Origin of the sequence: Acinetobacter schindleri CIP 107287, from assembly GCF_000368625.1 — a bacterium.
Classification (GTDB): domain Bacteria; phylum Pseudomonadota; class Gammaproteobacteria; order Pseudomonadales; family Moraxellaceae; genus Acinetobacter; species Acinetobacter schindleri.
In genome coordinates, this window is record NZ_KB849576.1 from 56453 (window position 1) to 114123 (window position 57671).

55 protein-coding genes and 1 other RNA gene (2 of these 56 running past the window's edge) are annotated in these 57671 nt (G+C 43.7%); 31 read left to right on the forward strand and 25 right to left on the reverse strand.

Features of this window, described 5'->3' with window-relative positions; translation table 11 throughout:
* Together F955_RS07890 and F955_RS07895 are read left to right on the forward strand one after the other, a co-directional pair.
* On the forward strand, positions 1-324 hold the 3' portion of the coding sequence (locus F955_RS07890) for a RidA family protein (RefSeq protein WP_076754866.1). It extends 36 nt beyond the left edge of the window; the window shows 324 of its 360 coding nt (coding positions 37-360); its start codon lies off the left edge, out of view; it ends in the stop codon at positions 322-324.
* A 151-nt stretch (positions 325-475) separates the two neighbouring features.
* Positions 476-1903: an amino acid permease gene (locus F955_RS07895; RefSeq protein WP_004893307.1), complete on the forward strand. Its 1428-nt coding sequence runs from the start codon at positions 476-478 to the stop codon at positions 1901-1903.
* A gap of 64 nt (positions 1904-1967) precedes the next feature.
* Here the strand turns inward: F955_RS07895 and F955_RS07900 are convergent, their stop codons facing one another.
* Positions 1968-2420, reverse strand: a complete 453-nt coding sequence (locus tag F955_RS07900) for a CopD family protein (RefSeq protein ID WP_004893309.1) — start codon at positions 2418-2420, stop codon at positions 1968-1970.
* Positions 2421-2443: 23 nt separating this feature from the next.
* The gene (locus F955_RS07905; RefSeq protein ID WP_004811172.1) at positions 2444-3673 is read right to left on the reverse strand and encodes a beta-ketoacyl synthase N-terminal-like domain-containing protein; all 1230 of its coding nucleotides are present in this window, start codon (positions 3671-3673) and stop codon (positions 2444-2446) included.
* Between the two features lie 276 nt (positions 3674-3949).
* Here F955_RS07905 and F955_RS07910 point away from each other — a divergent pair, with 276 nt between their 5' ends.
* From F955_RS07910 to rimI, 7 genes are all read left to right on the forward strand, one after another.
* Entirely contained in the window at positions 3950-5452 is a 1503-nt protein-coding gene (locus F955_RS07910) for an EcsC family protein (RefSeq protein WP_004893310.1), read from the forward strand.
* A 169-nt stretch (positions 5453-5621) separates the two neighbouring features.
* Complete coding sequence (rpsL, locus tag F955_RS07915; RefSeq protein WP_004648013.1) at positions 5622-5996, forward strand: 30S ribosomal protein S12; 375 nt, start codon at positions 5622-5624, stop codon at positions 5994-5996.
* Between the two features lie 182 nt (positions 5997-6178).
* Positions 6179-6649, forward strand: a complete 471-nt coding sequence (rpsG, locus tag F955_RS07920) for a 30S ribosomal protein S7 (protein WP_004279240.1) — start codon at positions 6179-6181, stop codon at positions 6647-6649.
* 130 nt (positions 6650-6779) lie between these two features.
* The gene (gene fusA / locus F955_RS07925) at positions 6780-8915 is read left to right on the forward strand and encodes an elongation factor G (protein ID WP_004811169.1); all 2136 of its coding nucleotides are present in this window, start codon (positions 6780-6782) and stop codon (positions 8913-8915) included.
* Between the two features lie 93 nt (positions 8916-9008).
* On the forward strand, positions 9009-10199 hold the full coding sequence (tuf, locus tag F955_RS07930; protein WP_004811166.1) for an elongation factor Tu: 1191 nt from the start codon (positions 9009-9011) through the stop codon (positions 10197-10199).
* A gap of 212 nt (positions 10200-10411) precedes the next feature.
* Positions 10412-11293 carry a metal-dependent hydrolase gene (locus tag F955_RS07935; RefSeq protein WP_004893311.1) on the forward strand — a complete coding sequence of 294 codons (882 nt, stop codon included), beginning with the start codon at positions 10412-10414 and terminating at the stop codon, positions 11291-11293.
* 104 nt (positions 11294-11397) lie between these two features.
* Entirely contained in the window at positions 11398-11856 is a 459-nt protein-coding gene (gene rimI / locus F955_RS07940) for a ribosomal protein S18-alanine N-acetyltransferase (protein WP_004893312.1), read from the forward strand.
* Between the two features lie 33 nt (positions 11857-11889).
* On the opposite strand, the gene F955_RS07945 is transcribed toward rimI, so the two are convergent.
* The 3 genes from F955_RS07945 to trxB all read right to left on the reverse strand — a co-directional run bounded on the left by F955_RS07945 (position 11890) and on the right by trxB (position 14504).
* A complete protein-coding gene (locus F955_RS07945) occupies positions 11890-12705 on the reverse strand; it encodes an arginyltransferase (protein ID WP_004893313.1) in 816 nt (271 codons plus the stop codon).
* Positions 12706-12726: 21 nt separating this feature from the next.
* Positions 12727-13458, reverse strand: a complete 732-nt coding sequence (gene aat / locus F955_RS07950) for a leucyl/phenylalanyl-tRNA--protein transferase (RefSeq protein ID WP_004893315.1) — start codon at positions 13456-13458, stop codon at positions 12727-12729.
* An 83-nt stretch (positions 13459-13541) separates the two neighbouring features.
* Positions 13542-14504, reverse strand: coding sequence for a thioredoxin-disulfide reductase (gene trxB / locus F955_RS07955; protein ID WP_004811157.1), 963 nt, complete (start codon positions 14502-14504; stop codon positions 13542-13544).
* Between the two features lie 261 nt (positions 14505-14765).
* Between trxB and F955_RS07960 the strand changes: the two genes are divergently transcribed.
* Complete coding sequence (locus F955_RS07960) at positions 14766-17909, forward strand: DNA translocase FtsK (protein WP_004893316.1); 3144 nt, start codon at positions 14766-14768, stop codon at positions 17907-17909.
* A gap of 64 nt (positions 17910-17973) precedes the next feature.
* Here the strand turns inward: F955_RS07960 and F955_RS07965 are convergent, their stop codons facing one another.
* The 6 genes from F955_RS07965 to F955_RS07990 form a co-directional block, all read right to left on the reverse strand.
* Positions 17974-18261, reverse strand: a complete 288-nt coding sequence (locus F955_RS07965; RefSeq protein WP_004893317.1) for a PA4642 family protein — start codon at positions 18259-18261, stop codon at positions 17974-17976.
* A gap of 304 nt (positions 18262-18565) precedes the next feature.
* Positions 18566-18838, reverse strand: a complete 273-nt coding sequence (gene minE, locus F955_RS07970; protein ID WP_004811152.1) for a cell division topological specificity factor MinE — start codon at positions 18836-18838, stop codon at positions 18566-18568.
* 2 nt (positions 18839-18840) lie between these two features.
* Positions 18841-19653: a septum site-determining protein MinD gene (gene minD / locus F955_RS07975; RefSeq protein ID WP_004811150.1), complete on the reverse strand. Its 813-nt coding sequence runs from the start codon at positions 19651-19653 to the stop codon at positions 18841-18843.
* A 65-nt stretch (positions 19654-19718) separates the two neighbouring features.
* Positions 19719-20438: a septum site-determining protein MinC gene (minC, locus tag F955_RS07980; protein WP_004893319.1), complete on the reverse strand. Its 720-nt coding sequence runs from the start codon at positions 20436-20438 to the stop codon at positions 19719-19721.
* 157 nt (positions 20439-20595) lie between these two features.
* Entirely contained in the window at positions 20596-21663 is a 1068-nt protein-coding gene (locus F955_RS07985; protein ID WP_004893321.1) for a hypothetical protein, read from the reverse strand.
* Positions 21664-21682: 19 nt separating this feature from the next.
* Positions 21683-22606: an acyltransferase gene (locus F955_RS07990; protein WP_004893322.1), complete on the reverse strand. Its 924-nt coding sequence runs from the start codon at positions 22604-22606 to the stop codon at positions 21683-21685.
* 250 nt (positions 22607-22856) lie between these two features.
* Between F955_RS07990 and F955_RS07995 the strand changes: the two genes are divergently transcribed.
* The 9 genes from F955_RS07995 (at position 22857) to F955_RS08035 (ending at position 32161) form a co-directional block, all read left to right on the forward strand.
* A complete protein-coding gene (locus F955_RS07995; protein ID WP_004893323.1) occupies positions 22857-23510 on the forward strand; it encodes a YiaD family glycine zipper/OmpA-like lipoprotein in 654 nt (217 codons plus the stop codon).
* A 135-nt stretch (positions 23511-23645) separates the two neighbouring features.
* Positions 23646-25685 carry a UvrD-helicase domain-containing protein gene (locus F955_RS08000; protein WP_004893324.1) on the forward strand — a complete coding sequence of 680 codons (2040 nt, stop codon included), beginning with the start codon at positions 23646-23648 and terminating at the stop codon, positions 25683-25685.
* 46 nt (positions 25686-25731) lie between these two features.
* Positions 25732-26184, forward strand: a complete 453-nt coding sequence (gene dut / locus F955_RS08005; RefSeq protein WP_017401315.1) for a dUTP diphosphatase — start codon at positions 25732-25734, stop codon at positions 26182-26184.
* 232 nt (positions 26185-26416) lie between these two features.
* Positions 26417-27835, forward strand: coding sequence for a phosphomannomutase/phosphoglucomutase (locus F955_RS08010; RefSeq protein WP_004893326.1), 1419 nt, complete (start codon positions 26417-26419; stop codon positions 27833-27835).
* 10 nt (positions 27836-27845) lie between these two features.
* Positions 27846-28754 carry an acetylglutamate kinase gene (argB, locus tag F955_RS08015; RefSeq protein ID WP_004893327.1) on the forward strand — a complete coding sequence of 303 codons (909 nt, stop codon included), beginning with the start codon at positions 27846-27848 and terminating at the stop codon, positions 28752-28754.
* Between the two features lie 281 nt (positions 28755-29035).
* The gene (locus F955_RS08020; protein WP_017401317.1) at positions 29036-29884 is read left to right on the forward strand and encodes a class II glutamine amidotransferase; all 849 of its coding nucleotides are present in this window, start codon (positions 29036-29038) and stop codon (positions 29882-29884) included.
* 276 nt (positions 29885-30160) lie between these two features.
* Positions 30161-30616, forward strand: coding sequence for a bacteriohemerythrin (locus F955_RS08025; protein ID WP_004893331.1), 456 nt, complete (start codon positions 30161-30163; stop codon positions 30614-30616).
* Between the two features lie 139 nt (positions 30617-30755).
* A complete protein-coding gene (locus tag F955_RS08030) occupies positions 30756-31835 on the forward strand; it encodes an SLC5/6 family protein (protein ID WP_004893333.1) in 1080 nt (359 codons plus the stop codon).
* Positions 31835-32161: an RnfH family protein gene (locus tag F955_RS08035; protein ID WP_004893334.1), complete on the forward strand. Its 327-nt coding sequence runs from the start codon at positions 31835-31837 to the stop codon at positions 32159-32161. Before F955_RS08030 ends, F955_RS08035 begins: the two co-directional genes overlap by 1 nt.
* A gap of 109 nt (positions 32162-32270) precedes the next feature.
* Here F955_RS08035 and F955_RS08040 read toward each other — a convergent pair whose 3' ends face one another.
* Positions 32271-32669 (reverse strand): outer membrane protein assembly factor BamE, encoded by a 399-nt coding sequence (locus tag F955_RS08040; RefSeq protein WP_004811126.1) that lies wholly within the window; start codon positions 32667-32669, stop codon positions 32271-32273.
* A 112-nt stretch (positions 32670-32781) separates the two neighbouring features.
* On the opposite strand from F955_RS08040, the gene fur reads away from it, so the two are divergent.
* Positions 32782-33219: a ferric iron uptake transcriptional regulator gene (fur, locus tag F955_RS08045; RefSeq protein WP_004811125.1), complete on the forward strand. Its 438-nt coding sequence runs from the start codon at positions 32782-32784 to the stop codon at positions 33217-33219.
* 77 nt (positions 33220-33296) lie between these two features.
* Here fur and F955_RS08050 read toward each other — a convergent pair whose 3' ends face one another.
* On the reverse strand, positions 33297-34418 hold the full coding sequence (locus tag F955_RS08050; RefSeq protein WP_004811123.1) for a PilT/PilU family type 4a pilus ATPase: 1122 nt from the start codon (positions 34416-34418) through the stop codon (positions 33297-33299).
* A 30-nt stretch (positions 34419-34448) separates the two neighbouring features.
* Positions 34449-35486, reverse strand: a complete 1038-nt coding sequence (locus tag F955_RS08055; RefSeq protein WP_004811122.1) for a type IV pilus twitching motility protein PilT — start codon at positions 35484-35486, stop codon at positions 34449-34451.
* 124 nt (positions 35487-35610) lie between these two features.
* On the opposite strand from F955_RS08055, the gene F955_RS08060 reads away from it, so the two are divergent.
* Positions 35611-36297, forward strand: a complete 687-nt coding sequence (locus tag F955_RS08060) for a YggS family pyridoxal phosphate-dependent enzyme (RefSeq protein WP_004893336.1) — start codon at positions 35611-35613, stop codon at positions 36295-36297.
* A gap of 46 nt (positions 36298-36343) precedes the next feature.
* Here the strand turns inward: F955_RS08060 and F955_RS08065 are convergent, their stop codons facing one another.
* The 3 genes from F955_RS08065 to F955_RS08075 are packed head-to-tail and all read right to left on the reverse strand — an operon-like array spanning position 36344 to position 42321.
* Positions 36344-37450 (reverse strand): acyltransferase family protein, encoded by a 1107-nt coding sequence (locus tag F955_RS08065; protein ID WP_004811117.1) that lies wholly within the window; start codon positions 37448-37450, stop codon positions 36344-36346.
* Between the two features lie 5 nt (positions 37451-37455).
* Positions 37456-41061 carry an SbcC/MukB-like Walker B domain-containing protein gene (locus F955_RS08070; RefSeq protein ID WP_004811115.1) on the reverse strand — a complete coding sequence of 1202 codons (3606 nt, stop codon included), beginning with the start codon at positions 41059-41061 and terminating at the stop codon, positions 37456-37458.
* A gap of 9 nt (positions 41062-41070) precedes the next feature.
* On the reverse strand, positions 41071-42321 hold the full coding sequence (locus tag F955_RS08075; protein WP_004893337.1) for an exonuclease SbcCD subunit D: 1251 nt from the start codon (positions 42319-42321) through the stop codon (positions 41071-41073).
* A 519-nt stretch (positions 42322-42840) separates the two neighbouring features.
* Between F955_RS08075 and F955_RS08080 the strand changes: the two genes are divergently transcribed.
* On the forward strand, positions 42841-43296 hold the full coding sequence (locus F955_RS08080; RefSeq protein ID WP_004893338.1) for an ABZJ_00895 family protein: 456 nt from the start codon (positions 42841-42843) through the stop codon (positions 43294-43296).
* 180 nt (positions 43297-43476) lie between these two features.
* The gene (locus F955_RS08085) at positions 43477-44388 is read left to right on the forward strand and encodes a TIGR01777 family oxidoreductase (protein WP_004893339.1); all 912 of its coding nucleotides are present in this window, start codon (positions 43477-43479) and stop codon (positions 44386-44388) included.
* Here the strand turns inward: F955_RS08085 and thiO are convergent.
* Together thiO and hemB are read right to left on the reverse strand one after the other, a co-directional pair.
* Positions 44368-45489 (reverse strand): glycine oxidase ThiO, encoded by a 1122-nt coding sequence (gene thiO / locus F955_RS08090; protein WP_004893340.1) that lies wholly within the window; start codon positions 45487-45489, stop codon positions 44368-44370. The genes F955_RS08085 and thiO overlap by 21 nt on opposite strands.
* A gap of 83 nt (positions 45490-45572) precedes the next feature.
* Positions 45573-46586, reverse strand: a complete 1014-nt coding sequence (hemB, locus tag F955_RS08095) for a porphobilinogen synthase (protein WP_004893341.1) — start codon at positions 46584-46586, stop codon at positions 45573-45575.
* Between the two features lie 107 nt (positions 46587-46693).
* Here hemB and F955_RS08100 point away from each other — a divergent pair, with 107 nt between their 5' ends.
* Positions 46694-47185 (forward strand): thioesterase family protein, encoded by a 492-nt coding sequence (locus tag F955_RS08100; protein WP_004893342.1) that lies wholly within the window; start codon positions 46694-46696, stop codon positions 47183-47185.
* A gap of 50 nt (positions 47186-47235) precedes the next feature.
* Here the strand turns inward: F955_RS08100 and glpK are convergent, their stop codons facing one another.
* Positions 47236-48720 carry a glycerol kinase GlpK gene (gene glpK, locus F955_RS08105; RefSeq protein ID WP_004893343.1) on the reverse strand — a complete coding sequence of 495 codons (1485 nt, stop codon included), beginning with the start codon at positions 48718-48720 and terminating at the stop codon, positions 47236-47238.
* A gap of 130 nt (positions 48721-48850) precedes the next feature.
* Here glpK and ssrA point away from each other — a divergent pair.
* The 7 genes from ssrA (at position 48851) to F955_RS08130 (ending at position 54125) form a co-directional block, all read left to right on the forward strand.
* Positions 48851-49211, forward strand: a transfer-messenger RNA (tmRNA) gene (ssrA, locus tag F955_RS16330).
* A 178-nt stretch (positions 49212-49389) separates the two neighbouring features.
* The gene (locus F955_RS08110) at positions 49390-50634 is read left to right on the forward strand and encodes a tyrosine-type recombinase/integrase (RefSeq protein WP_004893344.1); all 1245 of its coding nucleotides are present in this window, start codon (positions 49390-49392) and stop codon (positions 50632-50634) included.
* A gap of 610 nt (positions 50635-51244) precedes the next feature.
* Positions 51245-51988, forward strand: a complete 744-nt coding sequence (locus F955_RS08115; RefSeq protein ID WP_228138532.1) for a phage/plasmid replication protein, II/X family — start codon at positions 51245-51247, stop codon at positions 51986-51988.
* A gap of 50 nt (positions 51989-52038) precedes the next feature.
* On the forward strand, positions 52039-52251 hold the full coding sequence (locus F955_RS08120; protein WP_004893346.1) for a helix-turn-helix transcriptional regulator: 213 nt from the start codon (positions 52039-52041) through the stop codon (positions 52249-52251).
* A 274-nt stretch (positions 52252-52525) separates the two neighbouring features.
* Complete coding sequence (locus tag F955_RS16335; protein ID WP_008306679.1) at positions 52526-52921, forward strand: transposase family protein; 396 nt, start codon at positions 52526-52528, stop codon at positions 52919-52921.
* Entirely contained in the window at positions 52869-53339 is a 471-nt protein-coding gene (locus F955_RS08125; protein ID WP_004815324.1) for an IS5/IS1182 family transposase, read from the forward strand. Before F955_RS16335 ends, F955_RS08125 begins: the two co-directional genes overlap by 53 nt.
* A 63-nt stretch (positions 53340-53402) precedes the next feature.
* Positions 53403-54125, forward strand: coding sequence for a toll/interleukin-1 receptor domain-containing protein (locus F955_RS08130; protein ID WP_004893347.1), 723 nt, complete (start codon positions 53403-53405; stop codon positions 54123-54125).
* A 524-nt stretch (positions 54126-54649) separates the two neighbouring features.
* Here F955_RS08130 and F955_RS08135 read toward each other — a convergent pair.
* The 5 genes in view from F955_RS08135 to fahA are tightly spaced (at most 23 nt apart) and all read right to left on the reverse strand, a layout consistent with a single transcriptional unit that may run on beyond the window.
* Positions 54650-55297, reverse strand: coding sequence for a CoA transferase subunit B (locus tag F955_RS08135; protein ID WP_004893348.1), 648 nt, complete (start codon positions 55295-55297; stop codon positions 54650-54652).
* A gap of 2 nt (positions 55298-55299) precedes the next feature.
* Positions 55300-56001 (reverse strand): CoA transferase subunit A, encoded by a 702-nt coding sequence (locus tag F955_RS08140; RefSeq protein ID WP_004893349.1) that lies wholly within the window; start codon positions 55999-56001, stop codon positions 55300-55302.
* A gap of 23 nt (positions 56002-56024) precedes the next feature.
* Positions 56025-56600: a VOC family protein gene (locus F955_RS08145; protein ID WP_004893350.1), complete on the reverse strand. Its 576-nt coding sequence runs from the start codon at positions 56598-56600 to the stop codon at positions 56025-56027.
* Positions 56601-56620: 20 nt separating this feature from the next.
* Positions 56621-57259 carry a maleylacetoacetate isomerase gene (gene maiA, locus F955_RS08150; RefSeq protein ID WP_004893351.1) on the reverse strand — a complete coding sequence of 213 codons (639 nt, stop codon included), beginning with the start codon at positions 57257-57259 and terminating at the stop codon, positions 56621-56623.
* Between the two features lie 21 nt (positions 57260-57280).
* Positions 57281-57671 carry the end of a fumarylacetoacetase gene (gene fahA / locus F955_RS08155; RefSeq protein ID WP_004893352.1) on the reverse strand. 893 nt of this gene lie beyond the right edge of the window, so 391 of the gene's 1284 nt are visible here — the last part of the coding sequence; its start codon lies beyond the right edge, outside the window; its stop codon occupies positions 57281-57283.

A 57671-nucleotide genomic window follows, 5' to 3' on the forward strand; every position in this document is an offset into this window, starting at 1 on the left:
CAGGTGATGAGTGCTGCCACTATTCACAACAAGACCGTGTATTTATCAGGGCAGGTGCCAACACGTACCGATCTGGATATACACGGACAGACCTTGGAGGTCTTTGCCAAGATTGATGAACTGCTTGCGCTGGCAAATACTGATAAAAGCCGGTTGCTTTCGGCGCAATTATTTATCAAGCATTTAGCTGACTTTAACAACGTAAACCAACTCTGGGTGGAATGGCTGCAAGGTCATGACACTCCGGCACGTGCCACTATTCAGGCGGATCTGGTCAATCCAGACTGGCTGATTGAAATTGCAGTGATTGCAGCACAGCCTTAAGAGCTTCTGATATTTAAGATCTCCCAACTTAATTTTGTAAGAACATCAGACCCAATCATTTAACTTTTTAAATGAAACTACATCTGAATCAGGATTTCAGGAGGAAATCTGATCAGGTGGGCAAGAGCCTGATGCGAAAAAGGAACTGAAGATGAATACTACACCCTCTAGAGATGACGCAGCGCCGTCGCAACATGAGCTACAACGCAAGTTATCTAATCGGCATTTACAACTGATTGCCATTGGCGGCTGTATCGGTACCGGCCTGTTTATGGGTTCGGGGAAGACCATCGCCTTGGCTGGCCCTTCGATCCTGCTGATCTATATGATCATTGGCGGAATGTTTTTCTTTTTAATGCGTGCTCTTGGTGAAATGCTGCTGTCGAATTTGCAGTACAAGTCTTTTATCGATATGGCGCATGATCTGATTGGTCCGGGTGCAGGCTATTACATTGGCTGGTCGTACTGGTTGGGCTGGGTTCTGGTTGGTATTGCTGATCTGGCTGCGATTATTAACTACCTGAATTTCTGGTTACCCGAGGGTACAGTCTTTACCCCGATGGGACAGGCGCTGATCAGCGCTGCCTGTGTGCTCTTGATTTTGGGTATTAACCTGGTGACAGTAAAACTCTTTGGTGAGATTGAATTCTGGTTTGCCCTGATCAAGATTCTGGCAATTATTGGCCTGATTTTTGTTGGTGGCTATATGGTCTTTAGCGGTTTTCAAGCACCAAGTGGTGCGACGGCCAGCTTTAGTCATGTCTGGTCAGATGGGCTGTTTCCGAAAGGTGCGACTGGTTTCCTGGCAGGTTTCCAGATCGCGATGTTTGCTTTTGTGGGGGTGGAGCTGCTAGGTACCATGGCAGCTGAAACCAAAGATCCGGAAAAGAATTTACCTAAAGCCGTCAATGCGATTCCAACCCGTATCATTCTGTTCTACGTATTGTCATTGCTGGTGATTATGGCAGTCACGCCATGGAGCCAGATTCCCGCGGATCAGAGTCCGTTCATCAGCCTGTTCTTATATGCGGGGATTCCAACGTCCGCCATTATCATGAACTTTGTGGTCTTGTCTTCCGTGATGTCTTCGATGAACAGTGGCGTATTCTCCACCAGTCGGATGCTGTTTGGTCTGGCGCGGGGTGGTCAGGCACCGCAAGCCTTGGCGCACCTGTCGAGCCGAGCAGTTCCGGCGAAAGGTCTGATGTTCTCCTGTACTTTTATTCTGCTGGGTGCAGCATTCCAGTATTTTGTACCGAATACGATGGAAGCCTTTACCCTGGCGAGCTCACTCTGTGTGATCCTGTTTATCAGTATCTGGAGCATCATCATGGTGTGCTATATCCGTTACCGTAAGCAGCAACCGGAAAAACATACTGCTTCGACCTTTAAAATGCCGGGCGGGGTGTGGATGTCTTATATCGTGCTGGCATTCCTGTTCTTTGCGTTGGTGATTTTGAGTCTGGAACCAGATACCTTGAAAGCCTTGATGATCAGTCCGTTATGGCTGTTGATTCTGGCGGTGACCTATCGTGTGTTGTATCTGCCGAGAGTTCGTAAGCTTCAGGTAGAGATGTAAATTTTAGAATCTAAGACATAAAAAAATCCCCGAATGATCGGGGATTTTTTATTGAGTAGCTAAACTAGAAGGTAGGTTTAACCACCACCAGAATCACCACTGCAAATAAGAGCAGGGTTGGCATCTCATTAAAATAACGCCAAAACTTGTGCGACTTGTAATGGGCATTATCAATCAGCTTCTTGCGGTAATAACCACAGACCAGATGGTAAATCACCAATAAGCCGACCAGGCCGACTTTAAGGTAGAACCATAAGGCTTCATGATAATGACGTGTTGCATCACCCCAATCCACCAGAAAGTGTGCTGTAATCAGGGTGGCCAGCATGGCTGGCCACATGATGCCACGGTACAGCTTACGCTCCATGACTTCAAAGCGTTGATGACTTACGGCATCTTCGCTCATGGCATGATAAACATATAAACGTGGTAAGTAGAACAAAGCCGCGAACCAGCAAACCACTGCAATAATATGTAATGCTTTTACCCAAAGGAAAGCATCAGAAGGAGCATCCATCAAGTCACCCTAAATTGGGCAGCTTAGCCTTCCCATTTTTTGAAGATGAGACAGGCATTTACGCCGCCGAAACCGAAACTGTTACTCATCACAGTATTCAATTTTGCGTCACGTTTTTCAAGCACGATATCAAACGGTTTCGCACCTTCATCCAGTTCAGTCACGTTGATGTTTGGCGCAATAAAGTCATTTTGCATCATCAGAACTGAATAAATTGCTTCTTGAACGCCAGCAGCACCCAGGCTGTGACCTGTCATAGACTTGGTCGAGCTGAGTGAAGGAACCTGGCCTTCACCAAACGCACGTTCCATTGCCTTAAGTTCTGTAATATCGCCTGCTGGAGTAGAGGTACCATGCGTATTTACATAGTCAATCTTGTCTACACCATGCTGTTTTGCTTCTTCTAAAGCCATCAATACACAACGCGTTGCACCTTCACCACTTGGCGCAACCATATCGGCACCATCAGAGTTCGCTGCATAAGCTACGACTTCCGCAAGAATATTGGCACCACGTGCTTGAGCGTGTTCAAGGGATTCAAGCACCACGAAGCCGCCACCGCCAGCAATCACGAAACCGTCACGGTCTGCTGAATATGGACGGGATGCAGTTTCAGGTGTGTCATTGTATTTCGAACACAGTGCACCCATCGCATCAAACAGCAAGCTTTGAGACCAGTGATCTTCTTCACCGCCACCGGCAAGCATCAAGTCCTGTTTACCCAATTGAATCAGGTTATAGGCATAACCAATCGCATCAGCAGAAGTTGCGCATGCGCTGGTAATTGAGTGAGCAATACCTTGAAGTTTAAGCGCTACACCAACGTTGGCTGTAATGGTATTTGACATATTACGTGGTACGAAGAACGGGCCAATTTTACGTGCACCTTTTTCTTCGAGTAATTTCGCCATTTCTATTACAGATGCTGTTGAGTTACCGCCTGAGCCGCCTGCAATACCATAGCGTGGGTTGCCCGCCAAATCTTCCGGTTTCAGACCAGCATGCTCAACCGCTGCAATTGCCGAATTGTAGGCATACATGGCACAAACACCCATAAAGCGTTTGAGACGACGGTCGATATTGTCAAAATCCTGCTCAGCAGCCGCGCTGACATGACTTTTAAAGTTTAGTTCAGCATAGACTGGATTTAAACGTGTGCCTGAAATCCCGTTTTGTAAAGAGTGAGTTACATCTTCCAATGTATTTCCGATGCATGAGTTAATACCCATACCAGTGATGACAACACGTTTCATCTACAGATCCTTATAGTTCATCTTTATGGTCAGGGGAGATATTTAGCGTTTTCATCAAGCGTTAAATATGGTGCTGACCCATTGTTCACAATGAGGAACATCATAACAGAAAGATTTTTGAAATCTTATGGCAAATGTTATGCCCAGTACGCTGTACATTCGAATAGAGATTCCTACACAGAGGGATTACTAAATGAAACAGAATAAGGTTGAGATAAACGCTGCTAGCACCTAGTATTTATACAAAATACAAGCACGTGCACGCTGAGGTAAGGAATGACAAATACCAATAATAAACAATCAAATGGCTTCATCTCCAGTGCGTTTGGAGTGGCGAAAAAGTTCAGTACAACAGGTTTGGATCTATTCAACCATGTTGCACCTGATTCAGTTTCGAAGGTCACACAAGCGCTGAATGTAGATAAGGTGGTCAATGGCGCAGCTCAAGCCAAGAGTCCATTTGAATCAAAAAAATACGACAATCCACAGGAGATGTTACGTGAACATCTACCGAGTGTATCGCGCCAGTTGTTTGGCCGTCATTTCAATACAGTGAATAATGTTACGCATTTCATTTCGCCCAAGTTTAGCGAAAAAGTGTCAGATTATTTCTTTGATCATCTGAATCAGTTTACCAATGACATCAGTTCAGTAGATGCCGTTCTCGATGAAGCGGGAGTGCGTGATCTGGAAGAACTCACCCAGGATGTCGATCGTTCTAAGCGCATTTCTCAAGCGTTCGGTGAACAGAATAAATGGATTGCTGCAGTTCAAGGTGCATTCTCAGGGGCAACTGGGGTAATTGGTACAGCAGTGGATATTCCTGCATCTTTGGTGCTGGCGCTGCGTACTATTTATCAGGTCGGCCGTTCTTATGGCTTTGACTTAAGTAAAGAAGAAGATCAGGATATCGTGCAGCATATCTTCCGTCAGATTGATCTGAGTCTGATTGCAGAAAAGCAAACTGTATTGTTGGGCTTAAGAGCGCTAGGTGCTACTTTAAAAACCCATGACATTTCCCAGTTACAAGCCATGTTGGGTTCAAGTAATGATACTGAGCTGCTACGTAAATTTCTGCATCAGGAAGATGGTCAATCGAAATGGGAATGGATAAACCATATACCGAAAGTTTCCCTGATTGAACAACTATCTAAATTGGTACCGTTAGCGGGTGCTGGGGTAGGCGCAGTATACAGTCGCCGTTTTGTCGAGGATGTTAATCAGAAAGCGCAGGATGTGTTCTCGAATGCACGTCAATATCTGCTACAGCATCGTGACAGCTCTGTTTCTGTTTTAGAGGCCTATGAAAAATCTAAAGCATTGCTGCAACAGGCTGCACCAAAACTACTGGAAAATATCAAGAAAAATGGTCATACCGGAGATGAGTTAATTTTAGATAAAGAGATTCCGATTGAAGGGAATGATCATATTACTCAGGTAAAAGTGCTGAAAAAGACAGATTCTCAAGTCACAGATGAAGCAAAAGATGAAGAGGTCAGTGAAGGCTTGGATTCATTAGCTGATAAGTTGGTAGAACCGGTTGCGGATAAGCATGTACAGCAACCAGCACTGAGTGAGCCGGCACCTGAAGATATCGAAGATACGCTTGCGCAAGCAGAAGCTGAGGGCGATGTCACAGACGAGGCTGAAGTCGCTGCCGCTGATACTAAAAATGATCAGAGCGAAGCAGATACGGAAACTGCACAGCAAAAGCCAAAAAAAGCGACAAAATCTTCTGCTAAAAAATCAACGGAAGATGTTACAAAAGATGCAGATTAATCTGTAAGAAAAATAGTAAGGATATGAAAGTAATAAGCAATTGTAAGCAAGAGCGGATGTGGATTTGCCTGCTTCTATCATGTTGACCAATTTTGCATCTTGACTTACAATTGCATGCCCTCAAAAAGTAGTAGTTTTTGGGGCTTTTTATTAACGGGAGAATTGCCAAATGGCAACAACAAATCAGTTGATCCGTAAGGGTCGTACGACTTTGATTGAAAAATCTAAAGTTCCTGCGTTGAAGGCTTGTCCACAGCGCCGTGGTGTTTGTACACGTGTTTACACAACTACACCTAAAAAACCTAACTCAGCAATGCGTAAAGTTTGCCGTGTTCGCTTAACTTCAGGTTTTGAAGTTTCTAGCTACATCGGTGGTGAAGGCCATAACCTGCAAGAGCACAGTGTTGTTCTTATCCGTGGTGGTCGTGTTAAAGACTTACCAGGTGTACGTTACCATACCGTTCGTGGTTCTTTAGACTGTGCTGGTGTTAAAGATCGTAACCAGTCTCGTTCTAAATACGGTACTAAACGTCCTAAGAAATAATTGATCTTTCGAGATTAACTTCTTAGTTCGCTAGAACTGCAATCCTTTATCGTCTCGCTTGTCTGATTTCTGCATTTAATTTTGTGAAATTCAAGCGACGTGTAGTAAGGCCAGCGAATGCACATGACACTTTGTGCTAATGCTGGATAAACCTGAAGTGTCATATTTATAGGTAGTTTAAAATGCCAAGACGTCGCGTAGTCGCTGCTCGTGAAATCCTTCCGGATCCGAAATTCAGTAGCCAAACAATCGCTAAATTCATGAACCACGTAATGCAAGATGGTAAAAAATCTATTGCTGAAAGTATCGTTTACGGTGCTTTAGACCGCGTTCAAGAAAAATCTAAAGTAGATCCGGTTGAATTTTTCGAGACTACTCTTGAAAAAGTTCGCCCTATGGTCGAAGTAAAAGCACGCCGTGTTGGTGGTGCTACATACCAAGTACCTATGGAAGTGCGCCCATCCCGTCGTACTGCCTTGGCTATGCGTTGGTTAGTAGATGCTGCTGCTAAGCGTTCTGAAAAAACTATGGCTTTACGTCTTGCTGGTGAGTTGCTTGATGCATCTGAAGGTAAAGGCGCAGCGGTTAAAAAACGTGAAGATGTGCACCGTATGGCTGAAGCCAACAAAGCCTTCTCTCACTACCGTTTCTAAGCAAATAAAACAGGCCCTTATCAGGACGGTGATGATATGGGTTTTACCCAATTGTCATCAAAGCGCTTTAAGTTGCTAGCAACTTAAAGCGTCCTGTTTTAAACAACAAAATTTAGGAATGCAAGAGATCATGGCTCGTCAAACCCCAATTTCTCGTTATCGTAATATTGGTATTTCTGCGCACATCGATGCGGGTAAGACCACAACTACTGAACGTATCTTGTTCTACACAGGTGTATCTCACAAAATTGGTGAAGTACATGATGGCGCAGCAACAATGGACTGGATGGAGCAAGAGCAAGAACGTGGTATCACCATTACTTCTGCTGCTACCACTACATTCTGGTCAGGTATGTCTAAGCAGTTCCCAGAACACCGTATCAACGTAATTGATACCCCGGGACACGTTGACTTCACAATCGAAGTTGAGCGTTCTATGCGTGTTCTTGATGGTGCATGTATGGTTTACTGTGCTGTAGGTGGTGTACAACCTCAGTCTGAAACTGTATGGCGTCAAGCTAACAAATACCAAGTGCCTCGTTTAGCATTCGTGAACAAGATGGACCGTACTGGTGCAAACTTCTTCCGTGTTGTTGAACAAATGAAAACACGTCTTGGTGCGCACCCTGTACCTGTAGTAATCCCTGTTGGCGCTGAAGAAAACTTCCAAGGCGTTATCGACTTGATCGAAATGAAAGCGATCATTTGGGACGAAGCTTCACAAGGTATGAAGTTCGAGTACGGCGAAATCCCTGCTGATCTTCAAGAAACTGCTGAAGAATGGCGTACAAACATGGTTGAAGCTGCTGCTGAAGCTTCTGAAGAGTTAATGGACGAATACTTGAACAATGGCGATTTGACTAAAGAACAAATCGTTGCTGGTCTACGTGTTCAAACATTGGCTTGTGAAATTCAACCAATGCTTTGTGGTACAGCGTTCAAAAACAAAGGTGTTCAACGTATGTTGGACGCAGTAATTGAATTCTTGCCATCACCTACAGAAGTTAAAGCGATTGAAGGTGTTCTTGACGACAAAGCTGAAACTAAAGCGATTCGTGAAGCATCTGACGAAGCTCCGTTCTCTGCGCTTGCGTTCAAAATCATGAACGACAAATTCGTAGGTAACTTAACTTTCGTACGTGTTTACTCTGGTGTTCTTAAACAAGGTGATTCTGTTTATAACCCGGTTAAATCTAAACGTGAACGTATCGGCCGTATCGTGCAAATGCACGCGAACGATCGTCAAGACGTTGAAGAAATCCGTGCTGGTGACATCGCTGCGTGTGTAGGTCTTAAAGACGTAACTACTGGTGATACACTATGTGATGAGAAAAACATCATCACTCTAGAACGTATGGAATTCCCAGAGCCAGTAATTGCATTGGCTGTTGAACCAAAAACTAAAGCTGACCAAGAAAAAATGTCTATCGCTTTAGGTCGTTTGGCTAAGGAAGATCCATCATTCCGCGTTCGTACTGACGAAGAATCTGGTCAAACCATTATTGCTGGTATGGGTGAGCTTCACCTTGACATCATCGTTGACCGTATGAAACGTGAATTCAACGTTGAAGCGAACATTGGTAAACCAATGGTTGCTTACCGCGAAACAATCAAAAAGACTGTTGAGCAAGAAGGTAAGTTCGTACGTCAAACTGGTGGTAAAGGTAAATTCGGTCACGTATACGTACGTTTAGAACCGCTTGATCCTGAAGCTGGTAAAGAATACGAATTCGCTGAAGAAGTTGTAGGTGGTGTAGTACCTAAAGAATTCTTCGGTGCAGTTGACAAAGGTATCCAAGAACGTATGAAGAATGGTGTCCTTGCTGGTTATCCAGTAGTTGGCATCAAAGCGACATTGTTCGATGGTTCTTACCATGATGTCGACTCTGACGAATTATCGTTCAAGATGGCTGGTTCTTATGCCTTCCGTGACGGTTTCATGAAAGCAGATCCTGTTCTTCTTGAACCTATCATGAAAGTTGAAGTAGAAACTCCAGAAGACTACATGGGCGATATCATGGGTGACTTAAACCGTCGTCGTGGTATGGTTCAGGGTATGGACGATCTACCTGGTGGTACTAAAGCAATTAAAGCTGAAGTTCCACTTGCTGAGATGTTCGGTTATGCAACTCATATGCGTTCTATGTCTCAAGGTCGTGCGACTTACTCTATGGAATTTGCTAAATATGCTGAAACTCCACGTAATGTGGCTGAAGGCATCATCGCTAAGTTCCAGTCTGGCGGTAAAAAAGGTGACGACGAGTAATCTTTCGATTACTATAAGCCCAAACTAATTCATAGTTAAAAACCAAGCGCTCATGCAGTGATCCTGCATGAGCAGTTCAAAAAGGAAGATCTCATGGCTAAGGCTAAGTTCGAACGTAATAAGCCACACGTTAACGTGGGCACAATTGGTCACGTTGACCATGGTAAAACAACTTTAACAGCTGCGATTGCAACTGTATGTGCGAAGAAATTCGGTGGTGAAGCGAAAGACTACGCTGCAATTGACTCTGCACCAGAAGAAAAAGCACGTGGTATTACCATTAACACTTCTCACGTAGAATACGATTCTCCAACTCGTCACTACGCTCACGTAGACTGCCCGGGCCACGCCGATTATGTTAAAAACATGATTACTGGTGCTGCTCAGATGGACGGCGCGATCCTTGTATGTGCTGCGACTGATGGTCCAATGCCACAAACTCGTGAACACATCCTTCTTTCTCGTCAGGTAGGTGTACCTTACATCGTTGTATTCTTGAACAAATGCGACCTTGTAGACGACGAAGAGCTTCTTGAGCTAGTTGAAATGGAAGTTCGTGAACTTCTTTCTACTTATGACTTCCCAGGTGATGACACTCCAGTTATCCGTGGTTCAGCTCTTCTTGCGCTTAACGGCGACGCTGGTCAATATGGCGAAGCTGCAGTTGAAGCTCTTGTTGAAGCGCTTGACTCTTACATCCCAGAACCAGAACGTGCAATCGACCAAGCATTCTTGATGCCAATCGAAGACGTATTCTCAATCTCAGGTCGTGGTACAGTAGTAACTGGCCGTGTTGAGACTGGTATTGTTAAAGTTGGTGAGTCAGTTGAAATCGTTGGTATCCGTGATACACAAACAACAACTGTAACTGGCGTTGAAATGTTCCGTAAACTTCTTGACGAAGGTCGTGCGGGCGAGAACTGTGGTGTTCTTCTTCGTGGTACTAAGCGTGAAGACGTACAACGTGGTCAAGTACTTGCTAAACCAGGTACAATCAAGCCGCACACTAAATTCGACGCAGAAGTATACGTACTTTCTAAAGAAGAAGGTGGTCGTCATACTCCATTCCTTAACGGTTACCGTCCACAGTTCTATTTCCGTACAACTGACGTAACTGGTGCGATCGCGCTTAAAGAAGGCGTTGAGATGGTTATGCCTGGTGACAACGTTGAGATGTCAGTAGAGCTGATCCACCCGATCGCAATGGACGCAGGCTTACGCTTCGCGATCCGTGAAGGTGGTCGTACAGTTGGTGCTGGTGTAGTATCTCGCGTTACTGCATAATCACTGATTGTGTAAAAAAAGCGTCCCTTTGGGACGCTTTTTTTGTTTATCTAAAGTGAAAAATAAATTGTCTAACAAAATTAGAGCGCTGTCCTAAAGTGATATTCAGCTGACCTTAACTGCAATGATGTCAAGCAGATAACTGAGTAAGATACCAATAAGAAAATAGAAAAATAGGGGCCAGGTCGAGAAGATCTGTCAGGAGGCGTTATATGAATGCTGAAGTAAAAATTACTCATCGTGCCGGTGCAAGTTTTCCTGTACGTCGCATGAACTTTGATTTTGAACAGGTTCCAGAATACTGGATGAATGGTTCAGCCGGGCTGACTCATTTTATGACAGCATTGTCTGCCTTGTTTCCCGCAGGTGAAAAATTCTTTATCGACAGTGTGCGTGCGGTACGTAATCATCCCAAGCTTAAAGACAATGAAGTACTGCAAAAAGAAATCTCTGCTTTCATTGGGCAAGAAGCGATGCATACCCAGGAACATGTCGGCTTCAATGCCTCAGCGCAAAAATACGGCCATGATGTTGATACCTTGGATCGTTATACGGATAAAGTCATTCAAACAACGCGTAAAGTCATGGCAAAATTAGCCAAGCCTGTGGGAATTACTCAGGAAATGGTAGATTTGACTGCAACGACCGCACTTGAACATTTTACTGCGACCATTGCCTCTCAGTTGTTGACCAATAGTCATATTCAGGAACTGATGAAAGATGACACCATGAAGACCATGTGGTTATGGCATGCCATTGAAGAAAATGAGCATAAAGCTGTGGCCTATGACGTGTTTGAAGGCGTGTTTGGAAAAGGCTTAAAGTCATATCTGTTACGTACCAGTTCACTGGTGATCGCTATGGTGACTTTGTTCTTTGTACAAAGCTATTTTGTCATGCGTCTGCTGAAGGAAGATCGTCAGTTAAACCTGGAATCCCTCAAGGACATTTACGAATATGGTTATAGTCCGTCCAAAGGTATAATTACTGGTATGGGGCGTGAAATGGCGATGTACTTCAAGCCGGGTTTCCATCCAAATGACCATGACACACACAGTTTGCTGGCACACTGGAAAGGCAAACTTGGTCTTTAATCTGACACTAAAATAGGGCGATTGAAATCGCTCTTTTTTTTACTCGATTTTCAGCATAAAGTTTCTATAATGCGCAGGAGATTTTTATTGATAGATGAACGAACATGATTCGTTTGATGCAAATAGCAGATATAGATGCGGTCACCCAGATTGAGCAACAAGTGCAATCTCATCCTTGGACCAGAACCCAGTTCGAGGAAGCCGTTAGTGCTTATCAGAGCACTATTATTGAATATGCAGGTAAAGTGGTGGGCTTTTGTATTTTGCAACCGGTACTGGATGAAGCCAATTTATTACTCATGGCAATTGACCCAAGCCAGCAGAGTAAAGGTCTTGGTTTTCAGTTGCTAGAAGAATCTATCCAGTTACTGAAAAATAATCCGGTACAGATTTTCCTAGAAGTACGTGAATCAAATACAGCTGCAATTCGTCTTTATGAAAAGGCTGGTTTTCACCAGATTGACCTGCGCAAGAATTACTATCCAAACTCGGGCGGTGGTCGTGAACATGCCATCATTATGGTGAAGGCATGTACGGACGACTTTGCCAGTCTGTTTAAATAAATCAGATTAACACTCCTTTTAGTGACGACCATCTTACTTGATGATGGGATTATTCCATCCGGAGGGTAGGGTCGTCATCAAGGAGTTTCCCAAGTGTTCAATCTCCGCCGCATTGAGCGAGCGGTTTAACCGACGCCATTGGCCATCAATCAGCAATTCAAGCGGCAGGTATTGAGACTTGTAATTCATCTTGCTGGAATGCGGGACCCAGTAACCCAGGTAAATAAAAGGCAGCTCTAATTTCTGAGCATGTTCAATCTGTTTTAGAATTGCAAAAACACCGAGTGAACGTCGATTTTCATCCGGATCAAAGAAGGTATAAACCGCAGAAATTCCGTCATCGAGCAGATCACAGGTCGATACACTGATCAGCCGGTCATCTTTCCAGAGTTCCAGGAAAAAGCTATCGGTACAGCTTTGCAACAAAAACTTTTCAAACTGATCCCGGCTTGGTGGATACATATCACCATCGGCGTGGCGTTCATTGATATAGCGTTCATACAGCGCATAGTGGCTATCATTTGCCTGCTGCGGTGCAGTAATGCGTAGGCTTAAGTCCTGATTTCTTTTCCATGCCTTTTTTTGCGAACTGTTCATGCTGAATTCACGCACGGGTACACGAGAGGAGAGGCATTGACGGCACAGGTGACATTCAGGACGATACACAAAATCGCCACTACGGCGGAAACCGGTACGGGATAATTCAGAAAGTGTCACCACATCTATGCGATGTGAGGGATCGAGAAAAACCATACGTGCAGACTTGTTGGGCAGATAGCTGCAATCGTGTGGCGGGGTAATATAATACTGTAAATCGTTCAGCAGGGATTTTGGTTGATAGGAGTTCATGACAAATTCCCTCTGTTATTTTCATTCATTTAATCGCGCGTTTAACGCTATTGTTTTACTTGAAAATACACCCTCCTGATACTTTTGCCAATTGATAGGTGGGCGTTTTATCACATCCTGTAACGAATTAAGATACGCTTGGCGAGAAATTGTACTGGCACCCAGGCTCAGCAGGTGGTCATTGACCAACTGGCAGTCAATCCAGGGCAGCTGATTTTCCTGACCAATCAGCATTAAGGTATAAAAGGCCATTTTCGAGACATCGGTCTGGGTGCTGAACATGGATTCACCAAAACAGCCCTGTCCAATGGTGATGCCATATAATCCGCCCACCACTTGATCTTCATCCCAGACTTCAATGCTATAACCATAACCGGCGTCGAACATATCACAGTAACCCTGAATAATATCTTCGCTAATCCAGGTATCATCGGTATAAGCACGAGGTAGTGAACAGGAACGGATAACACGTTCAAAAGCATGATTCACAGTAATTTTATAATCATACTTTTTCATATTTCGAATCAGCGATTTACTCGGATGATAACCCTGTGGTCGGATAATGCAACGTGGTTCCGGGCTCCACCAGCAGATTGGATCACCTTCGGAAAACCATGGAAACAGGCCATGTGAATAGGCTTCGAGCAGGGTAGATGGAGTGAGATCGGCGCCAATACAAATCAGGCCTTCTCCTTCAAGATCCACTTCTACAGGATTGGGGAAAATGAACTGTGAAGGAGGAAGATGTTGCATGCTTGAACCTGGTTTTAGAATCATCAGTATTTATCATACATAAAAAAACCGCCCAACATGGACGGCTTTCTCATTTTTGCTGCTTAGTCTAACTTGCCCATCGCATCGAGATATTTTTCTGCATCCAGTGCGGCCATACAGCCCGAACCTGCAGATGTAATCGCCTGACGGTATACGCTATCCGCAATATCACCCGCAGCAAATACGCCAGGAATAGAAGTTTGCGTTGCATTGCCCGCAGTACCGCTTTGCACCTGGATATAACCATCACGAAGCTGTAATTGACCTTCAAACATGCTGCTGTTTGGCTTATGGCCAATTGCAACGAACATGCCTGAAACCTCAACTTCTTGAGTTGAATCATCTTGAGTTGATTTTAAACGTACAGAAGTTACACCTGCTTTGGCATCACCCAGAACTTCATCTACTTGATGATTCCAGATGATGCTGATTTTGCCTTCTTTCTCTTTTTCAAACAGATGGTCCTGAAGAATTTTTTCAGAACGCAGGCTGTCACGACGGTGTACTAAAGTTACGTGAGATGCGATATTTGACAGGTAAAGCGCTTCTTCTACCGCAGTATTGCCACCACCGACAACCATGACTTTCTGGTTTTTATAGAAGAAACCATCACAGGTCGCACATGCGCTCACGCCTTGACCCATAAATGCAGCTTCAGATTCAAGACCCAGGTATTGCGCAGTCGCACCGGTACAAATGATCAAGGCGTCACAAGTGAACTCCTCCATGTCACCTTTTAATACAAAAGGACGTACGTTCAGATCTACTTCATTGATGTGGTCATATACGATTTCAGTACCGAAACGTTCCGCATGCGCCTGCATACGTTCCATCAATACTGGACCAGTCAGGCCTTCAGGATCACCTGGCCAGTTGTCCACTTCAGTCGTCGTTGTCAGCTGACCACCAAGTTGCAGGCCTGCAATGAGTGTCGGTTTTAAGTTTGCACGCGCTGCATACACAGCGGCGCTATAGCCAGCAGGGCCGGAACCTAAAATAATCAGTCTTGAGTGACGTGCGCTCATCGGGCTATCCTTTTTGTATTTAGAAATTTATTGAATTATACGTGAAACTGTATAACAGTGGTGTGAGATTAAAGTCGATATTATTGATCATCCAAATCGATTTGAGCTATATAGAAGTGATAAAGAACAAGACCTATGTGCAGTTGCACAATACTGCATCTTTTTTCGTGTAACAGGTGCATAATAGGCATTTTATTGCGTCGTTTTTTTGAATCATAATAGCAAAAGAACATTCATGAAGAATTGGCTACAGGACAGTATATGACAACGGTGTCGAGTGCTTATGCACAGCGCTTAGTAATGACATTATTTTTGGTCTCATTTGGGATCTATCTGTTTCTTGCAACAGTGACCTATACGCCATTTGACCCGGGGTGGATGCACATTTCCAGTGACACCCAGACGGTTTCAAATGCCAGTGGGGTTGCAGGTGCATGGATTTCAGACTTACTGTTTGGTTTTCTGGGCTGGGCGAGCTTACTCATTCCATTATATCTGTTCGTAGAAGCGGTACAGGTCTGGTGGCCACACAGCTTCCTGAACCGGCCATTCCGTTATGCAGCACAATTCTTCCTTTTACTGACCACTTCTGCCTTACTGTTCCTGTTCTGGGAAGTTCCTGCTGATACACTGGATAATTCGTCGGGCGGCATTATCGGTTATGAATTAGGTCAGAGTCTTGAACAGCTATTGACGATATACGGTGCGGCAGTGTTTCTGGTAGGTTTATGGGTCATGCTGTTTACCTTGGCCTTTGGTGTGAAATGGAACAAAACCTGGAGCAGCCTGAAAGCAACGCCTGCATATTTACAGGATCTGTTTTATCGTAATGTCCCGGAAGGGGAGGGCGAATTTGATCGCTCTATGGCAGTTGCCAAGAAAGATATCGCCAGCAGCCCTGCTAAAAAGAGCATCTCAACGCCTGTGGTTCCTGTACCTGAGCATGAGCCTGTAGAAATAGATCCCGTAGTTCGTGACCATGTAGCCGAGCGCCTGTTTGATGACATTGCTGACCGTGAATTCAAGGCGCAACAGAAAAAACATATTGAACCTGAACTTAGTCCGGAAGATGAAGAATTTGAAAAAACGCTGGAAAAAGCGCATCACCTGATTCAGGATCCAGATCGTGTAATTACCACGGGCGAAGTTTGGCGTGCTTTGCATTCTGATGAGGATCAGCGCCATAAACAGGATATCGATGCTTTATTGAAAGCAGCGGAAGAACAACAACATCCCCCTGAATCCCCTACAACAGTTGCTCCAATTCAGGAAATCAAGGCACATCTCAAAACTGAAACACCTGTACCGTCTGTGACGACGAAAAAAGGTCTGGATTGGGATAATGATGAAATCTTTGATGAGCTATTGGCAGCTGTACCGCCGGGTAAAACTGCGACGGATGTGCATAGTCCATTTACTGCGCAAGCAGCTACTGAACAGCCAACCTTAAGAATTGTCGAAGACTTGCCCAAAGGTGCGGCAGCGACTGCAGCTGTGGCAACAGGCAGCAGTATTCCCCCTATTTCTACGCCCGCAATACGCAACATGGGGTTAGAAACTGATTTTGATGATCTGGATGATTTACTGGTCGAGGATATTGAGCCAGAAAAGCCAGCCCGTGCTTCCAGCTATGCGCAATCTTCCGCTTTTGTACAGGCACCGATTCAGCATCAAGGCATAGAAGTCTCTGCACCTGAAAGCAACTCGACTGCTCAGACAGCGCTTCAACAAAATACAAATCAGCACAATACCATTGATGCAGTCAAAGCGGCATTATCCAAAGAAGAATTTATTGAAGCATGGCATGAAACTGCGGGTGCTCCTCAAGAAGAAGATGAATTCGATTTTGATGCTCCACTGACTGACTCGATGGGCCGTCCATTGTCACGCGCCATGATGGTGGCTGAACGCCGTAAAGATCTTTCGCCATTACCAGGTCTGGAACTACTGGATGAAGTTGATCCGAACAAGAAAGTCAATTTCACCGAAGAGCAATTATCACGTCTGTCTGAATTGCTGGAAATCAAACTACAAGAATTTAACGTCAAGGCCAAAGTGGTTGAAGCGCAGCCTGGCCCAGTAGTCACTCGTTTTGAACTGGATCTGGCACCAGGTGTAAAAGCCTCTAAAGTGACTAATATTTCCCGCGACCTGGCGCGCTCCATGTCGATGGCTTCGGTGCGTGTGGTTGAAGTGATTCCAGGCAAGCCATATATCGGGATTGAAGTACCAAACAGTACCCGTGAAATGGTACGCCTGATCGAGCTGGTTAAAACACCGAAATTTGAAGATGCAAGTGCCATCCTGTCGATGGCGATGGGTAAAGATATTTCTGGCAATCCGGTGATTACTGAACTTGGCAAGGCACCGCATATGCTGGTTGCTGGTACAACCGGTTCTGGTAAGTCGGTCGCAGTAAACTCGATGATTTTGTCGATGCTACTCAAGTACACACCTGATCAATTACGTCTGATCCTGATTGACCCGAAACAGCTGGAACTCGCAAACTATAACGATATTCCACACCTGTTGACGCCTGTCGTCACGGACATGAAAGATGCAGTCAGTGCACTGAACTGGTGTGTCAATGAAATGGAACGTCGTTATAAGCTGATGTCCTTCCTGAAAATTCGTAAGCTAAGCGACTACAACCGTAAGGTTGAAGAAGCCATTGCCAATGGTGAAGATCTGTTTGATCCAACCTGGAAAGCCAGTGAATCGGTGGCAGGGGAACGTGCACCACGTTTGACACCATTACCATCGATTGTGATTGTCGCGGACGAGTTCGCAGATATGATCATGCAGGTCGGTAAAAAAGCGGAAGAAATGATTACCCGACTGGCACAGAAATCTCGTGCTGCGGGGATTCACCTGTTACTGGCAACTCAACGCCCATCGGTGGATGTGATTACCGGTCTGATCAAAGCCAACATCCCAACACGTGTAGCACTGCGTGTAAACTCGAAAATTGATTCGCGTACCATTCTGGATGCAGGAGGTGCAGAAGACCTGCTTGGTCATGGTGACATGCTGTTTCTGGGGCCAGGTAAGATTGAGCCTGAGCGTGTGCATGGTGCCTTTATTGCCGATGATGAAGTTAACCGTATTTGTGATGCTTGGCGTGAGCGTGGTGCCCCGAACTATGTTGATGAAATTCTAACTCCATTTGATGAAGAACCAACAAGTCGTGGCTTTGAAGATGGTGGCGATGGTGCTTCTGACCGTGATCCACTGTATGACCAATGTGTGTCTTTCGTACTGGAAACTCGTAAGGCATCTACATCATCGCTACAGCGTAAGTTTAGCCTCGGTTATAACCGTGCTGCCCGAATCATCGACCAGATGGAAGAAAACGGTGTGGTGAGCGCGATGGGCGCGAATGGTAAGCGTGAGATTCTGATCTAATTCAGCATCTCCACCGATAAAAAAGCCTGCATGAAGCAGGCTTTTTTATTGCATCAGCAAAGTCTTAAGCGAACTTGGCCAATACTTCAAGGAACTCAGCACTGTGACGCGGGAATTTCGCGATCACGTCATGAATGCGTTCACCTTCAGGGTTAGTAGCATTGATATCACGACCTTCTGCAACGAATTGAGTCAACAGGCGCTCATAGTCAAAAGGACGCATGTGTTTATAAGCATGATAAAGCACATGAAAGTCTGCGTTTACGCCTGCAGGAGGTAATTGAGTGAGATAGGCAAATACACGCTCATCTGACCATTCTTCGTTAAACGTTGCCGGTTGAGACAATGCCATCACAAGCTCCTTGATATAATTTTCGACATGAAAAAGGCAAAATTTGAGTACGCAAGTGACAAAGTATTTTTCATTTTCTCTGTCTACCTTGAAGCTAAACTTCGGATCTTGTGGTTAGGTAAAGTAAACTTTGTATCACCAGTCCACTCGAAGCCTAGCTTCTCGTCTTACGCTTCAACAAAGCAGTAATTTACTTTCAGTCCACTCGAAGCAAAGCTTCTCGTCTTGCGACTGAACAAAGCAGTGCTTTGTTCAGTCTCATATTTTGCCTTGAATCAATTTAATTGACTAATCAAAAATCAAATTATCGTTCTTCAGGTAAATTGATATTCATTTCAAGCATTTCAATATTCGCTTCAGAACGGACCTGCATTTGAATATGCTGTTCATCTACACCGCGAACATAACGATTGACCACCTGCATGATTTCTTTCTTCATCATGTCAATCTTGTCCTGGCTTAAACGACGTCCCAGACCCTGTTCAGATGCAACAATTACCTTTAAACGGTCTTTCGCGGTTTGCGCGCTTGTTGGTTTTTCCTCACTGCTAAAAAGCTTACTCCAGAATCCAGCCATGCTTATGCTCCAAATAATCGAGCTAACCAGCCCTTTGGTTTCACTTCAATATGACGGTAAGGACGCTCTTCACCCAGGAAGCGCGCAACCAGGTCATCATAAGCCTGACCTGCAGCAGAAGCAGTAAAGTTAATAACTGGCTTGCCTTCGTTCGATGCTTGTAGGACACTTGGACACTCAGGAATTACACCCAGAGTCGGCACACGTAAAATATCTTTAGAAATGTCATCAATGGTCAACATTTCCTGTTTATCCGCACGTTCAGGATTGAAACGTGTGATACACAGATGTTTACGGATGCGGCCTTCATTTTGTTCTACTTTTTTAGTCTTGCTGTCGAGCATACCAATGATACGGTCAGAGTCACGTACTGAAGAAATTTCAGGGTTAGTGACAATGATGGCTTCATCAGCATGGTACATGGCCATGATGGCACCACGTTCGATCCCCGCAGGTGAGTCACAAATAATGTAGTCAAATTCCTGCGACAGTTCATCCATTACACGTGCAACACCTTCATCAGTGAGGGCATCTTTATCACGTGTTTGAGACGCTGGCAGAATATATAAGTTCTCAATATCCTTATCGCGAATAAGCGCTTGTTGTAATCGCGCTTCGTTATTTAAAACATTCACAAAATCATAAACAACGCGGCGTTCACAACCCATGATCAAGTCAAGGTTACGTAAACCCACATCAAAGTCGATAACAACAGTTTTGTGGCCACGTAGGGCTAAACCTGTTGCAAAAGATGCACTTGTTGTAGTTTTACCTACACCACCTTTGCCTGACGTTACGACAACAATTTTCGCCACCGAATCCACTCCTGTTATGGTTTAAATTCCCTATTTAACATAGGGTTTTGGTGTTTATTTATACATTAAAATTCTAGAGCTTCAAATACAAGCTCTAGTTGATCATTCAAGTAAATATGCACAGGCTTTTTCACCACATGCGGTGGAATATCGTCTGCAACACAATAGGTACCTGCAATCGAAATCAGTTCTGCTTCCAGTGCATGACAGAAAATGCGTGCTGCAGTATTGCCGCCTGCACCGGCAATCACACGACCACGGGCACTGCCATAAACATGAATATTGCCAGAGGCAATCACTTCTGAACCGCTGTTAATGCCAGCACTGATAATAATGTCGCCATGATGCTGCACAATGCACTGGCCAGTACGCAGGATTTCATCATGGTAAGAAGTCACATGAGCAATGACAGGTGCTGCCTTAACTTCTTCTGTTCCAGCATCTGACTTAACAACTTCCGGTTTGACTTCAATGACCTGTTCTTTGGTTGCCTTGATTTCCTGTAGCTGACGGTCAGGTGGCAATACCGGGAACTGGATTGCACGTGCCTGATCTGCAAGCAGGCCTTCAGTCACCGCCATCGGTTGTACATCCATGCTGATCAACAGCTGGATAAGCGCGATAAGTTCCTGCTCGACAGTACTTTCAATCACCACCAGGGTGCCCGGTGGAAAAGCAGCTTGTAATTTTGGTGCTAATTGCTGGCGGATCGCATCATGGTCATTTGTTTCAAGGGTAATGCGAATCGCATTGACCATTCTGCCCTTAATCCGTATATCAGCCATAGTTCTTCCTTAATACTTCTGACTTGTAAATTTTATGTCGAAGTAATGTTGTAAATAGTGCAAATCCTAGAACAAATTTCGTTAATTCTCTAGCGATCCAGGTTATTTTTTTATGCGATCAGATGCCATAAAAAAGCATAGCATTATTCATGCTGAATTAGAGGTATGTTGAACGCTGATTTTGCTCATTTTCTTCCAGAATCTGCTGCCACTGTTTAATTTTGACCTGTTTGCGGATCGCTTCAAGTGTTTCAAAAACAGCCGACTCCACCAGTTTGTCAATGTTTGGATTTTGTTCAATCTGGATCTGACTGATCTTTTCAGAAATCATGGCAAAAGTTGGATTATCTTTACTGTAATCAGTATGCGTAAACGGATCGATCAATCCTTGGGTAATATTTTCTCCCAGACGTTGTCCGATACTCTGAATCTGCTGTTCCATGCGACTGCCTACAATTGGGATTAGGCGTAACAGCCGGGTCAGCTCTGGCGTATCTTCAATGGCTTTATTCACCACTTGGCCGACGTTTTTGGAAATCATATAACGCTGTGCCTGTAATTCCTTGCCTAGGGTTTCTTGCAGGATATCTGCCAAGGCAATGGCAAATAATTGACGGTGATGCTCGACCAGGTCATCAATTAGTTGACGGTGCGTGGTACTGGTGGTTAGCTCGCGTTTAATTCCGTCCAGTACGGTAACTACAATACGGCTGGTCAATTCTTCCATAACCAGGTTGTAATAGAAGTTGCCACGCTTATACCAGCGAGATGGAATCACCTTGAAACCATGGCTATGCAGGTTGTAGCCGATAGCCACTGCGCGGAGCAGACGCAGGAAACGCAGTTGCGGCACGATCGCGAGAATTTCATACCAGTGAATAAACGGAAAGAACCACCAGCGGGCATGATGACGCAAGACTATGGCAATTAGCCAGCGCACCAATAACTCCCCAATCAGGAAAGTCGTAAACCAGCCTTCAGTAATGATCACCCAGGGACGCAGTTCAGCCTTATAAAATTGCAGGATTTCAGGCAGACGTATGAAATCGAATAACCATTGTCCGAAGTCGCTCATTAAAATGGCATTGGCACTTAGGCAGAACAGGTTGATGACGATTAACACCATCATAAAGATGTCATAGGCCAAGGCGACCTTCCAGCCCCAGGTGCCTTCACGGAAAAACTTAAAGGCGCTGGAGCTGGTTTTCGGGGGAGTTGGTTTCATAGTCTCTCAGATCAGTGCATTAGGCTGCTTGAGCCAGATCCTGCTTCATTTTTTCAATCAACTGATCTTTCTCAGTCCAAATTTGATGAACCCATTGCTGGAAACGCTCGCGGTATTCAGCATCTTCTTCATAATTACCGCCCAGTACCCAGTCCGGAATATCAATCTTTCTTAAATCTACCGCAATACGGGGTACTTCGCCTAGCCAGAATTCACCATAACCTGGTATGCCGTCCGGATAAACGATAGTCATGTCCACAAAGGCATCAATACGGTCACCCAGAATATTCAGCGCCAGGGCCAGACCGCCGGCCTTCGGTTTGAGCAAATGTTTAAAGGGAGACTGTTGCTGGTCATGTTTCTCTTGGGTAAAACGCGTACCTTCCAGATAGTTGAGCAGGGTAAATGGCTGACTCAGCAATTGCTGGCAGGATTTACGTGCTTCATCCATATCGCGATCTTTGAGTACCGGATTTTTAGCAATCTGTTCCTTGGTGTGACGCTTCATCATCGGAAAACCAAGAATCTTAAATGCCTGTCCGACGAATGGAATAAAGATCAGTTCCCATTTGGTAAAGAAACGAGTCAATGGCATACGGGTTAAGCCGAAGTATTGATTGACTGTAGTATCGACCCAGCTCTGATGATTACAGCTCATCAGGTAGCGGCCCTGCATATTCAGATCCAGAGATTCATCAATGGTAATGGTCCATTGGGTATTTTTAAGGACATTCTCGATCAGCCAGTTGTTTACGCCAAGCCAGCTGTTGGTAATCTTGATATTGGTTTCATCAATTTTGGATGACTTTTTGACTAGTTTGGTCAGACCGAGGGCCAGTACTGGCGGTCCATGGAAAAAGGTACTTCCCGTCATTACTGAAGTCACAGTCAGGCCACGTGCAATTTTTTTTAATATAGGCTGTTTTTTACTTTCCGACGACATATAACCCTGTCCTAAGCTGAAAATCGACTAAATTTTTTCATATTATTAACAATATACGTTTTCAATCTGAAATAGAAAAGTACCGAATGAGAACAATGGAGAAAATGTGATGAAGTTAACCGTTTTGGTTACACATAAACATTACAAATAGTTACGAAAAGATTTATTATTAACAAATCAGATATAGTTATTGATTGAATTATTGACCATTATTCTTCAAATACAACAAAACAAGTTAAGGAGGCATGCGATGCGTGCAATGTTAGTTACAGCAGCAGTAGCAGGGGCGGTAGCACTTACAGGTTGTCAAACTACTGGTAATAACCTCGGTGGTGTTGAGTATGACAAAACAGCTTTGGGCACAGTAATTGGTGCTGCGGCAGGTTATGGTATTTCTAAAGGCAATGCAAACACTAGCCGTCAAAACAACCGTGCAGCGGCAATCGGTGCAGTACTTGGTGGTGCAGCGGGTGTTTACCTGGACGATAAAGAGAAAAAATTACGTCAAGCGACTGCGGGTACTGGTGTAGATGTAAACCGTAATCCAGACGGTTCAATCAACTTGGTAATGCCAGGTGCGATTACATTTGATACCAACAAGTCAAATATCAAACCAAACTTCTATGCAACATTGAACAAAGTTGCCCAAGTTCTAACTGAAGATAACAAGAGCGGTATTCTTGTGACTGGTTATACAGACAGCACTGGTAACGATTCAATTAACTTGCCATTGTCTCAAGCACGTGCGAACTCTGTAGCAAACTACTTGGCAGGCCAAGGCATTGCACGTACACGTATTAATGCTCAAGGTTTAGGTTCAGCGAACCCAATCGCAGACAACACAACTGCAGCGGGTAAAGAACAAAACCGTCGTGTTGAAATCGCGGTATATGCTGTTCAGTAAGATCTGAATTGCAGAAAAGACCACCTTCGGGTGGTTTTTTTATGTCTGAAGTATGACGCAGGAAAATGAATTTTCAATTAGGCAACTGAGCTTGAGCCGACTATAATCGGAGCCGAATCTAGAAGAGGAAGCACTATGTCACTCGCCAGTCAGTTAAATGACAAGCAACTTGAAGCCATGAAATATACTCAAGGACCCTTGTTAGTGCTTGCCGGTGCGGGTTCAGGTAAGACTTCAGTAATCACAAGAAAAATCGCCTACTTGGTCAAGCATTGCGGCATTCCGGCACATCGTATTACGGCCATGACCTTTACCAACAAAGCCGCACGTGAAATGAAAGAGCGAGTAAGTAAGTTACTCACACGTGAAGAAGGCAAAGGCTTATCAGTATCGACGTTCCATACCTTTGGTCTGAATCTATTACGTTTAGAGCTAAAACATACACCGCTGAAAAATAATTTCTCGATTCTGGATGCGGATGACTGTAAACGTATTCTGATGGACCTGATGCATCGCGATAACTTGTCCGGGGCAGAAAGCAAGGAATTGATCGCAAAAGCAATGAAGATGATTTCCGACTGGAAAAACGATCTGATTCCACCCGAGCAGGCTCATACCACGTGTGAAACTCAGGAAGATGTCCAGTTTGCACATTTGTATCAATTGTATGAACGTAACTTGCGTGCCTATAACGCCGTTGACTTCGATGACCTGATTGTGATGCCAACGCGTTTGTTACAGGAAAACGCTGAAGTGCGTGACAAATGGCAGAACCGTGTGCGTTATTTGTTGGTGGATGAATATCAGGATACCAACACCGCCCAGTATATTCTGGTGAAGTTACTGGTCGGCGTAATGGGCCAGTTTACTGCAGTAGGTGATGATGACCAGTCAATCTATGCCTGGCGTGGGGCTAAACCGGAAAACATGGCGTTGTTACAGCAGGACTTCCCGAATCTGAAAGTTATCAAGCTAGAGCAGAACTACCGTTCGACCAGCCGTATTTTGAAAGCGGCGAATACCGTTATTGGCAACAACCCGCATATCTTCGATAAAAAACTCTGGTCAGACAAAGGCCATGGTGAAGTGATCCGTGTCATCACTTGCCGTAATGATGATGATGAAGCCGAACGCGTAGTCAAAGATCTCATCACGCACAAGTTGATGAATGGTAAAAACTGGAAAGACTACGCAATTTTGTACCGTGGGAATTTCCAGGCACGTATTCTGGAAACCCAACTGCGTCAGATGCAGATTCCTTACAAGCTCTCTGGTGGTCAGTCTTTCTTCGCGCGCGCCGAAATCAAAGATGTCATGAGTTACCTGCGTCTGATCATTAATCCAGAAGATGACAGTGCCTTCCTGCGTATTATCAATACACCGAAACGTGCCATCGGTCCGGTGACACTGGAAAAATTGGGTCTGTTTGCGCAAGAAAATAATTTGTCGCTTTTGGCCGCGGCAGCTGACCAGCGTCTGACCATGGCAATGCCAAAGAAAGCCACCACTCAGCTGGCTGAGTTTGCTGACTTCATCAATAACTTTACCCGCAATCTGCTGGATGATGATGAGCCAGTACCGATTATCCGCCAGATGATGGTAGAAGCCGGCTATATCGACTACATCAAGGAATCAGCGGCAACTCCGGCACAGGAAAAAACCAAGCTCGACAATATTGAAGTGCTGTATAGCAGTATTCAGAGCCTGATTAACCGTGCTGAAGATGTGGATGAAAAGAATATCGAAAGCGTGATCCGTAAGATGGTGCTGCTGGATATGCTGGAACAGCAGCAGGAAGCAGAAGATACCGATAAGGTGAATCTGTTGACGCTACATGCATCTAAAGGTCTGGAATTCCCTTATGTTTATCTGATTGGTCTGGAAGAAGAGATTCTGCCACACAAAAACTCGATCGCGGCAGAAACGGTTGAGGAAGAACGTCGTCTGATGTATGTGGGCATTACCCGTGCGCGTCAGGGCTTGACGATTACCTTGGCTGAGCAGCGTAAGGCTGGTGGTCAGATGAAGCAGATGACGCCAAGCCGCTTCCTGGATGAATTGCCAGAAGATGAACTGGAATGGTTAGGCCGTAAGAAAAAGCTGGCTGGCAATATTGATCCGAAACAGCAGGCACAGCATTATCTAGATAATTTACGTGCCCTGATTAAGCGTTAAAATTTAAGTAATTAATCTATTGATATTTTTCTACAGGAATAAAATGATGAAAGTACAGGTGAAAGTCCTTGATGCACGCCTTGGCAATGAATGGCCAATGCCAAATTATGCAACTACAGGTTCTGCAGGACTCGACCTTCGTGCATGTGTAAACGAAACTACAGTAATTGAATCAGGTCAAACAGTGCTCGTGAAAACTGGTCTGGCTATTTATATTGAAGATCCTGCATTTGCGGGCCTGATCCTGCCACGTTCTGGTCTGGGTCATAAACATGGCATCGTATTGGGTAATCTGGTAGGTTTGATCGATTCAGATTACCAAGGTGAACTCATGGTTTCGGTATGGAATCGTAGCCAGACTGCATTTAGCCTGGAACCAGGTGAGCGTCTGGCGCAGTATGTCCTCGTCCCAGTGGTGCAAGCACAATTCGATATTGTGAATGAATTCGAAGCCACTGAGCGTGGTGCAGGTGGCTTCGGTCATACTGGCAAGAACTAATTCAAAAAGCCTACATTCAATAAAATGTGGGCTTTTTTAATGGTTGATAGAATAATATTTATCCCATTTTTTAGCTGGCATTTATCCATTCGTTATATTTTTTAAATTGATTATTTATCTGAAATCAGCTAAAAGTACAGGGTCCTAGAACAAAAACTAAAGTTTCACATCATGGTGATGACACCTGATTTCTGAACTTATATTCTCCTATTTAGCAGTGAAATTACGATCTATGGGATTTATGCATCATCCATTCCCCATGCAAATCTTTCGTGCTTATGACATTCGCGGTAAGGTCAGTTTACTCAATGTCAGCATGGTAAATGCTATTGCACATGGCCTGGCCCAGCAGTATCAGTCTGCGGGACAGACACGTGTCGCGATTGGTTATGATGCAAGGCTATCCAGTCCGACCTATGCCCATATTATCCAGCGCACCTTAAGCCTGTATGCGATTGAGGCGCACATTATTGGCTGCTGTTCTAGTCCGATGCTGTATTACACGTCACGTGAATTTGATGGCAACGGTATCATGATTACTGCAAGCCATAATCCACGAGAAGATAATGGCATCAAGTGGTTGATTAACAATCAGCCCCCATGTCCTGAAATGATTCAGGCGGTAGGGCAGGAAGCTCAAAAATATTATTCAGATGAGCTGCAACAGGTAGACTGGATTGAACATGAGATTATTCCAGAATATTGTCTCAAATATCAGCAGTCTATTCTCAATGATATTCAATTGAAACGTCGTTATCGGGTCGTACTGGATGGGTTGAATGGTTCAGCGGGGCGTTGTGCGGCTCTGGTATTGAACAAGCTTGGTTGTGATCTGACGACAATAAGAACTGAAGCGAACGGTCATTTTCCCGATCATGCGCCGGATCCCTCACAGGAAGCTCATTTACAGCTGTTAAAAGCAAAAGTTTTAGAAACGAGAGCCGATCTCGGAGTTGCCTTGGATGGGGATGGTGATCGACTGGTACTCATCGATGCAGATGGACTGATTATTACGGCTGATCAGCTGTTGTGTCTATGTGCGGAAATTTGTCTGAAAGATACGGTTGATAAAGAATTTGTCTTTGATGTGAAATGTTCTACCCTGGTTCGTAATACGGTGCAAGCGCTGGGTGCTACGCCGGTCATGATCCGCACAGGAAGTTCTTTCCTGCGGAAGTATCTGGCGAATTCTCAAGGACAGGCGATTTTCGGTGGTGAATATGCCGGACATTATGTCTTCAATGATGGCCGTGGCGGCGGTTATGATGATGGTGTTTATGTGGCACTCAGAGTCATGGAGTATCTGGATCGAACTGGACAGACACTGGCAGAAGCACTGGCACGTTATCCAAAACGTACGGGCACTGAAGACCTCTATATTTCGACGCATCAGATTAAGCCACTAGAATTACTTGACTTTGTTGAAGCACAATCACGTAAATTAAACGCGCAAATCAGTAAAATTGACGGTATACGTCTTGATTTTGATGATGGTTTTGGCATCATTCGAGCATCCAATACAGGTGAATACTTCACAGTGCGTTTTGATGCGGAAAATCAGAGCCGCCTGAATGAAATTCGTTACCTGTTCGTTTCGATGTTACGTGACCGCTATCCAGCGATCGCCCAAGACATTTTAGATGCTCAATAAGGAGAGGCGAATGCCAAATCAACAGACAGGCATCGACAAAGCACAAATTCTGACTGAAGCTTTGCCGTATATTCAACGCTTTGCGGGTAAAACCCTAGTGGTGAAATATGGCGGTAACGCAATGACCGATCCTGAGCTGGAAAGTTCATTTGCTCGTGACATCGTGTTGCTGAAAACTGTAGGTCTGAATCCGATCGTAGTACATGGTGGCGGTCCTCAAGTCGATTCTATGCTGAAACAGCTGGGCCGTGAATCCGAACGTATTGATGGCATGCGTGTTACTGATCCTGCAACCATGGAAATCGTTGAAATGGTGCTTGGTGGGAGCGTAAACAAATCGATCGTTAATCTGATCAACAAACACGGTGGACGTGCCATTGGTTTGACCGGTAAAGATGGTAACCTGATCCGTGCACAAAAACTGCTGATGGAAAAAACAGCAGAAGATGGCTCAATCCAGAAAATTGATTTGGGTCTGGTGGGTGAAGTGGTTGGTGTCAAAACTGATGTACTGGAAATGTTTACCAATAGCGATTTTATCCCTGTGATTGCACCGCTGGGTGTAGATGAGGAAGGTAATACTTACAATATCAATGCCGATCTGGTTGCGGGTAAAGTGGCTGAAGCCTTGGGTGCAGAAAAACTGATTCTGCTGACCAATATTAGCGGTGTGCTAGACGAAAATAAAAATCTGCTGACTGGCCTGACCACTCAGGAAGTTGATCGCCTGATTGAAACAGGTGTGATCTATGGCGGAATGATTCCGAAAGTGGGTTGTGCACTCGATGCCGTGAAAGGTGGTGTCATCAGTGCGCATATTGTGGATGGCCGTGTACCGCATGCCAGCCTGCTGGAAATTTTCACTGATCATGGTGTTGGTACCCTTATTACCAACCGTGTAAAGTCAGCCCATCATTAATTTAAATGATTCAATGATAAAAAAGAGTCTCAATCGGGACTCTTTTTTATGTCTTTTATTTTTAGCTCTTGTCTTCTGAAATCATCATAATTTTTCTTTAGCAGAACCCTGTTATCTTGAAAAAAACAACTTGAACCAGATTTATCTCTTTTTTAAAATAAAGCATAAAAAAACATTCTTTAGCATTTTTAGCGCATAAGATTGCATGGATCAAGATTTGAAAAGCCCCAGGGACTCATGCACAATAACTGCATAAATACTCCGATACCTGAATGAAGATTATGTGCCAGCTGCTTGGAATGAATTGTGCGACACCGACAGATATTACCTTTTCATTTCGAGGCTTTTCACAGCGCGCAGGGATTACTTCAGATCATGCCGATGGTTTTGGAATTGCTTTCTTTGAAGATAAAGCTTGTCGCCTGTTTGTCGACAACCAGTCTGCGGTTGAATCACCGATTGCCGAGCTGATCCGCAATTACCCAATCAAATCACGTAATGTGATCGCACATATCCGTAAGGCGACTCAGGGTAAAATCAATCTGGAAAATTCGCATCCTTTTAGTCGCGAGTTGTGGGGACGTCAGTGGATCTTTGCGCATAATGGTGACCTGCATAATTTTTTTCCAGAGCTCTCAGGCCGTTTTACGCCAGTCGGTAATACCGACAGTGAACGTGCTTTCTGTTATCTGCTTGATCAGTTAGTAAAGCGCTTTGGTTATCATGAGCCAAAACAGGATCAGATCTTTGATCTGCTGACCGAGATTTCGCCATCCATCGCCGAGCATGGTACTTTTAATTTTTGTTTGTCCAATGGTCAGGCGCTGTTCACCTATGCCATTACCAAGCTACATTGGCTGGTGCGTGAATATCCGTTTAAGCCTGCACAGCTCGTTGATATTGAGGTAGAAGTCGATTTTAGCCAAGTGACCACTCCCGAGGACCGTGTCGCTGTGATTACCACGGAACCATTGACACAGAATGAGGAATGGACGGCTTTCCAACCCGGCGAAATGATTCTGTTCCAGCATGGAGCAAAAGTACGTTCTCAACTGACCCACGTAGAACGTCTAAAACGTGAGCAACTGGACCCTTCGCTCAAACGGGTGACACGTGCAGATCAGTACTGATCTCGAAGCTAATAAAGACAGTGAAAAATACTGTCTTTTTTGTTTAATATTCATGTAAAAATCAAAGATTAATAAGAGCTTATAGCTCTTATTGGTTAATTAATATCTGATCTTTTTGCTCAGAATAAATTAATTTTAATTATATATAACAAGTACTTAAATATAAAAATACAATTTCACCACTAAAGCCGACTAATTCACTTCATTTTTATTTAAATCAATACTCTATATGCTTCAAGTTATGTGATAAATCCTCAATATTTATAGGTGGTCGTAATGAAAATGAAATGGGTTCCAGAATACAATACTGGTATCGATGTGATTGACGATCAGCATAAACGAATTCTCGATTACATTAATGAAATCGACGAAATTGATGTCAATACCAATCGTGCGCGTGTTAAGCAAATTCTAGAAAATATTATCGATTACACACAATCGCATTTCACTTTTGAAGAATCACTTCAAGAAGAGGCGGGTTATAAATATCGTGTACCACATAAACGTGTGCATGATCTGTTCATTAAGAAAATTGAGTCGTATCGTGACCGTTTTGAAATGGGACATTCGATTGAAGCTGAATTGCATGAAGTATTATCTAAATGGCTGATCAACCATATTCAGCATGATGATGCGGATTATGTGGGTGCGGTGAAAGAAAACATGATCGGCCTGATCAAAGAAAAAGAAAAGAAAAAGGGTAAAAACTGGTTCGCTCGTTTCTTCTCATAAAGCAATTTTTCCCTATAACAAAAATTAAAGTCTAATGATCATTTTGCGCAGCAAATCATCTTCGGGTGGTTTGCTTTTTGTTTTTGATTTTCACCGCTATGCAAGGCAAAATAGCGCTAGATTTTTATAGGAATGCATCATGCAGGACAATGCTATGTCAAAATGGTTATCGCCTCTGATGGCTTTTTGTTTATCTTTTCTTATTATTGCGACCCTCGCACCAATAACAGGTATTCAGATTGATCGTCAGCTTGATTTCTGGATGTTGTGGTTAGCGACAATGCTGATCCTGGCGCTTCCAGTCTGTTATCTGGAAATTGCTTTAGCGAAACGTTCCAAGACCACCGCATTACAGGCATTGTCGAGCCTGACCCGTGAGGCAGACAGTTCACAGCGCTGGCGTGTTGTCGGTTGGCTGGCTGTGGTGTTTATTCCATTTCTTGCGGGTGCAATGCTGAATCATGCCTCTAATGTGGTATCGATTGCCAATTTTGAAGTGCAGCAACCAGTCATTCTGGCTGGATTGGCGATTGCGGCTTTGCTGTTGTCTTTAATTCCACGTCTAATTCTGATGGGAATTACCACTGTAGGCGTGATTGCATCCTTGGTCCTTGCCAATGTCATGGGTACAGCACTGCCTGAATGGCAACTAACTCCGGTACAATTCTCTGAATGGGGTAACGCAACGGTACTGGCACTGGTGGCCAGCGGTTTAGGCATGGGGTTGTACTGGCAGTCTAGTTTGGCTGCTGTCAAACAGCAGGATGTAGCGACCAAAACTGTATTACCGATTTGGATTGCACAACTGGTTGCGGTAATTGCTTTTGGTTTCTTCGCGGTAAAAGCTGAAGTACCTGCATTTGCCTTGATCGCTGCAATTGTAGCTGCTGCCGCACTGATGTTACAGATGGCGCGTGAACAGCTGCAACAGCGTCAGATAAATGTCATCATTCAATGGGTAATTGTGGCGGTGGCAACACTGGTCTGGTTGATTCCAAATATCACACCAGTATTTAATAACCTGCTGATCCTTTGGGGGCTGGTGATCAGCCTGATCTATGCCTTGTTTGCTGGTTGGATCATGAAGATCAGTCATCTTCGTAAATCAATGAATTTCAGTTCAGAGGCGTTCTATAACATCTGGCGTATTGCGGTTCGGGTGGTATTACCAGTGTCGATTGTTGTGGCCATTATTGCAGTGTTAGGGCAGTGGTTCTGATGAATCAGTCAGCGTTGATTTGGGTGGCGTATGCTGCCCCTGAGCAACAGTTTCATATTGCAGTACCGTTTCAGCAGGGCATGACTGCACTGGATGCAATTGCTACAAGCGGCATCCGCGATCAGGTGGAATTGCCTGAACCTTTGAATCTGGGAATATTTGGCGTGCGCTTGCAGGATCATGCACAGCTTTTGAATGCTGGGGATCGTATAGAAATTTACCGTGCGTTGATCATTAATCCTAAGGATATTCGCCGTAAACGTGCAGCGCAAAATCCTGTAGGACGTTATAATAAAGGTAATCGGTCCAAGCTGTGGCAATCTTGAGGTTGATCAAATGCGTCATAAAATCGGCAAAATGCCAGTAATTTGATAAACCTATGCAGTTAATTAGAAAAACCCCTAGAAATACAGGGGTTTTTTTATGAAAAAGCGATTATAGTGGTGGCGCTGTCAGAATCGCTTCTTTTGAACCAGGTAAACCGGGTTGTGACGCTGGAATTGTTTCTAGACCTTCAATGCGTTCCACAATACCGTTTGGATTGAAGTAGATTTTTAAGTGCTGACCACGTGCAGCAGGAATGTTGGCTTTTTTAGCATAGGTTCCTGGGGTATAATTGTAGATGTAGTCCCAGCGTAATGGATTTAAAGGATCTGTCACTGTTGGGCTGCCAAGTAGGAAGCGGACTTGTTGGTGGCTCATTCCCACCTGGATTTTAGAGGCTTGTGCTTGAGTTAAAGGTGTTCCTTGAGGAATATCAACTTTGTACACACCTAAGGTCGAACAGCCGACGAGCAATGAAGTGACGAATAACGTCAACATGATTTTTTGCATTTTGCTACACTATCCCAAATTAATTATGATGCATTTGATCCAAGGATAGATCATACTGCATCTAAACTTTGTTGCATATTCCAACTTTAATTTTGTTGAGAGACCTTTTTACATGCCTATTTCAAATCAAGATTTACGCAAAGCTGGACTGAAAGTTACCCTGCCTAGAATTAAAATATTAGAACTATTAGAAAACTCACGTCAGCACCATTTAAGCGCGGAAGATATCTACAAGACTTTACTCGATCAAGGGGAAGATGTGGGTCTTGCAACTGTATATCGTGTGTTAACACAGTTTGAAGCAGCAGGCATTATTCAGCGTCATCACTTTGAAAATAATCATTCTGTATTTGAAATTATGCAGGATGATCACCATGATCACCTGGTATGTCAAAACTGCAATAAAGTTGTTGAATTCACCAATGACGTAATTGAACATGAACAGCACGAAGTTGCGAAAAAATTCGGCTTTGAATTAACAGGCCACTCACTGAATCTGTATGGTTACTGTGATGAACCTGAATGTCAGGACGCTTATCGTAAAAAATAATGCCAGGATGTTCCAAGGTATAAAAAACAGGCTTCAAAGGAAGCCTGTTTTTTTTATATGAGGATGATGACTTAATCTTAAGATTGTCCATCAAAGGTAATATTGCTGCCGGCATTCATGAGATGTGCACCACCTTCTTCGGATAACTTGATTTGCAGACGCAGATCGTTTGGAGAGTCAGCATGTTTCAACGCATCCTTATAGCTGATCTGTTTGGCCTTGTACAGGTCATACAGTGCCTGGTCAAAAGTCTGCATTCCAAGTTCACGTGAACGCTTTATCAAGTCTTTGATTTCATGCACATCACCTTTACGGATCAGATCTGAAACTAAAGGTGAGTTGATCAGGATCTCAATTGCGGCGCGCCGGCCTGTACCATCAATGGTTGGGATTAGTTGCTGTGCCACCATCGCTTTCAGGTTTAAAGACAAGTCCATAAACAGCTGGTTATGACGGTCTGCCTCAAAGAAGTGAATAATCCGGTCAATGGCCTGGTTGGCGTTATTGGCGTGCAAGGTCGCAAATACCAGGTGACCGGTTTCCGCAAAGGCAATAGCATAGTCCATGGTTTCACGGGAACGGATCTCACCGATCAGAATCACGTCTGGTGCCTGACGCAGGGTATTTTTCAGGGCGATTTCAAATGAATCTGTGTCGATCCCGACTTCACGCTGGGTGATGATACAACCCTTATGCTGGTGCACAAATTCGATCGGGTCTTCGATGGTGATGATATGACCTTTGGAATTTTCATTACGATAACCAATCAAAGAGGCAAGGGAAGTCGATTTACCGGTACCTGTTGCGCCCACGAAGATGATAATCCCGCGCTTGGTCATCGCCAGTTCTTTCAGAATTGGCGGTAACTTTAAATCATCCATAGTAGGAATGACGGTTTCAATACGACGCAGAACCATACCCGGCTGATCACGCTGCTGAAATGCACTGACACGGAAACGTGCTGATTTGCTGGGATTGGTAATCGCAAAGTTACACTCACGTGTATCGGCAAATTCTTTGCGCTGTTTTTCCGTCATAATTGAATGCAGAATCTGGCCTACTGCTGGTCCAGGTAATTTGACTGATCCAATCGGCACAATTGAGCCATTCACTTTAATTGAAGGTTCGACATCTGCAGTAATGAACAGATCCGATGCCTTTTGTGCCACCATATAGTCGAGCAAGCCGTTAAAATCCATACTTCGTCCCCGAGAAAATCAAAACATTTTTTATAGGAAAGATTCAGGCTGTTTAGCAGCAGTACGCGCAACTTGTGGGCTGATCACGCCTTTAGATACCAGTGTTTTCAGGCTCTGATCCAGCGTAGTCATACCATAGTTGGCACCGGTCTGAATGGCAGAGTACATTTGAGCAACTTTGTTTTCACGGATCAGGTTACGGATGGCCGGAATACCGATCATGATTTCATGTGCAGCGACACGACCACCACCATTTTTCTTGAGCAAGGTTTGTGAAACGACTGCTTGTAATGATTCAGACAGCATGGCACGAACCATGTCTTTTTCTTCGGCCGGGAATACGTCGATCACACGGTCAATAGTTTTAGCAGCAGAAGTCGTATGCAGGGTGCCAAACACCAGGTGACCGGTTTCAGCAGCAGTGAGTGCCAGACGGATGGTTTCAAGGTCACGCATCTCACCCACCAGGATAATATCCGGGTCTTCACGTAATGCAGAACGTAATGCTTCATTGAAACCATGCGTGTCACGATGCACTTCACGCTGGTTGATCAGACACTTTTTGGATTGGTGTACAAATTCAATTGGATCTTCGACGGTCAGAATATGGTCATAACGGTTATCATTGATATAGTCCAGCATCGCTGCCAGTGTCGTTGATTTACCTGAACCGGTTGGACCAGTGACCAGTACCAGACCACGCGGATAGTCACAAATATCTTTAAAAATCTGCCCCATGCCCAGATCTTCAATGGTTAAAACTTTAGAGGGAATGGTACGGAATACGGCACCGGCACCACGGTTCTGATTAAATGCGTTGACACGGAAACGGGCAACGCCAGGAACTTCAAAGGAAAAGTCAGTTTCTAGATTTTCTTCATAGTCACGGCGCTGTTTATCGTTCATGATATCGTAAACCAGCTTGTGCACTTCTTTATGTTCCAGGGCAGGCAGGTTAATACGACGAACTTCACCATCAACACGAATCAGTGGTGGCATCCCCGCAGACAAGTGTAAATCTGACGCGCCATTTTTAGCAGAAAATGCTAATAATTCTGTAATGTCCATAAAGTCCCCAAAGGCATTTAAATGTTATTTATTTTGATAGAATAATAAGGCTTTCCCACAGCTTAACCAACACTTAGTTGGGGGGGCAAGGGAAAAAAATATGAACGAAATGAGAACTCCGTCAATGAAAATGTTGCAACTCGCACGAGATCAGGTATTGGCCCAAATTCACACTGCATGTCAACAGGCTGGTCGTGATGAACAGACCGTGCAGCTGCTGGCTGTTTCAAAGACACATCCAGCGGAAATCTTGGCGGAAATGTATGCAGCCGGACAGCGCAGTTTTGGTGAAAACTATTTGCAGGAAGCGCTGGATAAGATTGAAAAGTTGCAGGATCTGGAGATTGAATGGCATTTTATTGGGCATGTTCAGCGGAACAAGACCAAGCATCTGGCAGAAAAGTTTGACTGGGTACATGGGGTAGATCGTCTGATCATTGCCGAACGTCTGTCTAATCAGCGCGAAGATAATCAAGTACCCCTAAATATTTGTGTTCAGGTGAATATCGACGGGCAGGATACTAAAGATGGCTGTCAGCCAGAAGAAGTAGCGGATCTCGTAGCGCAGATCAGCCAGTTACCAAAACTGCGTCTGCGTGGTTTGATGGTGATTCCGGCGCCAAATAATACAGCGGCTTTTGCCGATGCCAAGGCTTTATTCGAAGCGGTTAAAATGCAACATGCCAAAGCTGAGGATTGGGATACTTTAAGCATGGGGATGTCAGGGGATATGACCGAAGCGATTGCGGCAGGTTCAACCATGGTGCGGGTCGGCACCGCCTTGTTTGGGACACGTCCTAAAAAGGATTAACGGATCCATATTTTTAGACAGGTTTTTAGAATTGTTAAGAAAAGTGTTATTGCATTGAGCGGGATAACGCTTTTCTTTGTTGTGGTTCGAGTAATTTTGCCATTAAGCTAGCCAGTAGAACTAAAACCAGCATAGTCGCAACTAGGGCCAGAACAGCACCCCCTAGCCCATAAGTACGGCTTTGTGGAAAGCAGCCCAAAATAAACAGCAGTAAAGGAAAATGAGTCACATAGAGGGTATAAGAAAAACTCGCGGACTTTACCCAGACTGGTTGATAATAACTGAGTTTTTGTTGTAGTTGAATCAGCCAGCAGACAAAAGCCAGTCCTATCAACGTGTTAAATGGTACAAAATAGTTACCACGATAAATTTTAGCCTGATCGATCATATGAAAGTGATAGGCGTCTCTACAGGCAATGAAAAAAGCCAGGCTTAGGCATCCCAGTTTGAGTGATTTCAAATGATTTAAGACAGACTGTTGAATATGACCAAATGAACTGGCAAAGGCTGTCAGCCATACAAGCAAATAAATCAGAAATTGGGGATTAAGTGCGGTAAGTGTAATTAACACTAAAGCAAAACTGAGTTTGGCAATAACAGAATGTTTTAAAAAAGGCAAAAAGCCCGCCAGCACATAAAACCAGACCTCAAAACTTAAACTCCATAGTGGCGCATTGGCAGATAACGTGGGCGTCACAAAGCCATTTAAAAAGAACAGTGAACCCAGAAAATTGTCCCACTCCAGACTATAGGTGGTACGAATCATCATGCCAAAACTGTTCTGAAACTGATGTGTATGAGAGCTAAAAAAGTAGGGCGCCAGAATATATAATGTTAAGGTCAGGGCAAGGGCAAACAGGAAAGGCGGTAAAATTCTACGGCAGCGCTGCCGGATATAGTGAGACAGATTAAACTGGCTGTTTTGCTGGATATTATTCTGTATAGAGGTTCCGATCAGATAGCCACTTAAAGCAAAGAACATCATCACCGCGGCCTGACCAAGCAGCCGAACCCAGGAATACAGTGTTAAATCAAAAGGGGCGATAAAAGCCTGAAAGCAGTGACTAAATAGCACCACAATTGCACTCACTCCACGCAAGCTTTCCAGTTGTAAACTGAATTCAGCTGAAAATCTGCGTGAAGTCATATTCATGAGCGCTAGCCTATAATCTGAATGGTACTGGCACCAGAGCCAACGGGTTTAACCTGAATCTGGACTGGAATCCGTTCATGCATTTCCTGGATATGCGAGATCAGCACCACTTTACGACCCTGGCTTTGCAGATGATCGAGAGCATTCATCACCATATGTAAGGACGCTGGATCGAGTGTCCCAAAACCTTCATCAATGAACAGCGATTCCAGCTTCATCGAGCCAGACGCCATATTGGCAATGGCCAAGGCTAAGGCGAGTGATACCAGGAAAGTTTCCCCACCGGACAGCGAAAGTACAGGGCGGACCTCACTGTTCATATCCAGGTCAATAATCGCCAGACTCAGACTGTTCGGAATACGGTGCAGCTGATAGCGTGGAGCCAAAGGCTGGAGCTGCTGGTTGGCATATTCAACCAGAATATCCAGATGATGTTCCTGGGCAATTTTCTGGAATTTGGTGCCTTCTTTATGTCCAATCAGGTCATAAATCCGACCCCAACGATATTCCTCAGCCTTAATCTGTTCAATCTGATGCTGGTATCTGGCATACATACTCTGGTTGTTGGCATTCATACGCAGTTTGGCATCGGTTTCATTCAGTATTTCTTGTTGTGCTGTCTTTTCCTGTATCAGTGCAGCCAGTTTTTGTTCAATCTCTTCAAATTCATGTTCAGGCTGCAGTTTTAAATGTGCCTGATATTGTTCTTCGAGTAACTGCCATGCGGTTTTCGCATTTTCCAGTGCCTGTTTTTGATTGGATAAATCCTGGCGGATACGTTGATGGCTGGTGAGATCAATACCCAGCCATTGTTCAATTTGCGTCGTAGTCACCTGTGGATGGTTCTGCTGCCAAGCCTGAATACTTTGCTGATATTGCTCAAGTTGCCGATCAATCTGCTTTTGTTGGGTTATAAAATCCTGCAACTTAAGATTGGCCTGATGCAGCTGTTTTTCTGCCTGACTGGTTTGTTGTCGCTGGATGTCTAGTTGCTGTTGCAAAGCTTTGGTTTGCTGATCCAAAGTCGTCTGCCACTCTGCAGCTACCCGATATACTTGTCCTGCGTGTTGCCCGGTCAATTCAGCTAGCTGCTGGCGTAAGTCCTTACCTTGCTGGATAAGCTGCTCTAAAGACTGGTGGCGTTGCGCAAAATTCTGCTGTTCAACTTGCAGCTGATATTGGGTTTTATCAACTGCTTGTTGCTGTGCTTGCAGCTCAGATTCCAGTTGCTTTTGCACACTTAAATGCTGCATGCGTTGTTGTAACTGTTGTTGTAGAGTGGATAACCATTTTATCGGATCCTGAGATGCATAGTTCTCAGGCAATACATTGATTAGGGGTTGAATAAGCTGGGTCAATTGAGTCTGCTGTTGCAGAACCAATTGCAGTTGATGTAAGTGCTGCTGCTGCTGACGCCATTGCTGTAATAGCTGCTGTAACTGCTGTTCTTGTCGTTGCAACTGTTCATTCTGCTTTACGACACTATTGCTATGGTCTTTTAAAAGTTGGGTTAAACGATTTAAGTCATTTTCATTCTCAGTAATAATCCCTAAATTCGCCAGCTGAGTTGTATATTCAATCTGTTGCTGCTGAATTTGCTGCTGGAATGCTTGCAAACGCTGCTGTTGCTGTTCAATCACAGTTTGCAGCTTTGAGATTTCAATCTGTTTCTGTTGCTGGGTCTGACTTAGCTGATCAAGCTGTTGTCTGGCTTGCTGTAATTGCTGTTCCTGTAGCTGACATAAGCTTTTGTCCAGTAGCTCATGTTGTCCTTGAGCAAAAGGATGTTCATGACCGCCGCATACCATACAGGGTTCATCAGGTTTTAATTGGGCACGCAGTTCCTGCACGCTTTGTGTATGCAATAAACGCTGCTGAGCTAAAATCCGCTCTAGCTGTTCATAAGCCTGTTGTTCAGATTGAATCTGTTGCTGCAAAGTCTGTTCAGCATTTTGCAGTAATTTCAGCTGCTGTTGCTGGGTATGTATAGAGGTTTGTAGCTGCTCTGACTCTTGAGATTGTTGCAGAGTCTGTCGTAAGCGTTGCTTTAGCCCATCAAGCTGAAGCTGTTCGGTATAATGCTGTTGGAGGGTCTGCTGAACAGATTTAAGTTGCTGGTCTAACTGTTCAATACTTTGATGTTGCTGGATCCAGTGGTTGAGCTTGGCAGATAATTCGGTAACGGTTTTTTCCAGTGCAGACAAAGGCTGATTTAGGCTTTCAGGATTTTTTTGCAATAGTTGCTGATACTGCTGTAAATAGTCCTTCATACGTTGCAGGGTACTTTGCGGCTCCTGATCAAAAACACTTAAAAATTCTGACTGGGTTAACTGCTGAGTAATCTGCTGCTGTTTAGCCTGAGCATGACTTAAGGCCAATTGCTGCTGTGCTAACTGCTGTTCTAGGGGGTGTAGGTGAGTAGTTTGAAACTGATTTTGCTCCGTATTCAGTTTTTTATACTGTTCAGATACCGTATGGATAGCATGATCCAGCTTTAAACCTGCTTCCAGATGTGGCTTGATCTGGTCTAAATGCTGCTGAAATTTCTGCTGCTGTTGCTCCAAGGCTACTAGTTTGGTTTCTTCTTCAGTAAAGCGTTTTTTTAGCGTTTCAAACTCAAGGGTGAATTGTGCCTGTTGTTGCTGAATCTGAATTTTTTTCGGTTCTAAACGGGAATGCTGAATAAATTGATCACGGATAGACTGGAATTCATCCAGCTGTTCCAGTAATTGTTGCTGTCCTGCAGATTTATTTATGGCATCCAACTGGACATCATACACTTCTTTTTTTGCATGGACTTCGGCATACAGCTTATGTCGGTCCAGATGCCATTTTTTCTCATTTTCTAGCAGTTTTTCAGATTGCTGAAGATTCTGTAATTGTAAAGACAGCGCCGTCTGTTGCTGTTTTAAGGCGTTAATATCTTCTTCGGATAGGGTTTCAATATGTCCAATCAGCTTTTCCAGATCACTGCGCTTATTTTTTACTTCACTGAATTTTTGTGCTGCTTTTTGACTGACTACACTGAAAATTTGTGAATTGGTCAAATATTCCAGCAGGTCTGCACGTTCATGATCTTTGGCTTTTAAGAAGGCTCCCACTTCAGACTGGGCAAGCAGGACAGCACGGGTAAACTGCTCAAAGCTGAGTCCAATCAGTTTTTCAATAAGTGGCGTGACTTCGGATATTTTTTGGGTGAGCGTGGTGTCATCATCAAGGCATTTGATATAACGGTCGACTTTTAAATTGCCATCAATTTTATTGCGGGCACGGCGGATTTCCCAACGGGCAAGATAGCGCTTGCTATCCAGCGCAATAAATTCCAGTTCACTAAAGCCGGTGGTTGTGCCACGACGCAGAATATTTTTAGAATCTTTGATGGAAACATCCTGTCCACCCGTATCTTTGAGACTGCCAGTTGCACCCTTTAAACGTGGAATTTCGTTATACAATGCCAAACACATGGCATCCAGCAGGGTAGATTTGCCTGCACCGGTTTTGCCAGTAATCGCAATCAGGCCGGCATGTGCTAATGGGCTATCATCAAAGCGAATATCATGAGTGCCTGCCAGAGAAGCCAGATTGTTTAAACTCAAACGTAAAATTTTCATGGCATTTCCTTATGGCTGCTGCACATCAATATCTTGCTGGGCTTCATGCAGCAGTTGCAGGAAATCGCGTTTTACCGAGTCATCCGGATCATAACCCATCTTTTCCCAGAGGTTGCCGAACAGGGATTCCGGGGTCGGAGGCGCCAGATCAATTTTAGAAATGTGCATGCTTGAGTCCGCTACTTGCTGATAAATCCGGGAAATACGTAGCAGTCGGTAACGGTTTGGCGGCAAAGCCTGTTCAATCTGCTGTCTGAGATCTACTGGGGGAGGCGCAGTGGTAGTGTATTCAATTTCCAGGAAATGGCGTGCAAACAGCTGTTCAATTTCACCATTCGGCAAGGCCTTGACTTGGTCAATCAGATCATTGAGGTCGGCACGAATCCGGAGCAGATCTACAGTACGTGGAATGATTAGAGGCTCATATTGAAAGCGTTGTTCATCTGACTGCATCGGGTCAATTCGTACCTCTACAACCTGATGTTTATAATTCAATTCACTAAAAGACAAAGGAATAGGCGAGCCGCTATAGCGGATATGTTCCTGACCGACTTTCTGCGGCTTATGCAAATGCCCCAACGCGACATAATCAATACCATCTTCAAAAAGCGCCGTCGATAAGGCTTCTTCATGTCCCACTACAATCGGACGTTCAGAATCCGAAGTTTCTCCGCCTTGCATATGCGCATGTGACATCAGAATCAGCGCCTGATCTGGCTGTTTTCGTGCTTTTGCTTCAGCAATGAGTTGCCGATGCAGATAGGCAATTGCACTCTGATTGCTGCTGGTATGTTCATTCAGTCCGGTAATTTCGGCACTACGTAGATAAGGCAAGGCCAGGCACCAGGCTAAAATTTTCTGTTCAGGACTATAAATCGGCACCATCAGACGATCCAGATCCAGCTGATTATTTTCCTTGCGGCTGATGACACCGATTGCACGTGCATTGAATTTGGCAAGAAAAGGCTCAACCTGCTCGATGCGATAACCCGAATCATGGTTACCGGCAATCATCAGGGTTTGCATGTGCGGTGCCAGTGCATGGGCACTGGTTAAAAATTGATAAAGCTGTTTCTGAGCGCTGGAGGACGGATTGATGACATCAAAGATATCGCCTGCAATTAGCAAGGCATTTGGCTGTTTTTGTTTAATTTGTTCCAGCAACCAGCTCAAAAAATGGCGATGTTCAAATTCACGATCATGATTATGGAAAAATTGTCCTAAATGCCAATCTGATGTGTGTAAAAAATGAACTGCCATGTCCCCTGAGCCTATAAAAGTTTAAACACCCGAAGTGGGTAAAAGCATGGATGAAACCAGCAAAAATCTTACTTCCGAAGCAGGAATGATCGTTTTGGTCTGGATGAAAAATATCAGTATAGTGAGCTCGATCTGAGAAAACCAGTATCGGGTTGGGCAACTACTTTCTATCTGACCCTAATAAGGCAATTTAATTTCTTGTTTTTTATCTATGTTTAAACTGGAGCAATAAGGAATAAAAATTTAGAAGCCCAAAAAATAAAGACCGACGATTCGAGTGATGGTGAAATCGTCGGTCAAAGTATGCTGTTTAAGAAAATTTTGGCTGCTATTCAAAACTTTCTGCTGCACACGAGTCTTATTGCTTTAGCAAAGATCAAACAGATTTGTGGATGCCGGTACAAATTTGGTGACCTTGTATCCTATATAACGTCAGCTTTACAGGATCGGTTGACAATACAATGAAAAAAAGCTCATTTTTTTTTATACTGATTGCATCCTTTTGTGTGAGTGATGGCTATGGCGCCGCTAAAACGCTATTTTCTCTGGTTTTTTTTAATATGTTTTGTGATGACCTGTATTTGCGGCGTGATTGCAGCCCTAATGCCGATGGGAATGGGGGCTGTGCTGACCATGGTGCCGTATCTGGTGGCCATGATCTGGGTATTATTTAAATTTCTTCGTCAGAACCGTCGGGCACCGACACAAGCCGAACGTAAAAAAATCACTTTAGGATTCAGCCTGATTTTCTGGGGGTATAACCTGGCATTTTTATTATTGGGAATTCTGGTCGCAACCCGGTCCAATCCGAATGCCTGGCAGGATTTCATACTGTATCTTCAACAACCGCAGTTTATGAGTGTCGTGGTGATCATGTTCCTGTTGATTGCGATTCCATTGTATCTGCTGACTTACTGGTTCTATGGAAATCAGGCTCAGCGCATGGCCAACAAAATGTTTGGTAGCTCTCAGTAAATTATTTGCACATAAGTGACTAGAACTTTAGTCTAAAAAAAAAGCCTGAAACCCCTTAATATTCAGGCTTGATATCTTTTACTGTAAGTCATTACGATGAATGGTATTTTTTGATAACTGCAAAGATTGGCCAGTTCAGTACAATGTTTGGGACCTAAGAAAAACAGCGACTGAATAACAATGCATAAGCCTGTCGTACTCATTACCGGAGCTAGTGGTTTTATTGGCCAATATGCGGTCAAACACTTTCTTGGACTAGATTGTCATGTCATTGGCCTGACGCGTGAACACCATCGCCTGGAAATGCATCCAGATTTTCACTGGATCAATGATTTTGATGAACTGCGTACCCGTCAGATTGATTATGTCATTAATCTGGCGGGTGAAAATATCGGTGCAGAGCGCTGGACTGCCGAGCGTAAAAATATTCTCTTGCAGAGCCGATTAGACACGACCCGTCAACTTTATGAATTTTTAAAAAAGAATCAGATTTTTCCGAAATGTATTCTGTCTACATCTGCCGTGGGTTATTACGGTATTGATCCTCAAGAACAATGGCAACAGGTGTATACGGAAGAAGCTGCACCCCAACAGATTTTCATGTCTCAGCTTTGTGCGCAGTGGGAGCAGCTGGCCTTATCCTATACTGATCAGAATACCAAGATTATGCGTTTTGGTGTGGTGCTGGGCAGAAGAGGTGGCATCTTGCCACAAATGCTGATGCCAATCAAAATGAATCTGGTGGGTCGAATCGGGAGTGGTCGGCAGCCATTCGCCTGGGTGCATATCCAGGATCTGCTTAACGTGATGGATTTTCTGCTGCATGAAAAAAGCAACGCTCACATTTTTAATGTGGTTGCGCCTGAGAAAACCAGCCAGCTACGTTTTAGCCAGACAGCAGCAGAGCTACTGAAGCGTAAACCGCTATTCTCGTTGCCTGGCAGTATTATGCAGTGGATGTTGGGTGAGCAGTCACAACTGATTTTGAATGGTCAGTATGTCCAGCCTAAAGCACTGCAAGATGCCGGCTTTGAATTTGAGTTTCCAAGCATCAAGGAAGCACTCACGGATCTAGTGGGCAAACGCAGTTAAAAGCTGTAACTGATCTGGTGCATAGGCTTGTGAATCCACTAAAGTCGATTGTCCAAATATTAGCTGTCTGAGCAATATAGCAGAGGCAGGCGCCATGCATAAGCCATTGCGGAAATGGCCGAAATTGGCCCAGCCATTTTTCAAATTTGGCAGTTGACCTATATATGGAATGCCTTGCGGTGAGCCGGGACGTAAGCCAGCCCATTCCTGTACAATCGGGAATTCAGCCAGTTCTGGAACCATCTCAAAACTGGCATCCAGAATTTTCTGACGAATCTCGACAGCAGGCGTGGTACTAAAACCAACTTCGCGCATGCTGGAACCACAGACAATATGCCCATCCTGACGTGGAATCAGGTACATGACCTGATTCATACACATGGTCGGCAGCCAGTGTTCTGGCGTTTTAAACAACACCATCTGCCCCTGAACAGGATGCACTGGGATATCTCTTGTTAGCTGCAGTGACCATTGTGCTGACCATGCGCCGGTGCTGAAGACAAACTGATCTGCTGCAATCCAGTCGCCCTGTTCAGTTTGCACCGCATCAATTTGTGCACTACCAATTTTTATTTTCCGAACCGGCGTATGTTCTAGCCAACGCACGTGGGGATGCTGTTTTAAATAATGAATAATGGATTGGAGTAAGCGAGGGTTACGTACATTGGCGATGTGGGGGAAGTACAAAGCATGTTTAAATTCGGATGAAACCTGCGGATTGATCTGCTCAATCTGTTCCTGCTCGATATAAAGCGCTTGCTGCATCGGCTCATGATGTCGTTCAGCATAGTGATAGCCAATGTCGAAATCTTCTTCATCAAAGATCAGCATGCCGGTTTCATGGATTTCAAAATCAATGCCAGTAACTGGTTTTAATTTGTTATTCCAGTCCTGATATAGCGGTTTGGCATATTTGGCCAAGGCATTGACTGCCTGAGGATAGCGCCATGGATACATCGGGGAAAGAATGCCGCCACCGGCCCAGGAGGCAGCTTTTCCTGCCTGCTGCTGATCCAGAATCGTTACTGAACAGCCCTGTTCAATCAACTCCAGTGCAGTCATGAGTCCATTAATCCCTGCACCGATGATGGCAATATGCATCAGGTTTTAACCCTTATTTTCGAATCTTGTTTAAACCAAAAACCAAAAAAATGCCTTCCTTGAATCAAGAAAGGCATTCCAGACTATTTCATTTCTTTCAGTTTTACTGCAGCTTCTTCCGCGAAGTAGGTCCAGATGCCATCTGCACCAGCACGGCGGCAGCTCATCAATGATTCCAGAATCACGCTGTCAGATAGCCAGCCATTCTGGATTGCACCCGCCAGCATCGTATATTCACCGCTGACCTGATACACGAAGGTTGGAATGCCAAAGGTATCTTTGACTTCACGCACGATATCCAGATAAGGAAGGCCTGGTTTTACAATGACCATGTCTGCACCTTCCTGAATATCCAAGGCGATTTCATGCAGGGCTTCGGCACGGTTGCCGACATCCATCTGGTAATTATATTTATTGCCACCTTTCAGGTTGCTTGAAGAACCTACAGCATCACGGAACGGGCCGTAGAAGCTGGAGGCATATTTGGCAGAGTAGGCCATGATAGACGTATAGATATGACCATTGGCTTCAAAAGCTTCACGAATCGCACCGATACGGCCATCCATCATGTCACTTGGTGCAAAGATATCCGCACCGGCTTCGGCATGGCTTAGGCCCTGTTTAATCAGACATTCAACTGTTTCATCATTTAAGACGTAACCAGTTTCATCGATAATGCCATCCTGACCATGCGTGGTATAAGGGTCCAATGCACCGTCGGTAATCAGTACCATTTCTGGTAACTCTTTTTTCAGCAGGCGAACTGTGGTTTGCACTAAACCATCTTCACGCCATGCTGCTTCAGCAGTCAAACTTTTGTCTTCTTGTGGCGTCACCGGAAACAGCGCTAGTTTGCTGACACCCAACTCAAGCAGGCGTTCAGCTTTTTTCACCAGCAGATCTGCCGAAAGGCGCTGAATATTTGGCATACTTGGCACATCTTGAGTCTGTTTTTGACCCGGTAAAACAAATACTGGATAAATGAGATGATCAGCCGTGAGGTGCGTTTCACGAACCATTGAGCGCAGGTGTTCATTTTTACGAATACGACGCATGCGAGTTGCAGGAAACGCGGGACGATTGAACGTATAGGTCATAAAAATCTCATTGATCAATATTAAACTATGGGTATTGTAGTACCTTAATTTGCATTTAGGGCAAATGGATACATTTTTTTATTTAATCAAGGTTATTCGAGCAAACTATGACGGTAGCAGAGAAAAGTTGGACAGGAAATATTGATTTAGGCTCGAATAAGGATGTTCTATTCAACCAGTTGTGTGATGCTTTTAATGCTTCACCATTCTACCAATATTGCGGTATGCAAATGCGCGTTGTGGATGGACAGATTGAAGCCTATGTGGAAATGCAGAAGGATCTGATTGGCAATGTAGCATTCCAGATTTTACATGGTGGTGTGGCTGCCACCATTCTGGATAGTATTGGCGGAATTACCGCAATGGGCGAGCTGTACAAAAAAGCCAGCCCTGAAGATATGCAAGAAACCAGCAAAAAAGTTTCACGTCTGGCGACTGTGGATATGCGTGTCGACTATCTGGCACCCGGTCGTGGCAAATACTTTACTGCACGTGCAGAAACCCTGCGTCTGGGGCGTAAGGGATGTACCATGCGCATGACCCTGATTAATGATGAAGCTAAACCGATTGCGACTGCGATTGCCTCTTATGCTTACTAGAAGCTGAGATAATTAAAAAAACCGCTGAATATTCAGCGGTTTTTTATAGCTTATAAATCTGATTTGGCCCGTTTTAAGGCATTTTGCCATTTGGCCAAGTGTGCTTCACGTTCATCATTTTGCATTTTCGGTTCAAAGGCCTGATCCAGTTGCCAGGACTGGGCAATCTCATCCAGGCTGGAAAAAACTCCGGACTTTAAACCGGCCATCGCTGCTGCCCCCCAAGCGGTGGATTCCAGCATTTTTGGACGTAGCACGGGAACATTCAGCAGATCTGCCTGGAACTGCATCAGCATATCATTTGAACTTGCGCCACCATCGACACGGAGTTCTTTTAAAGGATGAGCAATGTCAGATTGCATTGCAGTCAGAATATCGGATACTTGGAAGGCTATAGATTCTAAAGCAGCACGTGCAATATGGGACTTATTGGTACCGCGTGACATACCACAAAGTAAAGCACGTGCTTCACTGTCCCAGTGCGGTGCACCGAGACCAGTAAAGGCAGGTACCAAAACTACGCCGTCTGTATCTGGAACTTTACAGGCCAGTCTTTCTACATCTGAACTTTTTTGGATAATCCCCAGACCATCCCGTAACCATTGCACCACCGCACCCGCCATAAAGATACTGCCTTCCAGTGCGTAGGTCGTGTGACCCTGTGCTTGCCAGGCAAGCGTGGAAAGCAGCTTGTTCTGACTCAGTTGAATATCATGACCAGTATTAAACAGCATAAAACAGCCGGTTCCATAAGTGTTTTTTGCCATGCCGGGTTCAAAACAGGATTGGCCAAACAGGGCAGATTGTTGGTCGCCCAGAATACCTGTAATAGGAATGGTAGCACCTAATAAACCAGGTGCCGTATCTGCAATATGGCAATCGGAGCTGATGATTCTTGGCAGGACTGCAGCTGGAATATTAAACAGATCCAGTAGGCCTTCATCCCAACTTTGAGTTTGCAGATTCATTAGCATGGTACGGGAAGCATTACTGGCTTCAATGACATGTTCAGCGCCTTGGGTCAGGTTCCAGATCAGCCAGCTATCGATGGTGCCAAAAGCGACATGTCCTTGTTCTGCCAAGGCGCGTAAACCCTCAGTATTTTCTAATAACCAGACCAGCTTTCCCGCACTGAAATAGGGGTCAATGCGTAGACCGGTTGTTTGTTGTACCTGATCCATCAGGCCTTGCTGAATCAGCTGATTACACCACTCTGTCGCGCGGCGGTCCTGCCAGATAATCGCCGGTGCCAGAGGTTTGCCATTGCGACGGTCCCACACAACAGTCGTTTCACGCTGATTGGTGAGTCCAATCGCTTTAATGTCTTTTGCTAGAACTCCCGCAGAAGCGATCGCTTGCTGAACGACACCAATTTGGGTAGTCCAAATTTCTAAGGCATCTTGCTCGACCCAACCCGAACGAGGAGTTTGAATATGTGTTTCTTTTTGAGCTGTCGCTTGAAGCTGTCCATGTTCATTAAAAATAATTGCACGACTAGACGTCGTTCCCTGATCAAGGGCCAATAAATAGCTCATATTTTTTTTAAATACTGACTTGAATTTTTAAATATTAGCGCAATTATGTAATCAGGCGCATTCAAAAGTGTATTTGTGTAGAAAATGCATCGTATTTTTTACCAGTTATGCTATGATTGCTCTGTACTTTGGGGGTGTTCTTGGCTTCGACGCTGATGATGAAACTCATAGATGCATGCCGAGAGCGCATTTTCTCTCGTAAATAAAATTTGCATTTTAATAGTCGCAAACGACGAAACTTACGCTCTAGCTGCCTAAGGGCAGCTTGTCCGCATCCCTGAATACTTGTGGTTAGGGGTCCCGACTGAAGCGAACGCACACAAGTCCGTATGAAATCAAGCCTTGGGGTTTCGTACTAAATCTTAAAGGATCGCGATTTGTACCCTGTTCGTCGGGTCACAAAGAGCTAAATCAATAGACGATATCTAAGCATGTAGTATTCTCGAGCGTAATGTTGGCGGACGCGGGTTCAACTCCCGCCACCTCCACCAAATTCTTAAATTTGTATGTTGTTGTATGACGATATATGAGTAAATTAAGCTTAAATCTCAACGATTTAGGCTTTTTTTATGCCTGTTTATGCCGTTATATGAAGTTCCTTATAGCTTGTTGTTGTGTATGGTAGCTTGTATAGTATGAGTTAGCGAAAGCCACCATACAAGAAAGAATATGAAGCGAGATGATGTAAATAAGTTTCCAATGAAGGACACCACACTTAGTGCATTGGAGTCTGAAGAAAAAGAATATCGTTTGAATAATGGTGATAATCTTTATTTCGTGGTCAACCCTAAAGGTAATAAACGCTGGGAACTACGATATAAAAAGCCTAGTACAGGTAAATGGTCGTTTTTAGGATTAGGTGCATATCCCGAAGTTGGTTCAAAGTGGGCACGACAGAAAGCTGATGAAGCACGTAAGCTTATTGGTCAAGGTATTGATCCTGTTATTAAGAAACAAGAAGAAAGACAAGCTGTAGTGGAAAAAGGCTCTTTTACTTTCCAACAGCTTGCTGAAGATTTCTATAAGACGAAAACATGGACGCCTGATACTAAGGCTCGCAATGTAGGGGCAATCAATAATCACGTTATTCCAGTTATGGGACGTCGAGATTATCGAGTAATCACTAAGCAAGAATGGCATAGTTTATTTCAAGACATACAAAACAAAATTAACCCTAGAACAGGGAAGCCAATTATTGAAATGGGGCAGCGTGTAACGGCTTTAGTGCAAGAAATGTATGACTATGCTGAGGTGACAGGTAAGGCAACCTACAACCCAATCACAAACTTACATAAGTACCTTAAAAAGCATGTAAGTAATAGTATGAAGCATGTTGATGAGTCTGAATTGCCTGCTTTATTGAGAGCTATAGATACGTATCGTGGTTCCGATACAAGGATTGGGCTTAAATTGTTATCTATGCTCTTTTGCCGACCAACTGAATTACGAGAGGCGACTTGGGAAGAGTTTGACTTACTCAAAGGGGTATGGGTAATACCTGCTGAGAGAATCAAAATGAGGAAAGAGCATAAAGTTCCGTTGCCATCTCAAGCCATAGACTTACTTAACCAGTTAAAAGGTTTGAATGGTCACTCACCTTATTTATTGCCAAGTAGAAGTAATAAAGGGCAACCCAAGTCAGATACGATATTTATCGAAGCATTAAAAAGAATGGGTTATGGTGGAAAGCAAAACCCTCACGGATTTCGGCATATTGCGAGTACAATTTTAAATAACCAGTTTAGTGACAAGCCTCAAGTTGTGGAAGCATGTTTAGCACATACTAAAAATGGTGTTAAAGGTACTTATGATAAGGCAACACATTTTGAAGAGCGTAAAACGATGATGCAATGGTATGCTGACCATCTTGAAAAGTTAGCAGATGATAGCGTTATTTATTTTAAGCGAGCTTGATATTTTAAAATCATTCGGATTTACGCCGTGGTGGTAGTTTGAGTTGTTAAGCACCGTATATCCCATTTTTGATATTTTGCTAGACATACCTGTGTCCCGCACTTATTGATAATGGGGGAATTTACGGGTGATTTATAGATATATAAAGAGTTTAACAATAGTTTTGAGTGGGTAAATAACAATCAATTAACAATAAATAATAGTTGAATATTCACATAAATAAAAGTAATATAAAAAGACTTGTGTTATATGTTAATGCAACATAACGGAATGATTGTGCAATAGCATAGATTCATTTCTCATTACCTAAAGTCTAGGTAACACATCTGAAAACTTAACTGCTCTACATCTAGTTCAAAAGGAACTATCGAGGTGTGGGGTTTTCTGCATTCTAAATTTTATTAAAAGGAGAATTATCATCCAAAAATCTAATCTTAACCTGTCAACTAACAAGGAAGAAGCTAACTTAAATTTATACGCAATTGATTATCTGAAGATAGAAATACAACTAACTAATAATCCAAGTGAGTTATCTGAAAAAGTAGTTATTCCTTTTGTAAAGTGTGGTACTGAATATTTTCCACAACAAGAATCTTATGGTCAACAATGGATACAAGGTTCTCATGGTGACCAAATACAAATTAAATCTAAGAATGAAAATACATTGCTTATACAAGGTAATTTCTTTAAATGGTTATATGGACATAACGTCACAGGCACTACCGATTTAATGGGTCTGGTTGCTGAAACAGTTCGTCAGCTATTACAGCGTTATGATGCTTTAATGCCAACACAAGATGAGCTAGATAATATTAAGCAAGGGATGTTTAAGATTCATCGTATTGACTTGAATAAAGCGATTCTATTTGAAGATAAACAACAAGCTCAATTGTATTTGGCAATGATCAAAGAGCACGGTACTTATCCACGGCGTAAGAAAGAAACGCATGGGAATGGCACTTACTTTGGTTTGAAAAGTACACGTACCACTTTGCTTTATTACCATAAAGGAACTGAGGTTAGTTCACACAAGAAACAGCAACAACGCATAACAGCAGAATTAAAAGCTTATGCAGATTGCATGGTGAGATGTGAGGTTCGTTTATTCAGTCAGCATCTACGTGATAACAACTTAAATTATGGTTATCAGTGGTGTGAAAATTTAGTAAAGCAGATTGTTGAAGAACAGCATTCTTTATTAAATCTACCACCTCCAATAACGGAGGCGGATTTAGAACCAAAATATGTAAGATTCTTGGCAACATCAAGGCAGGGTGCATTACCCATTGCTTATACACCTAAGACCATTGCTCGATATAAGCGTGATTTAGCTAAGCTTGGGGTATCTGTATGATAAATGGAAATGAGTCTGTAACATGCAGTATAGGAGGAAATAAGGGGGATATGAATATGATGTACACAAAGCTACGCTTAACGATTAAAGATGTTTGTCACATGCTGTCGGTAGAGCGTGATAAATTAAATAAATTAGTTAAAACTGATCCAAGCTTTCCAAGACCAATAAAGGAAGGGGCAAGCAGGCAAGCTGCTGTGTATTTTGATCACAGTGAATTGATTGAGTGGTGGGAAGTTAAAAAGCAAGCTCGATATAGTTGATGTTTGATGAAGACCAAGATAGCGTAAGTTGTCTTGGTTCTTTATTTATAGGGTTTATATTGCTTAAATTGTTTTATTCAATGAAGGTTATTTTATAAATAAAAAAGTATTTTTATTAAGTAAGTCATTAATAAAGTGTGATGTATGTATTGAATTTTTACAATAATGATGCATAAAATGCGGTTACTAGATCTCTTTCATAAATCAAAAAACGATCTTCTTTTTGGTTAATATTTGCACTCCGGATTTCTTGGCATTCGTGCATAATCTGCGGATGAAATACATCGATTCAAACAAGCTTTCTGATCCTCAGTTCAAGCGATACACAGGCATCTCATGGTCAACTTTCTATTTGATGGTTGAGCAATTGCAGAAGCATGTCTCTGCCAAAGGCAGACCGCCCAAGTTAAGCCTGGAGGATCAGGTTCTGCTCTGTCTGAGCTATTGGCGGGAATACCGAACCTTATTTCACGTTGCGACGAGTTACGGGGTTTCAGAGCCCACAGCCTCAAGAATTGTCCGTCATGTTGAAGACTGCCTGATTCGGTCCAATCTGTTTAATTTACCCAAAGATTTACCCGAGGGCGAAGGCATCGACTGGAATGTTGTGATCGTGGATGCCACGGAAATTCCAATCCAAAGGCCTAAAAAAACAGAAGAAAAGCTATAGCGGCAAGAAAAAGACCCATACCTTTAAAGTACAGGCCATGATTCACTACAAAACTCAGCAAATTCTGAGTTTATGTACCAGTCGCGGTGCAGTGCATGATTTCGAGTTGTTCAAACGCAATTTAAACCAGATTCCTTTTGGGGCTTTTATCCTTGCAGATAAAGGCTATCAGGGGATTTATACTTTGTATCCGAATAGCCTGTTGCCATTAAAAGCCAAAAGACATTGTAAATTGGATCCTGAATTGAAAATCTATAATCAAGAAATCAATAAAAGAAGAATCGGAATTGAGCATGTATTTGGCAGCCTGAAAACCTTCAAAATCCTTGCTGAGCGTTATCGAAATAGAGGTAAAAGGCTTGGTTTGAGATTCAATTTAATCGCTGGAATCTACAACTTGGAACTGAGCAAAAAATGATTTATGAAAGAGGTCTACTAATCGTACATATTAAAAATTACTAAATTGTTTAAAGGAAAATAAATGTCTAGATGTACAGCTCCTGTTCGAGGCCATAGTTCTGCTGCAGCTGCTGCGGCTTGCCCAGCATGTCGTAACAGATATGGTTCTCGTTCTCGTAGTTATTCTTACTCATCATCATATAGTTCTGGTAGTTCTTATAATGGGTCTAGTAGCACCCATAGTGATTCTAGTAGAGCTGGGGGCAGTGGGAGTTCAAAAAGTGTTTCAAAACCTCGCTGGGCTAAAACAGGCTCCTCTCTTGTATATACGACAAATGAAGTAGCATCCCTAACACCTGTCAGAGAGGTAATCGAGAAAAAAGCTTCTGAGCAGCCTGACCTTCGTGATGTGTTTTTATGCCATGCATGGGATGATCGTAAGGAATCTGCTAAACAACTACACGATTTTCTAGAGGCTGCTGGTGTAAAAGTTTGGTTTAGTGAAAAAGACCTTGGTTTGGGTGTTCCAATGATGAGAGCAATTGATAAAGGTTTGGCTAATTCTAAAGTTGGACTCGTTTTGGTAACACCAGCTTTGTTGTCGCGCTTACCTAAAGAAGGTGTAGCAGATAAAGAGCTTTCAACTCTTCTAGCTGGTAACCGTTTGATTCCAATTGTACATAATACAACGTACGAGGCACTTAGAGATGTCAGTCCAATGTTAGCTTCAAGAAGTGGTCTTGATACATCTGAAGATACGTTGGAGATAGTTGCGGAAAAAATAGCTGAGTTAGTTGCGATTTAAATAAAATGCTTTTGTATGGTATTTTGTATGGTGTTTGGTTGAATAAAATTTATTTTAAATTATATCAACTGCTTATGTGTTTAGTTTAATTGACGCCACCCCACCAAAATTCTTCTTATAAAAAAGCCACTTATATAAGTGGCTTTTTTTATTAAGTATTTTTTCTACTAATTAAAATTTTATTATCATCATTATCTTTAGTGATCACTTTAAATATAAATTAGTGTGAAAGTAGTTATGAATCTTAAATTTTATAAGTTTTATTGAGCTTAATAAAAAAACAATAAACCGAAAAAAATAGTTTTTCTGCAAACTTATTTGAATAGAAATAAAGATAATTTTATTTGATCCAATAAAGTGAATTACATTCATAAGATTTTATTGGGATTTTTAAAATTATACGGCAAAAGTATGAATATTATAGAAAAATATGCTTTATCTTCGGTGTGATTACGATGTTAAAGCACTATTTCAGAAGATAATCAAAGCAGCTTCCTCTGCTTTGATTATTCAGTAGAAACAGATTAGGCAGCTTCAAGTGCATCCGTAATCATCTTCACCCCAGTCGCAGCTTTAATCTGCTCAAGCGTGACATCTTGGGCCAGTTCTACCAGAACCACTCCGCGTGAAGTAATATCCATGACACCGAGATCCGTAATGATCCGGTTGACCACACCTTTACCTGTTAGTGGCAAAGTACATTGAGGAACGATTTTCGAGGTACCATCTTTAGCCGTGTGTTCCATTAGGACTACGACTTTCTGCACACCGGCTACCAGATCCATGGCACCGCCCATACCTTTGACTTTCTTGCCTGGAATCATCCAGTTTGCCAGATCACCCGTTTCGGAAACTTCCATTGCTCCCAGAATCGCAATATTGACATGCCCACCGCGAATCATGGCAAAGGAATCCGCACTGGAAAAGAAGGCAGCACCTTTACGGGCAGTCACCGTCTGTTTACCTGCATTAATTAGGTCTGCATCAACGGTTTCTACAGTTGGAAATTCATCAATGCCTAACAGGCCATTTTCAGACTGGAGCCAGACGTTGATATTGTCCGGAATATAGTTGGCCACCAGTGTTGGCAAACCGATACCAAGATTGACATAGAACCCATCTTCAAGTTCCTGTGCTGCACGTTGAGCCATTTGATTTCGAGTCCAAGCCATGATTATGCTCCCGCCTTTAAGGTCATCTGTTCAATGCGTTTTTCTGGTGAAGCATTAACGACAATTCGATTCACATAGATTCCAGGCAGATGGATATCATCGGGATCAAGTTCACCAATCTCTACGATTTGTTCAACTTCAGCCACAGTGATTTTCCCGGCCATGGCGCATTCAGGATTGAAATTACGTGCAGTTTTACGGAAGACCAGGTTGCCGGCCTTGTCTGCTTTATAAGCTTTGACCAGTGCCACATCTGCGGTTAATGACTTTTCTAGGATAAATTCTTTACCCTCAAATTCACGGACTTCTTTGCCTTCAGCAACCAATGTGCCGACACCGGTTTGGGTGTAGAAAGCGGGAATTCCAGCACCACCCGCACGCAGTTTTTCTGCCAGTGTTCCTTGGGGCGTCAGCTCTACTTCCAGCTCACCATTTAAATATTGACGTTCAAATTCCTTATTTTCACCGACATAAGAAGAAATCATTTTTTTGATCTGCTTGGTCCGCAACAATTTACCCAAACCAAAGTCATCCACCCCCGCATTATTAGAAATACAGGTGAGGCCGGTGACACCGGTATTTTTTAAGGCTTCTATGAGTGCTTCAGGAATGCCGCATAAACCAAATCCACCGACCGCCAGTGTTTGATGATCTGCCACGATATCCGCTAAAGCTTCCTGAGCATTCACAACGACTTTATTCATCAGAAATCCCTTCCTTTAAAAATTTAAGCATCCATCTTGGCTTCGCGAGCGCTCTGGTCTAATTCATCCGCATGCAAGAAGTGTGTATGTGAAGGTGCGCGTTTGGTTTTGCTCCATTGTTCCAGCATGTCATACTTCATTGCTTCGGTAATCATGGCAATTTTCTGGTGTGCTTTTTCATCATCATAAGCCAGTTCCAGACGATGACCATTTGGATCGAAGAAGTAAATCGAATGGAAAATGCCATGATTGGTAATGCCCAGTACATCCACGCCATTGGCTTCCAAATGTTCTTTGGCCTGAACTAATGCCTGACGATCCTTCACTTTTAAGGCAATGTGCTGTACCCATTTCGGGGTATTTTCATCACGGCCCATTTCCGGTTGGGTTGGCAGTTCAAAGAATGCCAAGACATTGCCATTACCTGCGTCCAGAAACAGATGCATATACGGGTCGAAAGCCTTGGTAGATGGCACATGATCCTCGGCAAAAGCCAGAATAAAGTCCATATTCAGATTTTTTTTGTACCACTCTACGGTTTCTTTGGCATCTTTACAGCGGTAGGCGACATGGTGGATTTTTTCGATTTGAATAGTCATGGTTATATCCTTATATGTTCTTATGCTGCATCGAGTTGTGCTTCGGGTGCAGCCTTTTGAAAAGCGTCCAGTGAATTGCAATGGGTATAAATCGATTCAATTTTTGGGAAATCTGAAAGATCGATATTGAAACGTTTGGCGTTATATACTTGTGGAATCAGACAGCAATCTGCAAGGCTCGGCTGATCTCCAAAACAGAATTGTCCATTTGAATGTGTCAATTGAGCTTCAAGTGCTTTTAAGCCGGTAATAACCCAGTGTCTGTACCATTCGGTTTTCTGTTCATCGCTGGCATTCAGGGTTCTAGTCAGGTACTGAAGTACACGCAGATTGTTGAGTGGATGTATGTCACAGGCAATAGTCAGACTAAAGGCCCGAATCACTGCACGCTGTTGCAAATCCTTGGGCAACAGCGGAATTTCTGGAAATTTTTCTTCCAGATATTCAATCATGCTGAGCGATTGGGTCAGCGTGAAATCATCTTCGATTAAGGCAGGCACCAGTTCACCTGGATTGACCTGGCGAAACGTTTCACTATGCTGTTCGCCGCCATTTTTCACTAGATGAACCGGAATGTGTTCTGCTTCGAGGCCTTTCAGGTGGAGTGCAATACGAACCCGGTAAGCGGCTGAACTCCGAAAATAGGTATACAGTTGCATGGTCATGAGCTCACCCCCGACTTATTCAGTAAAACCGAAATCAATCGCTGGCAGGATTTTGCCGCTCACAGCACCGAAACCGATACGCAGGCCATCTTTTTCACAATGACCTTTCATGATTACGGTGTCGCCGTCCTGAATGAAGGTGCGCTGTTCACCATTTGATAAAGTCAGTGGCTTGGTGGCATTCCAGGTAATTTCCAGTAATGAACCATAAGAATCTGGCGTAGGACCGGAAATTGTGCCTGAACCCATCAGATCACCAACCTGTACATTACAGCCTGCGATAGTGTGATGAGCCAGCTGCTGTGCCATAGACCAGTACATATATTTGAAATTGGTTTCACAGATCACATCAGCTTGGTCAGAATTTTCAGGCTGAATTTCAACAGACAGATTAATGTCATAGCTA

Excerpts from the sequence above, each read along its gene's own strand:
- F955_RS07895 (WP_004893307.1), top strand. The coding sequence starts at position 476 with ATGAATACTACACCCTCTAGAGATGACGCAGCGCCGTCGCAACATGAG.
- F955_RS07900 (WP_004893309.1), bottom strand. The coding sequence starts at position 2,420 with ATGGATGCTCCTTCTGATGCTTTCCTTTGGGTAAAAGCATTACATATT.
- F955_RS07905 (WP_004811172.1), bottom strand. The coding sequence starts at position 3,673 with ATGAAACGTGTTGTCATCACTGGTATGGGTATTAACTCATGCATCGGA.
- F955_RS07910 (WP_004893310.1), top strand. The coding sequence starts at position 3,950 with ATGACAAATACCAATAATAAACAATCAAATGGCTTCATCTCCAGTGCG.
- rpsL (WP_004648013.1), top strand. The coding sequence starts at position 5,622 with ATGGCAACAACAAATCAGTTGATCCGTAAGGGTCGTACGACTTTGATT.
- rpsG (WP_004279240.1), top strand. The coding sequence starts at position 6,179 with ATGCCAAGACGTCGCGTAGTCGCTGCTCGTGAAATCCTTCCGGATCCG.
- fusA (WP_004811169.1), top strand. The coding sequence starts at position 6,780 with ATGGCTCGTCAAACCCCAATTTCTCGTTATCGTAATATTGGTATTTCT.
- tuf (WP_004811166.1), top strand. The coding sequence starts at position 9,009 with ATGGCTAAGGCTAAGTTCGAACGTAATAAGCCACACGTTAACGTGGGC.
- F955_RS07935 (WP_004893311.1), top strand. The coding sequence starts at position 10,412 with ATGAATGCTGAAGTAAAAATTACTCATCGTGCCGGTGCAAGTTTTCCT.
- rimI (WP_004893312.1), top strand. The coding sequence starts at position 11,398 with ATGATTCGTTTGATGCAAATAGCAGATATAGATGCGGTCACCCAGATT.
- F955_RS07945 (WP_004893313.1), bottom strand. The coding sequence starts at position 12,705 with ATGAACTCCTATCAACCAAAATCCCTGCTGAACGATTTACAGTATTAT.
- aat (WP_004893315.1), bottom strand. The coding sequence starts at position 13,458 with ATGCAACATCTTCCTCCTTCACAGTTCATTTTCCCCAATCCTGTAGAA.
- trxB (WP_004811157.1), bottom strand. The coding sequence starts at position 14,504 with ATGAGCGCACGTCACTCAAGACTGATTATTTTAGGTTCCGGCCCTGCT.
- F955_RS07960 (WP_004893316.1), top strand. The coding sequence starts at position 14,766 with ATGACAACGGTGTCGAGTGCTTATGCACAGCGCTTAGTAATGACATTA.
- F955_RS07965 (WP_004893317.1), bottom strand. The coding sequence starts at position 18,261 with ATGGCATTGTCTCAACCGGCAACGTTTAACGAAGAATGGTCAGATGAG.
- minE (WP_004811152.1), bottom strand. The coding sequence starts at position 18,838 with ATGGCTGGATTCTGGAGTAAGCTTTTTAGCAGTGAGGAAAAACCAACA.
- minC (WP_004893319.1), bottom strand. The coding sequence starts at position 20,438 with ATGGCTGATATACGGATTAAGGGCAGAATGGTCAATGCGATTCGCATT.
- F955_RS07985 (WP_004893321.1), bottom strand. The coding sequence starts at position 21,663 with ATGAAACCAACTCCCCCGAAAACCAGCTCCAGCGCCTTTAAGTTTTTC.
- F955_RS07990 (WP_004893322.1), bottom strand. The coding sequence starts at position 22,606 with ATGTCGTCGGAAAGTAAAAAACAGCCTATATTAAAAAAAATTGCACGT.
- F955_RS07995 (WP_004893323.1), top strand. The coding sequence starts at position 22,857 with ATGCGTGCAATGTTAGTTACAGCAGCAGTAGCAGGGGCGGTAGCACTT.
- F955_RS08000 (WP_004893324.1), top strand. The coding sequence starts at position 23,646 with ATGTCACTCGCCAGTCAGTTAAATGACAAGCAACTTGAAGCCATGAAA.
- dut (WP_017401315.1), top strand. The coding sequence starts at position 25,732 with ATGAAAGTACAGGTGAAAGTCCTTGATGCACGCCTTGGCAATGAATGG.
- F955_RS08010 (WP_004893326.1), top strand. The coding sequence starts at position 26,417 with ATGGGATTTATGCATCATCCATTCCCCATGCAAATCTTTCGTGCTTAT.
- argB (WP_004893327.1), top strand. The coding sequence starts at position 27,846 with ATGCCAAATCAACAGACAGGCATCGACAAAGCACAAATTCTGACTGAA.
- F955_RS08020 (WP_017401317.1), top strand. The coding sequence starts at position 29,036 with ATGTGCCAGCTGCTTGGAATGAATTGTGCGACACCGACAGATATTACC.
- F955_RS08025 (WP_004893331.1), top strand. The coding sequence starts at position 30,161 with ATGAAAATGAAATGGGTTCCAGAATACAATACTGGTATCGATGTGATT.
- F955_RS08030 (WP_004893333.1), top strand. The coding sequence starts at position 30,756 with ATGCAGGACAATGCTATGTCAAAATGGTTATCGCCTCTGATGGCTTTT.
- F955_RS08035 (WP_004893334.1), top strand. The coding sequence starts at position 31,835 with ATGAATCAGTCAGCGTTGATTTGGGTGGCGTATGCTGCCCCTGAGCAA.
- F955_RS08040 (WP_004811126.1), bottom strand. The coding sequence starts at position 32,669 with ATGCAAAAAATCATGTTGACGTTATTCGTCACTTCATTGCTCGTCGGC.
- fur (WP_004811125.1), top strand. The coding sequence starts at position 32,782 with ATGCCTATTTCAAATCAAGATTTACGCAAAGCTGGACTGAAAGTTACC.
- F955_RS08050 (WP_004811123.1), bottom strand. The coding sequence starts at position 34,418 with ATGGATTTTAACGGCTTGCTCGACTATATGGTGGCACAAAAGGCATCG.
- F955_RS08055 (WP_004811122.1), bottom strand. The coding sequence starts at position 35,486 with ATGGACATTACAGAATTATTAGCATTTTCTGCTAAAAATGGCGCGTCA.
- F955_RS08060 (WP_004893336.1), top strand. The coding sequence starts at position 35,611 with ATGAAAATGTTGCAACTCGCACGAGATCAGGTATTGGCCCAAATTCAC.
- F955_RS08065 (WP_004811117.1), bottom strand. The coding sequence starts at position 37,450 with ATGAATATGACTTCACGCAGATTTTCAGCTGAATTCAGTTTACAACTG.
- F955_RS08070 (WP_004811115.1), bottom strand. The coding sequence starts at position 41,061 with ATGAAAATTTTACGTTTGAGTTTAAACAATCTGGCTTCTCTGGCAGGC.
- F955_RS08075 (WP_004893337.1), bottom strand. The coding sequence starts at position 42,321 with ATGGCAGTTCATTTTTTACACACATCAGATTGGCATTTAGGACAATTT.
- F955_RS08080 (WP_004893338.1), top strand. The coding sequence starts at position 42,841 with ATGGCGCCGCTAAAACGCTATTTTCTCTGGTTTTTTTTAATATGTTTT.
- F955_RS08085 (WP_004893339.1), top strand. The coding sequence starts at position 43,477 with ATGCATAAGCCTGTCGTACTCATTACCGGAGCTAGTGGTTTTATTGGC.
- thiO (WP_004893340.1), bottom strand. The coding sequence starts at position 45,489 with ATGCATATTGCCATCATCGGTGCAGGGATTAATGGACTCATGACTGCA.
- hemB (WP_004893341.1), bottom strand. The coding sequence starts at position 46,586 with ATGACCTATACGTTCAATCGTCCCGCGTTTCCTGCAACTCGCATGCGT.
- F955_RS08100 (WP_004893342.1), top strand. The coding sequence starts at position 46,694 with ATGACGGTAGCAGAGAAAAGTTGGACAGGAAATATTGATTTAGGCTCG.
- glpK (WP_004893343.1), bottom strand. The coding sequence starts at position 48,720 with ATGAGCTATTTATTGGCCCTTGATCAGGGAACGACGTCTAGTCGTGCA.
- F955_RS08110 (WP_004893344.1), top strand. The coding sequence starts at position 49,390 with ATGAAGCGAGATGATGTAAATAAGTTTCCAATGAAGGACACCACACTT.
- F955_RS08120 (WP_004893346.1), top strand. The coding sequence starts at position 52,039 with ATGAATATGATGTACACAAAGCTACGCTTAACGATTAAAGATGTTTGT.
- F955_RS16335 (WP_008306679.1), top strand. The coding sequence starts at position 52,526 with ATGAAATACATCGATTCAAACAAGCTTTCTGATCCTCAGTTCAAGCGA.
- F955_RS08125 (WP_004815324.1), top strand. The coding sequence starts at position 52,869 with ATGCCACGGAAATTCCAATCCAAAGGCCTAAAAAAACAGAAGAAAAGC.
- F955_RS08130 (WP_004893347.1), top strand. The coding sequence starts at position 53,403 with ATGTCTAGATGTACAGCTCCTGTTCGAGGCCATAGTTCTGCTGCAGCT.
- F955_RS08135 (WP_004893348.1), bottom strand. The coding sequence starts at position 55,297 with ATGGCTTGGACTCGAAATCAAATGGCTCAACGTGCAGCACAGGAACTT.
- F955_RS08140 (WP_004893349.1), bottom strand. The coding sequence starts at position 56,001 with ATGAATAAAGTCGTTGTGAATGCTCAGGAAGCTTTAGCGGATATCGTG.
- F955_RS08145 (WP_004893350.1), bottom strand. The coding sequence starts at position 56,600 with ATGACTATTCAAATCGAAAAAATCCACCATGTCGCCTACCGCTGTAAA.
- maiA (WP_004893351.1), bottom strand. The coding sequence starts at position 57,259 with ATGCAACTGTATACCTATTTTCGGAGTTCAGCCGCTTACCGGGTTCGT.